The 57671-nt window shown below is 43.2% G+C and carries 38 protein-coding genes and 12 pseudogenes (1 of these 50 running past the window's edge); 34 read left to right on the forward strand and 16 right to left on the reverse strand.

Going from position 1 to position 57671, the window contains the following annotated elements:
* Nucleotides 1-204: 204 nt before the first annotated feature.
* Complete coding sequence (locus tag DXA05_RS05255) at nt 205-1149, reverse strand: DUF5106 domain-containing protein (RefSeq protein ID WP_004314851.1); 945 nt, start codon at nt 1147-1149, stop codon at nt 205-207.
* A 123-nt stretch (nt 1150-1272) separates the two neighbouring features.
* Here DXA05_RS05255 and DXA05_RS27135 point away from each other — a divergent pair, with 123 nt between their 5' ends.
* From DXA05_RS27135 to DXA05_RS05300, 10 genes and pseudogenes are all read left to right on the forward strand, one after another.
* Nucleotides 1273-2136: a tetratricopeptide repeat protein gene (locus DXA05_RS27135; protein ID WP_284515437.1), complete on the forward strand. Its 864-nt coding sequence runs from the start codon at nt 1273-1275 to the stop codon at nt 2134-2136.
* Complete coding sequence (locus DXA05_RS27140; protein WP_284515438.1) at nt 2133-2576, forward strand: hypothetical protein; 444 nt, start codon at nt 2133-2135, stop codon at nt 2574-2576. Before DXA05_RS27135 ends, DXA05_RS27140 begins: the two co-directional genes overlap by 4 nt.
* Before the next feature lie 11 nt (nt 2577-2587).
* The gene (locus tag DXA05_RS27145; RefSeq protein WP_284515439.1) at nt 2588-3286 is read left to right on the forward strand and encodes a hypothetical protein; all 699 of its coding nucleotides are present in this window, start codon (nt 2588-2590) and stop codon (nt 3284-3286) included.
* Between the two features lie 102 nt (nt 3287-3388).
* Entirely contained in the window at nt 3389-4213 is an 825-nt protein-coding gene (locus DXA05_RS05265; protein ID WP_004314849.1) for an Rpn family recombination-promoting nuclease/putative transposase, read from the forward strand.
* A 567-nt stretch (nt 4214-4780) separates the two neighbouring features.
* The gene (locus tag DXA05_RS05270) at nt 4781-6010 is read left to right on the forward strand and encodes a DUF3575 domain-containing protein (protein ID WP_008016239.1); all 1230 of its coding nucleotides are present in this window, start codon (nt 4781-4783) and stop codon (nt 6008-6010) included.
* Nucleotides 6011-6016: 6 nt separating this feature from the next.
* A complete protein-coding gene (locus tag DXA05_RS05275) occupies nt 6017-7063 on the forward strand; it encodes a DUF6562 domain-containing protein (protein ID WP_004314847.1) in 1047 nt (348 codons plus the stop codon).
* A gap of 56 nt (nt 7064-7119) precedes the next feature.
* Nucleotides 7120-8847, forward strand: coding sequence for a DUF6562 domain-containing protein (locus DXA05_RS05280; RefSeq protein ID WP_225473997.1), 1728 nt, complete (start codon nt 7120-7122; stop codon nt 8845-8847).
* A gap of 237 nt (nt 8848-9084) precedes the next feature.
* Entirely contained in the window at nt 9085-10002 is a 918-nt protein-coding gene (locus DXA05_RS05285; RefSeq protein WP_004314845.1) for a hypothetical protein, read from the forward strand.
* A gap of 215 nt (nt 10003-10217) precedes the next feature.
* Nucleotides 10218-10688 (forward strand): HU family DNA-binding protein, encoded by a 471-nt coding sequence (locus DXA05_RS05290; protein WP_008025706.1) that lies wholly within the window; start codon nt 10218-10220, stop codon nt 10686-10688.
* 244 nt (nt 10689-10932) lie between these two features.
* Nucleotides 10933-11261, forward strand: a pseudogene (locus DXA05_RS05300) (nucleotidyltransferase domain-containing protein).
* A gap of 121 nt (nt 11262-11382) precedes the next feature.
* Here the strand turns inward: DXA05_RS05300 and DXA05_RS05310 are convergent.
* Together DXA05_RS05310 and DXA05_RS05315 are read right to left on the reverse strand one after the other, a co-directional pair.
* Complete coding sequence (locus DXA05_RS05310) at nt 11383-13164, reverse strand: ATP-binding protein (protein WP_008025705.1); 1782 nt, start codon at nt 13162-13164, stop codon at nt 11383-11385.
* Between the two features lie 27 nt (nt 13165-13191).
* A pseudogene (locus DXA05_RS05315) lies at nt 13192-13880 on the reverse strand (response regulator transcription factor).
* 241 nt (nt 13881-14121) lie between these two features.
* Here DXA05_RS05315 and DXA05_RS05320 point away from each other — a divergent pair.
* The 4 genes and pseudogenes from DXA05_RS05320 to DXA05_RS05335 all read left to right on the forward strand — a co-directional run bounded on the left by DXA05_RS05320 (nt 14122) and on the right by DXA05_RS05335 (nt 19069).
* A pseudogene (locus DXA05_RS05320) lies at nt 14122-15314 on the forward strand (hypothetical protein).
* Between the two features lie 134 nt (nt 15315-15448).
* Nucleotides 15449-16255 (forward strand): DUF3805 domain-containing protein, encoded by an 807-nt coding sequence (locus DXA05_RS05325; protein ID WP_008025701.1) that lies wholly within the window; start codon nt 15449-15451, stop codon nt 16253-16255.
* A 27-nt stretch (nt 16256-16282) separates the two neighbouring features.
* Nucleotides 16283-18150, forward strand: a pseudogene (locus DXA05_RS05330) (ABC-F family ATP-binding cassette domain-containing protein).
* A 79-nt stretch (nt 18151-18229) separates the two neighbouring features.
* The gene (locus DXA05_RS05335; RefSeq protein WP_008025697.1) at nt 18230-19069 is read left to right on the forward strand and encodes a histidinol-phosphatase; all 840 of its coding nucleotides are present in this window, start codon (nt 18230-18232) and stop codon (nt 19067-19069) included.
* Nucleotides 19070-19168: 99 nt separating this feature from the next.
* Here DXA05_RS05335 and DXA05_RS05340 read toward each other — a convergent pair whose 3' ends face one another.
* Nucleotides 19169-20404 carry a fucose isomerase gene (locus tag DXA05_RS05340; protein ID WP_128858877.1) on the reverse strand — a complete coding sequence of 412 codons (1236 nt, stop codon included), beginning with the start codon at nt 20402-20404 and terminating at the stop codon, nt 19169-19171.
* 181 nt (nt 20405-20585) lie between these two features.
* Between DXA05_RS05340 and DXA05_RS05345 the strand changes: the two are divergent.
* The 4 genes and pseudogenes from DXA05_RS05345 (at nt 20586) to rimI (ending at nt 25207) form a co-directional block, all read left to right on the forward strand.
* Nucleotides 20586-21784 (forward strand): annotated as a pseudogene (locus tag DXA05_RS05345) (pyridoxal phosphate-dependent aminotransferase).
* Nucleotides 21785-21907: 123 nt separating this feature from the next.
* Complete coding sequence (locus DXA05_RS05350) at nt 21908-23152, forward strand: ABC transporter permease (protein WP_004314833.1); 1245 nt, start codon at nt 21908-21910, stop codon at nt 23150-23152.
* A gap of 130 nt (nt 23153-23282) precedes the next feature.
* Complete coding sequence (locus DXA05_RS05355) at nt 23283-24749, forward strand: RimK family protein (RefSeq protein WP_087321956.1); 1467 nt, start codon at nt 23283-23285, stop codon at nt 24747-24749.
* Nucleotides 24749-25207, forward strand: a complete 459-nt coding sequence (gene rimI / locus DXA05_RS05360; protein WP_128858878.1) for a ribosomal protein S18-alanine N-acetyltransferase — start codon at nt 24749-24751, stop codon at nt 25205-25207. The genes DXA05_RS05355 and rimI overlap by 1 nt, the downstream gene beginning before the upstream one ends.
* 2 nt (nt 25208-25209) lie before the next feature.
* On the opposite strand, the gene DXA05_RS05365 is transcribed toward rimI, so the two are convergent.
* The 3 genes from DXA05_RS05365 to DXA05_RS05375 form a co-directional block, all read right to left on the reverse strand.
* A complete protein-coding gene (locus DXA05_RS05365) occupies nt 25210-26382 on the reverse strand; it encodes a glycosyltransferase (RefSeq protein WP_128858879.1) in 1173 nt (390 codons plus the stop codon).
* 56 nt (nt 26383-26438) lie between these two features.
* Complete coding sequence (locus tag DXA05_RS05370) at nt 26439-27464, reverse strand: AI-2E family transporter (protein WP_128858880.1); 1026 nt, start codon at nt 27462-27464, stop codon at nt 26439-26441.
* A 330-nt stretch (nt 27465-27794) separates the two neighbouring features.
* Nucleotides 27795-28295, reverse strand: a complete 501-nt coding sequence (locus tag DXA05_RS05375) for a prolyl-tRNA synthetase associated domain-containing protein (RefSeq protein ID WP_128858881.1) — start codon at nt 28293-28295, stop codon at nt 27795-27797.
* Nucleotides 28296-28463: 168 nt separating this feature from the next.
* Between DXA05_RS05375 and DXA05_RS05380 the strand changes: the two genes are divergently transcribed.
* From DXA05_RS05380 to DXA05_RS05400, 5 genes and pseudogenes are all read left to right on the forward strand, one after another.
* A complete protein-coding gene (locus tag DXA05_RS05380) occupies nt 28464-29006 on the forward strand; it encodes a hypothetical protein (RefSeq protein ID WP_128858882.1) in 543 nt (180 codons plus the stop codon).
* Nucleotides 29007-29188: 182 nt separating this feature from the next.
* Nucleotides 29189-31666 (forward strand): carboxypeptidase-like regulatory domain-containing protein, encoded by a 2478-nt coding sequence (locus tag DXA05_RS05385; RefSeq protein WP_128858883.1) that lies wholly within the window; start codon nt 29189-29191, stop codon nt 31664-31666.
* Nucleotides 31667-31723: 57 nt separating this feature from the next.
* A pseudogene (locus DXA05_RS05390) lies at nt 31724-32804 on the forward strand (histidine kinase).
* On the forward strand, nt 32801-33910 hold the full coding sequence (locus DXA05_RS05395) for a histidine kinase (protein WP_087318324.1): 1110 nt from the start codon (nt 32801-32803) through the stop codon (nt 33908-33910). Before DXA05_RS05390 ends, DXA05_RS05395 begins: the two are co-directional and overlap by 4 nt.
* Nucleotides 33907-34623: a LytTR family DNA-binding domain-containing protein gene (locus tag DXA05_RS05400; RefSeq protein WP_087318325.1), complete on the forward strand. Its 717-nt coding sequence runs from the start codon at nt 33907-33909 to the stop codon at nt 34621-34623. The genes DXA05_RS05395 and DXA05_RS05400 overlap by 4 nt, the downstream gene beginning before the upstream one ends.
* A gap of 187 nt (nt 34624-34810) precedes the next feature.
* On the opposite strand, the gene trxA is transcribed toward DXA05_RS05400, so the two are convergent.
* Nucleotides 34811-35308: a thioredoxin gene (trxA, locus tag DXA05_RS05405; protein WP_008025658.1), complete on the reverse strand. Its 498-nt coding sequence runs from the start codon at nt 35306-35308 to the stop codon at nt 34811-34813.
* Nucleotides 35309-35823: 515 nt separating this feature from the next.
* On the opposite strand from trxA, the pseudogene DXA05_RS05410 reads away from it, so the two are divergent.
* The 3 genes and pseudogenes from DXA05_RS05410 (at nt 35824) to DXA05_RS05425 (ending at nt 39169) form a co-directional block, all read left to right on the forward strand.
* Nucleotides 35824-37219, forward strand: a pseudogene (locus tag DXA05_RS05410) (RtcB family protein).
* Nucleotides 37220-37350: 131 nt separating this feature from the next.
* Nucleotides 37351-38085, forward strand: a complete 735-nt coding sequence (locus DXA05_RS05420; RefSeq protein WP_128858884.1) for an RNA ligase family protein — start codon at nt 37351-37353, stop codon at nt 38083-38085.
* Nucleotides 38060-39169 carry an AAA family ATPase gene (locus DXA05_RS05425; protein WP_128858924.1) on the forward strand — a complete coding sequence of 370 codons (1110 nt, stop codon included), beginning with the start codon at nt 38060-38062 and terminating at the stop codon, nt 39167-39169. The genes DXA05_RS05420 and DXA05_RS05425 overlap by 26 nt, the downstream gene beginning before the upstream one ends.
* 323 nt (nt 39170-39492) lie before the next feature.
* On the opposite strand, the gene DXA05_RS05430 is transcribed toward DXA05_RS05425, so the two are convergent.
* Nucleotides 39493-40992, reverse strand: coding sequence for an L-lactate permease (locus DXA05_RS05430; protein ID WP_015532946.1), 1500 nt, complete (start codon nt 40990-40992; stop codon nt 39493-39495).
* A 92-nt stretch (nt 40993-41084) separates the two neighbouring features.
* Nucleotides 41085-41498: pseudogene (locus DXA05_RS05435) on the reverse strand (hypothetical protein); the annotation flags it as partial.
* 233 nt (nt 41499-41731) lie between these two features.
* Between DXA05_RS05435 and DXA05_RS05440 the strand changes: the two are divergent.
* From DXA05_RS05440 to DXA05_RS05475, 8 genes and pseudogenes are all read left to right on the forward strand, one after another.
* Nucleotides 41732-43274, forward strand: a pseudogene (locus DXA05_RS05440) (acyl-CoA carboxylase subunit beta).
* A 57-nt stretch (nt 43275-43331) separates the two neighbouring features.
* On the forward strand, nt 43332-44843 hold the full coding sequence (accC, locus tag DXA05_RS05445) for an acetyl-CoA carboxylase biotin carboxylase subunit (RefSeq protein ID WP_128858885.1): 1512 nt from the start codon (nt 43332-43334) through the stop codon (nt 44841-44843).
* Between the two features lie 29 nt (nt 44844-44872).
* Nucleotides 44873-45397 (forward strand): biotin/lipoyl-containing protein, encoded by a 525-nt coding sequence (locus DXA05_RS05450; RefSeq protein WP_004314803.1) that lies wholly within the window; start codon nt 44873-44875, stop codon nt 45395-45397.
* A gap of 87 nt (nt 45398-45484) precedes the next feature.
* Nucleotides 45485-47841: pseudogene (locus DXA05_RS05455) on the forward strand (PAS domain-containing protein).
* A gap of 231 nt (nt 47842-48072) precedes the next feature.
* Complete coding sequence (locus DXA05_RS05460) at nt 48073-48615, forward strand: transposase (RefSeq protein WP_227237031.1); 543 nt, start codon at nt 48073-48075, stop codon at nt 48613-48615.
* A gap of 215 nt (nt 48616-48830) precedes the next feature.
* Entirely contained in the window at nt 48831-49145 is a 315-nt protein-coding gene (locus DXA05_RS05465) for a nucleotidyltransferase domain-containing protein (protein ID WP_004316066.1), read from the forward strand.
* Nucleotides 49142-49564 (forward strand): HEPN domain-containing protein, encoded by a 423-nt coding sequence (locus DXA05_RS05470; protein WP_004316065.1) that lies wholly within the window; start codon nt 49142-49144, stop codon nt 49562-49564. Before DXA05_RS05465 ends, DXA05_RS05470 begins: the two co-directional genes overlap by 4 nt.
* A gap of 76 nt (nt 49565-49640) precedes the next feature.
* Nucleotides 49641-51199: pseudogene (locus DXA05_RS05475) on the forward strand (ATP-binding protein).
* A gap of 43 nt (nt 51200-51242) precedes the next feature.
* Here the strand turns inward: DXA05_RS05475 and bioD are convergent.
* The 6 genes and pseudogenes from bioD to DXA05_RS05505 form a co-directional block, all read right to left on the reverse strand.
* The gene (gene bioD / locus DXA05_RS05480) at nt 51243-51890 is read right to left on the reverse strand and encodes a dethiobiotin synthase (RefSeq protein ID WP_004316902.1); all 648 of its coding nucleotides are present in this window, start codon (nt 51888-51890) and stop codon (nt 51243-51245) included.
* A complete protein-coding gene (bioC, locus tag DXA05_RS05485) occupies nt 51887-52654 on the reverse strand; it encodes a malonyl-ACP O-methyltransferase BioC (RefSeq protein ID WP_087318331.1) in 768 nt (255 codons plus the stop codon). The genes bioD and bioC overlap by 4 nt, the downstream gene beginning before the upstream one ends.
* A gap of 10 nt (nt 52655-52664) precedes the next feature.
* Nucleotides 52665-53324 (reverse strand): pimeloyl-ACP methyl esterase BioG family protein, encoded by a 660-nt coding sequence (locus DXA05_RS05490; protein WP_004316904.1) that lies wholly within the window; start codon nt 53322-53324, stop codon nt 52665-52667.
* The gene (locus DXA05_RS05495) at nt 53321-54475 is read right to left on the reverse strand and encodes an 8-amino-7-oxononanoate synthase (RefSeq protein ID WP_117684171.1); all 1155 of its coding nucleotides are present in this window, start codon (nt 54473-54475) and stop codon (nt 53321-53323) included. The genes DXA05_RS05490 and DXA05_RS05495 overlap by 4 nt, the downstream gene beginning before the upstream one ends.
* A 221-nt stretch (nt 54476-54696) precedes the next feature.
* Nucleotides 54697-57110 (reverse strand): annotated as a pseudogene (gene bioA / locus DXA05_RS05500) (adenosylmethionine--8-amino-7-oxononanoate transaminase).
* 91 nt (nt 57111-57201) lie between these two features.
* Nucleotides 57202-57671: the end of a DUF4421 domain-containing protein gene (locus DXA05_RS05505; RefSeq protein WP_118219443.1), read on the reverse strand. 640 nt of this gene lie beyond the right edge of the window; the window shows 470 of its 1110 coding nt (coding positions 641-1110); its start codon lies beyond the right edge, outside the window; its stop codon occupies nt 57202-57204.

A 57671-nucleotide genomic window follows, 5' to 3' on the forward strand; every position in this document is an offset into this window, starting at 1 on the left:
AACGAACAAGAAAGGATCAAGGCTGCGTTTTTTCAGCTACTCCGGTGCTTCCTTCGGCTAAAGGGCAGAAACTCGCTACGCTCAAACAGTCTGCCCTTTTTGACGCCGAAGAAAACACCTGCGCTTGACGCTGAAAAAACGAGGCCGGGAGACCATGCGGCGTGGGCGGTGTGGCATGGGCACGTGTGTGGGCGGCGTGGGGGCTTATTGTTCGCCTTTCATTAGCAGGTATTCTTCGATGGTTTGCGCGGGAGCATCTTTCAGAAGTACTGTCTTATCCTTGTTTAGAAGGTAGAGGGTAGGGATGGCTTTCAGGTCATACAGTTGTTGTTCCTTGATAGCGAAGGTCTTATCATATCCGTTAACCCATTCTTTTGGGAATTCATTTAGGTGTTTTCGCCATTCGTCCAACTCTTCGTCGGGATAAATGGAGAGGACTGTTAGTCTCTTTTGTTCCAGAAGTTGATTGATGATAGGGGCATTTTTTAATGCTTCGATTGTCTCCGTGCAGGCATGGCATCCCGGGTTATTGATAAATAATAAGGTATAGTCCGATTTTTGTTGATAAAGAGAACCCTGTGCGCCGGAAGCTAATGTATAGTTAAAATTCAGTGCTTTGGTTCCGATACGGTTTTTCTGAGCCAGTTCGCGACGGGCTTTGGGACGTACCTTTTCTATTTCTTCCAGTACGGGAGAAGCCAACATGGCATCCAGTACAGGGATATAAAACTCTTCGTTACGCATCGGGGAGTTAGGGTCGTACAGATATTTGTCTGCCAAATCAGTGATGTAAGTGAATACTTTCTTATTCACATTTGTCCGTTCAATTGTTTTCTGTATAGCTTGCTGTGCAGTTTCCAAAGGGACATGATTCAGTATATCACAATAGTCCGCCCAAGCTTGTTCGGTCACTTCGGGATGATGGATATAATTGGTATCGGCAAAGTTTACGTTATCCCAATAGTGCTTTACTAGGAAATCTGCCCGTAGCTCGGGTGCTGTCAGCATTGGCGGGATGGCAGGTAGCGTAAAGGAGGTGATGGTATCTTTGGGAGCTTCTTTGGAGTTTTGGCTGGATGCATTCCCGCTTTTGCAAGCGCAAAGCAGTAGAATACAGAAGACTGGGATAAGATTTATATTTGTTCTCATAACTTGCTGAATTGTTTTCAATTTACTATTGGTGAGCAAAGATAAAAAAACGATGTGTGAAAATGCACTGTTTTAATGAAAATGCTATATTTGTGTCGGCAAACAAACATACAATGCATATCTATGATTAAATCCACCTACATATTCTTCGTTTTTTTTATGCTGACGGCTGTGTGGAGTTGCAACCGACCTTCTGACATGCAGCGGGAACATCCTGCCGTTTCTCCCACATTCTATGCCGACAGTCTTCGTACATTGGGGCGTGGTATCCGCTTGATTAAGGAGGAGAAGGAAAGTCTGGCTTTCCCGCCGCTTGATTCCGTGTTCCGGCTTCCGGTGGACGATGTGCTCACTACCGAAGAATTGCGCCGTTTATCTTCCGAATCTCTCCGCCGGTTAATGATATACTTCAATCTGATGATGAACTTTGAGTCCGGCTATCAGTATTTTGATTCGTTGGAGCGGGCGAAACACCCCGTTGTCTCCCGATATTGCCGCAGGGAACTGTGGGTGGCAAAGGCGCAGATGCTTATGGCGCTCGACCGCCATGCGGAGGCGGTGGACTATCTCAACCGGGCGATGGCACTGAAAGATGAGAACAACGACCCGTTGAGCGAGATATTTTGTACAGCTACGGCAGGCATCACTTATATGGGTGTCGACACTATCAGCACTCGTGCCGAGTCCGCTTTCCGTAGAGCCTGCCGAGTGGCAGAACGCTCGGGCCTAAGCAACTATTGGCTTTATCCACAAGCTATCGGGCGGCTTGCCGATATATACCTTCAGCAGGGGAAGTATGAAGAAAGTATCTCCCTCTGTCGTGAAGCTATCCGTCTATGTGAGAAGTCGGGCAGCTATCACGGCAAGCTAGTGGTGGCGGAGATTCTGACGGAAGCCTACCGCCTGCTCGGGCTCTATGATGAAGCGTTTCGCTATTGTGCCGTAGGAACGGGCGAGCCGCACGTGCCGAAGTTGACAATAACTTGATAGGTCGTTTCTTCATTGCGAAGGCGGAGATACACAACAATCTGAATCGCCCCGACTCCGCACTCCTGGTTCTTGCGCAGGCCGACAGTTGCTTTGACCGGACGAAGAACGACTACTATCATTTGATGGTGCAGATAGACCGGATGTATTACCTTGCCGCCTTTCCCGACTCTGTGAATGTGGCTTTGAGAGGCTTTGCCGCACTTGAAGGTAAAGTTCCCCGTCATCGCCTGCCATATTATGACTATTATTACGGTGCCACTCTTGCCCGCGTCGGTAAATGGTTGGAGGCAATCCCCCTGCTTCGGAAATCTATTGGCGAGTTGAAAGATATATCCGAGCTTCACCCTGCTTCGGAAGCGGCGGAATTGTTAATGGAAGCTATCGCCACACGGGGCGGGCAGCGGATATACTCACCGTCTTTCCCGAATACCGGGTGATGAGAGATTCGGTGACCCGCAAAGACAAGATACGCCAGTTGGCATCGGCAAATATCCGTTTCGAAACACAGAAGAAAGAACAGGAGAATCTTCTGCTGACTGCCGAAGTCCGTCTTCAGGATACCCTGTTGCATGTGTATTTCATAGCCGGAGTGTGTACATTGCTACTCGTCTTTTTTATAGCCGGCTGGATGGTGATGCGCCACCGCAATCTGCGGCTCCGGTGGCAGCTCGAGGCGCAGGAACATGAGCGGGCTGACGAACGGTTACGTGACCAGGAAAGCAGGCTTCACGAACTGATAGCCGCCCGTCAGGACTTGTACGAACGCAACCGCTCCCTTATCCGCCAGCTTTCTGATATCCAGGCGCGCCACCGCAACACGTGCGAACTTGACAGCGTGATGGAAAGCCTTCAATCCCACTTGCTCACCCGTAAGGAAGAAGAGGATTTCCGTAACGCCTTTTTGTCCGTCTATCCGTCGGCGCTGCTGCATCTTCGTGAAGCCTGTCCGGCGGTGACACGTAGCGAGGAACTGTTTTGTATGTTGGTTCTGCTCAAACAATCCAACGAAGAACTGGCGCGGACGCTCGGCATCAGCGTGGCAAGTGTGTCCAAAACCCGATACCGCATCCGTGTGAAGCTTGGTCTGCCCGAAGGTTCGGACACTGATGCGGAAATCCGTCACATTATGGCAGGGGAAGATTTATAGAATCGGTTCTTCCAGTCATTCAGCAATATTAACCCGGAACTTTCATCATTAAACAAAAAATGTCTATCTTTGTTGTCAATATACACAACCATTACATTAATAATGGGAAGATTTATTAATCCCTTTACCGACTATGGCTTTAAGTTTTTATTCGGCAGAGAGGTAGAAAAGGAGTTATTAATCGACTTCTTGAACGATTTGCTCTCTGGAGAGCACGTGATTACCGACATCCAGTTCCTTAACAACGAACAGCAGCCGGAAGTAAAAACAGAACGGGGGATTATCTACGATATCTACTGTATGACTGACACAGGTGAACGGATAATCGTAGAAATGCAGAATCGTGAGCAACCTTACTTTAAAGATCGTGCTCTCTTCTACCTCTCTCGTGCGATTACGCAACAAGCTAAAAGCGGTCCTTGGGACTTCCGGTTGGATGCTGTATACGGAGTGTTTTTTATGAACTTTGTGATTGACAAGGACATGCCTGCGAAGATAAGGACTGATGTAATCCTTTCCGACCGGGATACAGGACAGCTTTTCAATAACAAGTTTCGGCAGATTTTTATCGAACTGCCTAACTTTGACAAAGAAGAGGATGAGTGTAGTAACGATTTTGAACGATGGATTTATGTATTAAAGCATATGGATACACTTGATAGAATGCCTTTCAAGGCACGTAAAGCCGTTTTTGAACGACTTGAGAAGATGGCCTCCAAAGCGAATATGACTCCGGAGGAAAGAGCTCAATATGAGAAGGAATGGAAAGTTTATAACGATTATTTCAATACGTTGGACTTTGCCGAACAGAAAGGTATGTTGAGAGGAAAAGAATCGTCCGCCCGTATGATGAAATCCAAAGGTTTGGCTATCGATTTAATTTCAGAATGTACGGGACTCACTGCTGAAGAAATTGAGGCATTGTGAAAAGATAGATAACAAACAGTAAGGGCGGCTCGTTAAAAAACGGGTCGCCCTTACTGTTTGTATGCGCCAAGCCTTTTCCTGACAGCCTCTTCTCTATTTTGTCCATGAATCTGTCCATTCCCATTTTGTCCTTCGTCGGGCTGAAATAATTATTTTTGCCCCGGCGAATAAAAGTTTAGCCTATATTGTTTGCTGTTTTTCGGCTTTTCTTTATCTTTGTCACTGCCCTTGTGAGAGAGGGCGTGATTTTTAGATAACGGAAAGCGTTTGAAGAATATCATCTTCGTCAATCAAACTTCGCACCTTTGACTTGTCACCGTGAAGATGAATGCAACAAATGCTCACGTTCCATTGTTTATATGGATGCCTGTTTGCGCCCCCGCTTCCCCCTCCGTCCGGAGAGGGGAGGGGGACGATACACAAGCTTTATATACGCCAATGGCGTGAGTGTTCTGTTGCTTATCTACGGTATGGGCAGTGCGAAGGCCCCGATTGACGGATAAGCATACGGACACTTACGCCTTTCTTGTATATAAATTTTTGTAATCTTATGTTACAGGTATGAGAATGAAAAACAAACAAAACGTAGCGTGGAGTACATTCCGTTACTTCGTACTGGCATTTTTGCTATGTCTATCGGTTGTTCCCTTGCGCGGTCAGCCGGATGCTGCCGTCCTTTCCTCACCTTCGGCAGACAGCCTGATTATTTTCAGCTATCCTTCACGTATCCGGATGTTCAAGACGGAATATGCGGACAACCGACTGTCGTTGCGGAAGTTGAAGAAACGGCTGCGCACCTTTCGTAAACGTCAGGACACCCTCTACGTGCAGAGCTATTCCGGCAGTTGGGACGATGAAAAGTCGAATCTGCGCGCCGCCTACTGGCGTGCCAACAATCTGAAAGGCTATCTTATCGACCACTACGGACTGCGCGAGCGGCATTTCCGGACACTCAACCACCCGTTGGCTCATCCCTTGTGGGGAGAAGTCGTCGTGGTAGGTTGCCGAGGTTTCCAAGATTGCCAAAGCGAGATTCCGCAAAACCGGCAAGAGCCTGCAAGTGCGGCGAGGCGACAGGAACAACAGGAAGCCCTTCCGGTTGCCTTGCAGGGAGACAAAGAGCCTGTTGACTCTTCCGCCGTGGCTGCCACGGCTGTTGTGCCGGATGCAGCTACTGCACCTGTTGCACCCGATGCAGCTACTGCTCTTTCTACTTCGGTTGCTTCTTCTGCTTCAGTTACTCCTTCTTCTTCCACCGCTTCCACCTCTACAGCTACCTCGCCTTCACTTCCCGCCAACGGTCGTTACCTTGGCGTGAAAACCAACCTTGCCGCTTGGGCGGGCACGATTATGAACGTGGCGGCGGAAGTGCAGGTCGGCAAGCATCTTTCCGTAGAGTTGCCGATATTGTGGTGTCCGTGGCACATCAGCGGCAAACATGCCGTGAAGACCTTCACCCTGCAACCCGAAGCCCGTTACTGGCTCTCGAAGCCCGGCTCGGGACATTTCTTCGGTCTTCATGCCCACGTAGGCTGGTTCAATGTGAAGTGGAATCGCGACCGTTATCAAGACGCCGACCGTCCGTTGCTGGGCGCGGGCGTCAGCTATGGTTATCTGTTGCCGCTCGGCGGACATTGGGCGGGAGAATTTACCCTCGGTGCAGGCTATGCCAACATGAAGTACGACACCTATTATAATATAGACAACGGCGCACGGATAGACACACGGACGAAGAACTACTGGGGCATCACCCGCATGGGGCTTTCTATCGTCTATCGCTTCAACCTTAAAAAGTAACGGCTTATGAAACAGAAATATGCTATAGGATTTATCACCTTCATGTTGGCAACCGTCCTTGCCGCTTGTGTACACGACTATCCCGCGATGACACCGGACGGTGAGGAAGGCATCGACCCCACGCTTGTAGAGGTCAGTACCGAAGTGACCCTCGACCTCGAACTCCTACCACTGGAAATCATCACCAACAAGGCACACCGCGGAATCACAAAAGCCCGTGCCGGAGAACAAACGGATTACCGCCGCCGCTTCATCATCGAAGCATGGCGCGACGGCAAACCGGCAGCCCGGCAAGTGACCGTCATGGACAATGCCGACGAAGCCGGCAACGGGAAAATCACGCTCCCTGTCCATTTGAAGCTGTACGCCGTAGAATACACCCTCGCCGTATGGACGGACTACGTTGTGGCAGGCACGACCACCGACCTCTATTATAATACGGAGAACTTGCAGCAAGTAACTTGCACCACGCCCTACACCGGAAGCACTGGCTACCGCGATTGCCTCTACGGCAGCACCACCCTTGACCTGCGCCCCTACCGGGACGAATGGAACGTCCGCGTACAAGCCAAAGTCGACATGGTGCGCCCGTTGGCAAAATACCGTATTATCGCCACCGACGTGCAGGAGTTTCTGGCAAAAACACAGCGGCAACGCGATGCCGAAGGCGGCAACAACACCTACACCGTCACCTTTTCCTACGGGTTCTATTTCCCGTTAGGATTCAACACCGCCACGGGCAAGCCGATGAACTCCGTGCAGGGCGTGACGTTCTCCACCCCTCTCACCATCCCCGACGACGGCACGGAGAAATGTCCGCTAGGTTCGGACTTTATCTTCGTGAACGGCACGGAATCCTTTGTGCCCCTGAATATTGAATTGGCGGACGCCAACGGAAAGGTAGTGTCGCGTACCCGGGGACTGGAAGTGCCCTACCGGCGGGGACACCTCACCACCCTGCGAGGCAACTTCCTCACCAACGAAATGCAGGGAGGCATCAACATCGACACCGGATATGACGACGAGATAGACATCGACCTCGATTCTTTCTGAAATGACAGGTCAATATAATAAAACAAATTTAATCACAGTAAACGATGAACAGAAGTATGAAAAAGAACCTTTTCTTCGGGTTAATGGCTCTGGCAGGGCTATTCACCTCGTGCAGTCAGGACGACACCGACGCTTCCCCGACTGCGGACAGCAACCAAGTAAGCATGAGCATCGGAATGCCTGCCGATTTTGTAAAAACACGGGCTTCCGCCCCCGCTACGTTTCCCGCCGGCCATACGCTGCGCTGCATCCTCGAAGTGTGGACGAAAGATGGCTCTACACGAAGAGTACGCCAGGAGCAGTTGGTAACGGCTGGTGCCGCTAACATTACATTTAGTTTTGAATTGGCAGACCAAGGTGACTACAAAGCCGTGCTTTGGGCGGATTACATCGTTTCGGGTGCAACGGCGTCAGGCGACCACTATCCCGATAAGTATTACAAGACTGATAATGCCGATGGCTTGAAGAAAGTGACTATCATCACCGCTGCTTATACATACGCCGACCAACTACGTGAGGCATTTGCGGCAGTAGTACCGTTCACCAAAGGCGCTACGGCTAAGAACGACCTTACCGCCACGCTTGTCCGTCCGCTTACGAAAGTGACGATTGCGGAAAAGAACACCGAGATGATAGGCAAATGTAAAGACATGACGGCAACATACACCGTTCCGTCAGAATTCAATGCTTTTAGCGAGGAGGTAAGCCCGACAGCTACCTACGATGCCACCTACATCACAACCTCAATGGACGGCACGGATATTACTATCAATGGAAACAACTGCAAAATCCTCTTCTCCGATTATGTCTTTACCACTGCCGACGCCACGTTGGGCGGAATAAAACTTACGTTTACCGGGACAGGTAGCATAACGATGAACGATAGAGACATTCCTGCCAACATCCCCCTGAAACGCAACAACTGGGTACGGGCTGCCGGAAACCTGATTACAGTCGGAAACGATCCGGCGGTAACTTTGTCTGTAGATATGACCACTGACTGGGTAAGTCAGGATGTAACGGATATTTCGGATATCGTTAAGGTGGGTGACTTCTATTATGCAGACGGCACATGGTCTACCGCCCTCGATGCGAACAAGACCTGCATCGGCATCGTTTTCCAGACCGACCCCTCGCGCATCGGCGACAAAGAAAAACAGGTGTTGGCAGCAAAAGGCGTTGCCACGCCGCATGGTCTGGTCATGTCATTGAAGACCGTAACCAAAAGCCTTATGAGTTGGGGGGAAGATCACGATTTCTCCGAGCTGACGAAATGCACGGATAAAGTTGCCTGCAACGCAGACATCAACGGACTACTTAATTACACCACGGTAATCGACTATGCGGCCGCAAACAACAAAGAACTCGAAAATTTTTATCCCGCTTTCAAGGCCGTGAAGGATTATGTTGTACAGGCTCCCGAAAAGACGACGGGGTGGTACTTGCCCTCCATAGGTCAATGGTATGACTTTACCGCCAATCTGGGCGGTCTCCCAAGCTGGGATGACGCCATAAACGAAGGCAACGACCTAACCCCCAACCTGTATAGATGGAGTAATCAGACAGAACTCGTAAGTAAGATAAATGCCTATTTCGAACCGTTGGGCACTGGGAACTATGACGCAATCCCGAATGGGAGCTATCAGAAATTCTTCTCTTCCTCGACGTACTCCGATTCGGGTATATGGACGTGGTTTGTGGGTAAGCAGGCGAACGTTGTGCAATGCTGGCATAATGTCAGGTACAACTCCGATTCCGCCGTGCGCCCCATCCTCGCTTTTTAAGAATGACACACGGGGACGGGGTATCCAGGTCACTCCATCCCGTCCCCCTACATCATATACGTCCCAAGCCGCTGGGGGATGCAGTCGGCGGCAATATCATGAACCTTGTCCTTTTTCCCTTGTCGCCGACTTGAGAAGCGAACATCACTTCTCTTTATAGGATACCTTCCTCGATAGGAGCAATTGCCGGAAGCGACGCAACTGATCAAGGTAACAACCATAAAAAACATCACACTTATGAAAAAGATACTCGTCATCATCAACAAAAACTGGGAAACGGAACCCGTGCTCAACGCCCTGACCAACCCCAAACTGCGTCCCGCCGCCTTACCATTCCCTGAAGTGATAAACACTCCGTGCGACGGAGACAACCGCATGAGCCAACCCCGTGCTGTCTTCTCCCTTCCCCGAGAAGGAGAAGAACCGTTGCAAGTCGTAGTCCGCTGCATCGAAGACCTTATGGCAACGGGAGTCAACACTTCGAGTTCCCTCGAAAAATACAAAGTGCTCCCGCAAGCCATTGCTGCCGATGCCGCCGACCTCATCATCAGCGTCAGCACCGCCAACTATCCCGACCCGGCAGTGACCCATAACGGAACCGTTGTCCTCGGCGGCAACTTCTTTATCCACGACGGAAATCCCGACAGCCATACCGATCCGGAACACAACCTTATCGACGACCGCGTAGGCACCTTCATCGCTTCCAACGTAGCCCCTGCCGTGTTCAGTCTGGCCGAAACCGTCAACGCCCGCCTGCACTGTTACCCCGGCGGCGCATGCAAACTTGTCCCGCCGCCCAACTTCCCCGCACCGCAACTCGTGTGTGAAGGAGCGTCCACCTTCACGGCAGTAGGCTCCGTCAACGTCACCGACTACGGTTCATACGACACGATAGACGCCCAAGCCCTTAAAGAATTTGCCGCTGCAGCCCCCGAAGGGTATACGGCAAACTCCATCGAAACCACCCACGGCGTGGTAAAAATCAGCACCTCAGGCGAACCTATCCTCTTTCTTTCCCCCATCACCGACCGTCTCAACCATTTCAACGAGGACGTGACCGACACGCAGAACTACGTGTCAGCCTTCAACGGCGGCCTTGCACTGGGCGAACTGCTTTGCGCGCTGGCGGAATACGGAGGGGAACGGCAAATATGATAATTGAGATAATTCGCAACATTTATTAATCACGCTTCCTTCTTGCAGCACCCCATCAGGAAATGCTTGCAGACACGGACAGACAAAGGTCGTCACTGAGGTAGGCTAAGTCCGACACCGAGGTAGGCAAAGGTCGTCACCGAGATAAGCAAAGTCCGTCACCGAGTATTAGTCTTATCGGGATGCGGCAGGGAAGAGGTAAAAAACATCAACTTATGGGATTCTTCAAGAAAGTAAAACAGAAAATCAATGGAATGTGGTATCCGCAATCCATCACCGTTGGCAAACCTGTCACGACGGACGAAGTGGCAAAACGTCTTGCCATTGAATCCACCGTAAGCCCTGCCGACACCTTTGCCGTGCTCAAGTCCCTTGGCAGCGTATTAGGTAGCTACATGGCAGACGGCCGCACCGTCAAACTCGACGGCGTGGGCACATTCTACTACACAGCCGTTGCTTCGGGCAATGGAGTGGACTCCCCCGACAAAGTGACTGCCAAGCAAATCACCGGCGTCCGTGTCCGCTTCATCCCTGAAACGAGCCGTTCATCCAACAACCAGGTTACCACCCGTTCCCTCGTCGATTCCAATATCTTCTGGGAAGAATGGGGCGGAAAATCCACTACTCCCAGCGAAGGTGGCGGTGGTGGTGAAGGGGGAGGAGAGGCTCCCGATCCGGCAGCATAAAGCCGGATGCTTTTCCGGTGCTATAAAAAGGACGGGTTCCTGCACTGCAAAAGGACTTTTCTGTATTGCCAAAGGCTCCTTCCGGCATTGCCGCACGACCCTTTAAGATGAAAGATTCGTTTTCACTCGCCGCTGCTGTAGCCTGCTGCCGGATGAGAGAAACGAATCTTTCTTTGTGTGCCGGGGGAAATAATCGGTTCTTGACAGAACAATCTGCACCGGAATTGTTATCTTTGCCCGTAGCATTGATTATAATAAATGGAAAATTTATGAAACGAAACAAATAAGAGAGATTATACGTCGCGTGGCTCCTACGGCAAAAACTATTTTATATGGTTCGCAAGCAAGGAACGAAGCGCGTAGCGACAGTGATATTGATCTGCTTATCCTGCTCGACGGCGAGAAAATGACATTGAAGGACGAAGAATCTATCACACTGCCACTTTACGAACTGGAACTGAAAACCGGAGTCTCTATCAGCCCGATAGTCACGCTCAAAAAACTTTGGGAGAGCTGCCCATTTACCCCCTCCCTTTTTATATTAACGTCACCAATGAAGGTGTCGTGTTATGAGAGAAATCTTGGATGAAGAAAGCCGTAAAGCTTGATTGCATACAGACTGCAACGCGCTTACGAAACGATGAAGGAAGCCGAAGTAATGATTCGGGAAATGTTTTAAAATGTAGCTACCCCTCTATTTCTCCTTTGCCAGTGTAAATACAAACTCCAGTCCGCCTCCCTGATTGTTCTTGGCGGAGATGTTGCCGCCGTGGATAATAACGGCGTTCTTTACAATAGCCAGTCCCAATCCTGTTCCGCCTAGTTTGCGTGAGCGACCTTTATCTACCCGGTAGAAGCGTTCGAAGAGACGGTTCAGATGTTCGGGTGATACACCTATACCAGTGTCGGCGAAGCTGAAATAGTAGAAATTCTCATCTTCACGGAAACAGTTGATATTTATCTGAATATTGCTTCCGGCGTATGCGATGGCATTGTCCATCAGGTTGCGGAAGATAGAATAGAGCAATGAATAATTACCTTTGACTTGTATGCTCTTTTTCAGAGAGTTGATTACTGTGATATGCTTTTCGTCGAGTTCTAGAGATACTTCATTGATAATATTTCCGACCAGTACACTAATATCCACTCGTTCCATATCAATCATGCTGGCGGCTTCGTCCATGCGGGTGAGTACGGAGATGTCGCGTAGCAGCCGGCTCAAACGATTGCTTTGTGCATAACAACGTTCGAGGAATACGTTTATCTTTTCACGTGGAATATTCTCGTTGCTGACAATGGTTTCCAGATATCCTTGAATACTGCTGACAGGAGTTTTCAACTCATGGGCGATATTTTGAGTCAGTTGGCGTTTGAGTCTTACTTGTTCTTCTTCCTGGGTGACATCGTTGATGGAAATCTCAAAGCTGGCATCCTGGAAGATGATACATTCTACGATAAATGTCCGTCCGTTCTTGTTGATGGTAACTGACATTCGTTTTTCACCTTTTCCTCTTGATCGTTCTTGCTGGTTCTTATTGATAAAATGAATAATCTCTTTTAGTTCGCTGATAGCAAAGACTTCTTCCGTTGTTTCCAGGTTGGAATCCGAAATCAGGTTACTGTATTGGGTGAAAAGATTGTTGACAAGAATCTCTTTTTTGTCTTTTGTAAATACTCCTAATCCTTCGTGCGAGATTTGGAGATGAGTGATTAGCTTTTCACGTTCGATGTAGAGAGCTTCTTTGGTTTCGTGCAATCGTTTATAGATTTGGATGATGTGTTGCGAGATTTCTCCTAGCTCATTATGTGGAAAAGCGGATTGCATAGCCATTTCGATAGGCTCGTTGCGGTCGGCACGCATGGCAAATTCACGGAGCTGGCTGATGGAAGTGCCCAGTTTGTTGGTGAATTTATAGAAGATAATCATTAATAATAAGGTTACGATGATGGTAAACCATAGATAGTGCGGATCTGCTTGCAGGTTGTTGATGAGGCTGACGTTATAAGGCAAAGCCGAACGGACAATATAATCTTTATAACGAGTGGCCGAATAAAAATAGGGAACTCCGGTTGTTTCCGAAGTACGGCGTACGTCATATCCGTTGCCATGCTTTATTGCTTTCTGTACTTCCGGACGATTCAGATGGTTTTCTATTTGGTTATTATGACTTGGATAACTGTCGTAAACAACATTTCCTTCTGCGTCAATAAGGGTCACACGCAAGTCTTCCAGAATATGTTTGTCGATATAACCGCTGATTATTTCGCTATCAAGGGGTTGCTCTTCCAATTGTTCGTAGAGTCTGCTGTTGTAATCTTGCAGTTTTGTATTCAGCAGTTCTATTTTATATTCCCGCTCACGTTGATACTGGTACGCAATAAAACAAATGGCAAATACCAGAAATAGTGAAATAACCGAAAGGAACAGCTTCCGGCTGAAAGAAAGAAAATGTTTTTGAGTTACAGGCAGGTTCATAATAATTGCTTAATTCGGTATTATTACTTATTCAGCTTCAAAACAGTATCCGTATCCGAGACGGGTGACAATACGTTTGCCGTATATACCTATCTTTTTACGTAAACGGGTGATGTTTACGTCGATGGTACGGTCGAGCACATACACTTCGTCACTCCAGATACGGGCCAGAATGTCTTCACGTGAGAATACGCGTCCCTTATTCTGTACCAGTAGAAGCAATATTTCAAATTCTTTTTTAGTCAATGGCACTTCTTCATCGTCGATACTTACTTTCTTCTTTGTGATGTCAATAACGAGCGACTGATAAGTAAGACGTTCGGGGGCTCTTTCCGTTTCCGTTGTTACCGTACGTCTTAATACTGCTTTCACACGGGCAATGACTTCACGCAGGGAGAAAGGTTTCGAAATATAATCGTCTGCTCCCAGATTGAATCCGGTCACAGTATCGTTTTCAGTATCTTTTGCCGTGATAAAGATGATAGGCACTTTTGCTGTTTTTTTTTCTTTCTTCAAGATGTTGGCCATTTTGAAACCGGAGATTTCTCCCATCATCACATCGAGGAGAATTAAGTGATAACTGCTGATATCCATCTTCATTGCCTCTTCGGCAGAGTTTGCTGTATCAACCTCATAACCTTCGTTTCAAGATTGAATTTCAGAATCTCACAGAGGTCTTCTTCATCGTCGACAACTAAAATACGGTAATCGTTCATAAGATATATGTATTAATGTGATATGACAAAGTTACGTTTTTATTTTATCCTTTGCAAAGATGAGGAGACTTTGTTACGGGCAGATGAAACAGACGTTACAATCGTGTTACATTCTGTGAATTCCGGGAATTGATACGGAATATGGAAGTTTTTGTTGATTGTAAGAGGAAAAAACGCTCGCTATTTGTTATCTTTGTTAGCGAGATACAATAGAAATGTTTGACTATAGAAACTACAAATAATGATAAAAATTGACTTAAAACGACATCGGAAGGAAATAATAGGATCTGTTGTGGTACTGTTAATTCTCCTTGGCGGTATGTCTGTGTTTAAATATACTTCATTCAATTCCGGTTTTGAGATTGTAGACGATCTGGGAGGAATATATTTCCTTCGGCGATTCTGTCTGTTGCCACCACTGATGCACAAGTGATTGTTCCGTCGGATTCGACGTCTTTGGGAAATCCGAAGTCGTGTATTGCCGTTCGGTTGAAATCGAAGACAGCTTATAGTCGTGTGCGGATTGAAGTAGCCGAAACGCCTTTTTTCTCCCGCTCGGTGTCGGAATTTGTATTAAACAAGCCCAGAACGGAATATACGATTTATCCTGATATCATCTGGAATTATGAGGCACTGAAAAATGAGGTGCAGGCAGAGCCGGTAAGCGTAGCCATCACAGTGGAGATGAACGGAAAAGATTTGGGACAACGGGTGCGTACTTTTTCAGTGCGTAGCATCAATGAGTGTCTGTTGGGGTATGTGGCCAACGGAACTAAATTTCACGATACCAGTATTTTCTTTGCGGCTTATGTCAATGAAGAGAATCCGATGATCGATCAGTTGCTTCGCGAGGCATTGAATACTCGGATTGTTAATCGCTTTCTCGGTTATCAAAGTAAGGCTAAAGGGGCGGTAGACAAGCAGGTGTATGCTCTTTGGAATATATTGCAGAAACGTAAATTCCGTTATAGTTCTGTTTCCAATACCAGCCTTTCGAGCAATGTTGTTTTCTCGCAGCGTGTCCGTACGTTTGATGATGCACTGGAATCTTCACAGATTAATTGTGTGGATGGGAGTGTGTTGTTTGCGTCGTTGCTTCGCGCCATTAATATTGATCCTATCCTGGTACGTACACCGGGGCACATGTTTGTAGGATACTATACGGATAATTCGCACACGAATAAAAACTTCCTGGAGACAACGATGATTGGTGATGTCGATCTGGATGATTTTTTCCCGGATGAACAACTGGATTCTACAATGGTAGGCAAATCACAGAATGAGATGTCGTTACTGACTTTCGAGAAATCGAAGCAGTATGCTAATAAGAAGTATAAGGAAAACGAAGAAGGAATCCATTCCGGAAAGTTGAATTATATGTTTTTGGAGATTTCTAAAGAAGTGCGGAGGAAAATACAGCCGATAGGAAAATGAAGAATTAAAAATGAAGAATGAAGAATATCCTTGCGGTATACTTGCATAGCGCAGCAAAATTCTTCATTCTTCGTTCTTCATTCTTCATTATTAATTCGTATTTTTGCCCAAGTAATCATTTTTAATATAAAAGGATGCAAGGCAAGAAATTTATCTCTCCCGGAGCATGGTTTTCTATGAACTATCCATCAGACTGGAATGAGTTTGAAGATGGCGAAGGCTCTTTTCTTTTCTATAATCCCGATGTATGGACGGGAAATTTTCGTATATCCGCATTTAAAGGAAAAGCCGGTTATGGTAAAGATGTCATCCGGCAGGAACTGAAAGAGAATGATTCGGCTTCGTTGGTGAAAGTCGGAACGTGGGAATGTGCGTATAGCAAAGAAATGTTTCAGGAAGAGGGGACGTATTATACTTCCCATTTGTGGATTACAGGAGTTGACGATATTGCTTTCGAATGTTCTTTTACTGTACCTAAAGGCGGAGTTGTGAAGGAGGCGGAAGATGTAATTGCTACTTTGGAGGTACGCAAAGAAGGGCAGAAGTATCCTGCTGAACTGATCCCGGCCCGTCTTTCTGAAATCTATTTGATTAATGAAGCGTACGAATGGGTGGTATCTACCGTGAAGCAGGAATTGAAAAAAGATTTTCAGGGAATAGAAGAAGACCTGGAGAAACTTCAGCAGGTGATTAATAGCGGTAAGATTGGCTCGAAAAAGAAAGAGGAATGGTTGGCAATCGGCATCACAGTCTGTATAATTCTGACGAATGAAGTGGAAGGTATGGAATGGAAAACGTTGATTGACGGTAACCGGGAAGCTCCTGTATTACAATATAAAGACCGTATCATCGACCCGCTGAAACTGGCATGGAGTAAAGTAAAGGCAGGAGAACCTTGCGACATTATTGAAGAGTATAAATCCGTGATTATTAATCACTAATCACTAACCAACTAATTACTAAATTACGTGGCTGTACCTTATTTACAGATAGATAACCTGACCAAGTCCTTCGGTGACTTGGTTCTTTTTGAAAATATATCTTTTGGCATTGCTGAAGGCCAGCGTGTAGGATTGATAGCGAAGAACGGCAGCGGAAAAACTACTTTATTGAATATAATCGCCGGAAAAGAAGGTTATGATAGCGGTAACATTGTTTTCCGTCGTGACCTCGGGTGGATTATCTGGAACAAGATCCACAGTATCCCGAAGAGTTGACCGTGCTTGAGGCCTGTTTCCATCACGGTAACAGTACCGTGGAACTGATAAAAGAGTATGAACGTTGCATGGAGACTGAAGGTCATCCGGGATTGGAAAATCTTCTGGCGCGTATGGATCAGGAAAAAGCCTGGGAATATGAACAGAAAGCCAAGCAAATTCTTTCGCAACTCAAAATCCGCAACTTCGACCAAAAAGTGAAGCAACTGTCCGGTGGACAGTTGAAGCGCGTTGCTTTAGCCAATGCGTTGATTACCGAGCCGGATCTGCTTATCCTTGATGAGCCTACCAATCACCTGGACTTGGATATGACCGAATGGCTGGAAGATTATCTGCGTCGTACCAATCTTAGTTTGCTGATGGTGACGCACGACCGTTATTTCCTTGATCGTGTTTGTTCGGAGATTATTGAAATAGACAATCAACAAATCTACCAATATAAAGGTAACTACAGTTATTATCTCGAGAAACGTCAGGAACGTATCGAAGCTAAAAGTGTAGAAATAGAACGTGCCAACAACCTTTACCGTACGGAACTCGATTGGATGCGCCGGATGCCGCAGGCACGCGGGCATAAAGCCCGTTACCGGGAAGATGCTTTTTATGAATTGGAAAAGGTGGCAAAGCAACGTTTCAACAATGATAATGTGAAGCTGGAGGTGAAAGCATCCTATATCGGTAGTAAGATATTCGAGGCCGATCACTTGTTTAAGAGCTTCGGTGATTTGAAGATACTGGATGATTTTTCTTATATCTTTGCCCGCTATGAAAAGATGGGCATTGTGGGAAATAACGGGACAGGTAAATCTACTTTTATCAAGATATTAATGGGGCAGGTTGCGCCCGACAGTGGAACGGTGGATGTTGGTGAAACTGTTCGTTTCGGCTATTACTCGCAGGATGGCCTTCAGTTCGATGAACAAATGAAGGTTATTGATGTAGTGCAGGATATTGCCGAAGTGATTGAACTGGGGAATGGAAAGAAACTGACTGCTTCGCAATTCTTACAGCATTTTCTGTTTACTCCCGAAACGCAACATAGCTATGTCTATAAGTTGAGTGGGGGCGAGCGTCGTCGTCTTTATCTGTGTACCATCCTGATGCGTAACCCTAACTTCCTGGTGCTTGACGAACCTACCAACGACCTCGATATTATCACTCTGAACGTGCTTGAAGAATATCTTCAAAATTTCAAAGGTTGTGTGATTGTTGTTTCTCACGACCGCTACTTTATGGATAAGGTAGTAGACCATTTGATGGTATTCAATGGACAGGGAGATATTCGCGACTTTCCCGGAAACTACAGTGACTATCGTGACTGGAAAGACGCGAAAGCTCAAAAGGAGAAAGAAACTGAAAAGCCGCAGGAAGAAAAGACTGCCCGTGTTCGTCTGAACGACAAACGGAAGATGAGTTTCAAGGAAAAACGAGAGTTCGAGCAATTGGAAAAGGAGATAGCAGAATTAGAAACAGAAAAAGTACAGATTGAAGAACTCTTATGTAGCGGTACCCTTTCTGTTGACGAATTGACAGAGAAATCGAAACGTTTGCCTGAAGTCAATGACCTGATTGATGAGAAAACAATGCGATGGCTGGAACTTAGTGAAATAGAAGGCTGATTTGTGCCATTGTATCACTAGAATAGCCTGATAATGATAATAACTTTGATAATATATCCCAGACAACATATAACCTTGTATGACAAACCTAACCAATTATCATAGCCACTGCCTGTTTTGTGACGGACGCGCCAATATGGAAGATTTTATTCGTTTTGCTATTAGCGAAGGATTTACTTCCTATGGCATTTCTTCCCATGCTCCACTGCCGTTTTCTACTGCATGGACGATGGAGTGGGATAGAATGGATGATTACCTTTTCGAATTTTCCCGTCTGAAGAAGAAATATGCAGATAAAATAGAGCTTGCCATTGGTCTTGAAATAGATTACCTGAACGAAGAAAGCAACCCTTCTTTACCCTGTTTTCAAAAACTACCACTTGACTACCGGATAGGTTCCGTACATATGTTGTACTCTCCGGAAGGAAAAATCGTAGATATTGATACTCCGGCAGATCTTTTCCGTCAATTGGTAGACAAGCACTTTGATGGTGATTTGGATTCTGTGGTCCGTCTTTACTATAAGAACCTGCTTCGTATGGTAGAATTGGGAGGATTTGATATTGTTGGTCATGCTGACAAGATGCATTATAATGCTTCCTGTTATCGTCCGGGATTATTGGATGAACCGTGGTATGATGCGTTGGTTCGCAAATATTTCACCGCCATTGCCGAATATGGCTATATCGTTGAAATAAACACTAAATCTTATCATGATTTAGGAACATTCTATCCCAATAAACGATATTTCTCTTTCCTGAAAGAGTTGGGTATCAGAGTACAGGTAAACAGTGATGCGCATTATCCGGAACGGATTAATAATGGACGCTCCGAAGCATTGGCTGCTTTGAAGAAGGCAGGCTTTACTTCAGTTGCAGAGTGGCATAATGGAAAATGGGAAGAAAGAGAAATAGAATAAAGAAATAGAATTTAGTCAATCTCCAAAGTGCCTCCTTAATAAACTGATAATTTATTTTGTTTATTAAGGAGGCGCTTTCTTTAAGGATGTTTTGAGATGTTATTCAGTTCTTTTGCAAGCATTTGCCTGGAAAAACTCGTTCAATGTATCTTCATAGTTACCATGAAGCATAATATGATGATTTCCCAAAGGATTCTTCAGAAAATACTCGGCTGGAGTATTCATGCGGATGCGTACTTGCGTGCGGCACATATTAATATAATTGGTATTTTCAGTCAATGTTCCAGTAGATAAGTAATATTCGTCCAGACATTCACCGCCGCATTTTATAATCGTTACGTCTCCTGTCGGAAGTAACCCTTGTATGGCAATTCCTTTTTCTGTTTCAAAATGATTGCGGATAATGTATCTCTCCGTTTGTTTGAGTCCTATGGTGCAGTGTGCTAATATCAGCTCGTTCGTACGGGAATTAATCATGGAAGGATTTGCCATAAATCCGTCCTTTCCCGTAAGCGCTTTCACTGCTAATAGCGTAAATACAGATTGAAGATCGCCTTCGCAACCTGCTATTATCCCGTCATCATTCAATAAAGATAATGCCACGCATCCGGTAGTGTCGATTTGTTCAATCAATTTAAAGCAGCTCAATGTCAGTGCTTCCAGATTTTCTTCCTGACACACCTTTTTTATCGCCCGGTACAGCCGCATGGATTTGATTAAATCTTCGGGAGTTCCTTCGCGGCAGGCAAGAGCTTGCGATGCTACAGCCGCACATGATGCTCCGACTTGCTCATCCGTTATTTGTTGAAATTGTTCGTAAATCCGTTCCAATGGAATATCTACATATTCAATTCCCCAACGACGTTTTGCCAACAGGTAGTCTACGTTACTGGCAACTAACCAGGAAGAAGGAGTTCCGATGACTCCGATACGTTTGTCGAATAAGGAACGTTGTGCACGGAAATTATTATAAAGTGTATGAATACGCAGGATGATAGCAGGTAATTCGCCATGTAGTATTTCGCTCTTCATTCCACGTCCCCGTAACCATGTGGAGATTTCCAATGCGGCAGCAAGAGAGTTCTGCATGCCGTCTGCCAGTAAAATGGCAGGGCGGGGGAGGTTTTCGAATTGCTGTATGACCAGTCTTTCCACCCCACCGGTAGCGATAAAAATGATTTTGAAATCATCACTACTAAGCTTGTCCATATCTTGATAATCGACGAGCTTTACGGTATAATATTTTTCAATTTCGCTTAAAATAGCTTCGTGTGAGCTACGTAGCGAGACTTGTTTGTGAAGGATTGAAGCAAATGAGATAAGGTGTATGGTCATTATGATATTGTTTTAAGTTTTCCGTATGACAAATGTATAGCTTTCTTTTCAAATTACCATAACGATTTTAACCTTGCTAAGGTTTTTAAAGTTTTTATGTCTCTGTATTCAAATTATTGCGTACATTTGCAGCTCCAAGTAGAAAAAGTAAATAGTAATTAAGTAATTTGTAGTTAAAATTATGCCAACCATATCCATTCGCGGAAACGAGATGCCTGCATCTCCTATCAGAAAGCTGGCTCCTTTGGCAGACGCTGCCAAGCAACGTGGAGTCCATGTGTTTCACCTGAACATCGGACAGCCTGATCTGCCCACTCCTCAGGCCGCGATTGACGCGATACGCAATATTGACCGGAAGGTATTGGAGTATAGTCCAAGTGCCGGTTATCGTAGCTATCGCGAGAAATTAGTAGGATATTATGCGAAATTCAATATCAACCTTACAGCAGACGATATAATCATTACATCAGGAGGTTCGGAAGCCGTACTTTTTTCCTTCCTTTCCTGCCTGAATCCGGGAGATGAAATAATTGTTCCGGAACCGGCTTATGCTAACTATATGGCATTTGCAATCTCTGCCGGAGCAAAGATCCGCACCATTGCTACGACCATTGAAGAGGGCTTTTCTCTTCCGAAAGTAGAGAAGTTTGAAGAACTGATTAATGAGCGTACCAAAGCGATTCTTATTTGTAATCCCAACAATCCTACCGGTTATTTGTATACCCGTCGTGAAATGAATCAGATTCGTGACCTTGTAAAGAAGTACGATTTGTTCCTTTTCTCCGATGAAGTATATCGTGAATTTATATATACCGGTTCTCCTTATATCTCTGCCTGCCATTTGGAAGGTATTGAGAATAATGTGGTATTAATTGACTCCGTATCCAAACGTTATTCAGAATGTGGTATTCGTATTGGTGCGTTGATAACCAAAAACAAGGAGATACGCGATGCTGTCATGAAGTTCTGCCAGGCTCGTTTGAGTCCTCCATTGATCGGACAGATTGCTGCAGAGGCCTCTTTGGATGCTCCGGAAGAGTATTCTCGTGAAACGTATGATGAATATGTAGAACGTCGTAAATGCCTGATTGACGGTTTGAACCGTATTCCCGGTGTTTATTCACCCATCCCGATGGGAGCTTTCTATACAGTAGCGAAACTCCCGGTAGATGATTCCGACAAGTTCTGTGCATGGTGTCTCTCTGATTTTGAATATGAGGTCAGACGGTATTCATGGCTCCGGCTTCCGGTTTCTATACCACTCCGGGTTCCGGCATCAATGAAGTTCGTATTGCTTACGTATTGAAGAAAGAAGATTTAACCCGTGCGCTTTTTGTCTTGCAGAAGGCTTTGGAAGCATATCCGGGAAGAACAGAATGAAATTTAAGTATTAAGTATTAGGTATTAAGTATTAACCGTAGCTTCTTGTGTGTTTGCTCGTGTGTATAATTGCCTAATACTTTATGTCTAATACTTAATACTTTATACTTAATACTTAACCCAATGTCTCTATCACTTTTCATAGCTCGGCGTATCTATCGTGAAAGCGATGGCGGAAAGCAGGTGTCACGTCCTGCGGTCCTCATTGCCATGGCGGGTATTGCTATTGGCTTGGCTGTGATGATTATTGCGGTGGCGGTAGTTATCGGGTTCAAAAGTGAGGTGAGAAATAAAGTCATAGGATTCGGGTCGCATATTCAGATAACTAATCTGGATGCGGTCAGTTCTTACGAAACCCATCCGATTGTGGTAGGAGACAGTATGATGACTGCTCTTGCTGATTATCCGGAGATAAGCCATGTGCAGCGTTTCTCTACCAAACCGGGTATGATTAAGACCGATGACGCTTTTCAGGGAATGGTGTTAAAAGGGGTAGGTCCGGAGTTCGACCCCCATTTTATAAAAGAGTATTTGGTAGAAGGGGAGATTCCTGTTTTCAGTGATTCAGTATCTACCAATCAAGTGCTTATCTCGAAAGCGTTGGCAACTAAAATGAAGTTGAAACTGGGAGATAAGATATATACCTATTATATACAGGATGATATTCGCGCTCGTCGCCTGACGATTGCCGGAATTTATCAGACGAACTTCTCCGAATACGACAACCTCTTTTTACTGACGGATCTTAATCTGGTGAATCGCTTGAACGGTTGGCAACCGGAACAGGTGACCGGTGTGGAATTACAGGTGAAAGATTATGATAAACTGGAAGATATAACCTATGAGATCGCAACTGATATTGACAACAGGCAAGATGAACTGGGAGGTGTGTATTATGTGCGTAACATCGAACAACTGAATCCTCAAATCTTTGCCTGGCTTGATTTATTGGATTTGAACGTATGGGTGATTCTGATTTTGATGATAGGAGTTGCCGGCTTCACCATGATTTCCGGTTTACTGATTATTATCATCGAACGCACCAATATGATTGGGATTTTAAAAGCATTAGGAGCCAATAATTTCACGATTCGCAGAACCTTTCTTTGGTTTGCAGTCTTTTTGATTGGCAAAGGCATGCTTTGGGGCAATGCTATTGGTTTGGCATTCTGTATTCTTCAATCTCAATTCGGACTCTTCAAACTTGATCCGGAGACTTATTATGTAGATACTGTCCCGGTATCTTTTAATGTTTTACTTTTTATCTTGATTAATTTGGGCACTTTGTTTGCTTCTGTATTGATGTTGATTGGCCCTTCATTTTTGATTACCAAGATCAATCCGGCAAGCTCCATGAGATACGAATAATCCTCTTTTTTTCTACCCGTTTTCTACTGCAAAAATAATTTAGTCTGTTGCGTGATGTGGAGTGAATAATATGTCTATATTTGCGCCCAATTTACTTAATATCCTCTTGTAGGTTTAATTTTTAACCATTATGAATAATGTGTTAATCCTGTTGGATAATCTGGATGACTGGAAACCGTATTACGAGACAAGTAGTGTCCTGACTGTTTCCGACTATCTGAAAAACAAGCCGGTAGAAAAAGACCGGAAGTTAGTTATTAATCTTAGCGATGATTACAGTTATAACTCTGAAGGGTATTACTGTTCATTGTTAGCCCAAACGAGAGGACAGAAAGTCATTCCGGATGTTGATATAATCAACAAGTTGGAGACCGGGACGGGTGTTCGGATGGATCGTAGTCTGCAAGCCCTCTGTTACCAGTGGATACAGAAGAACAATGTCAAAGACGACATTTGGTATCTGAACATCTACTTTGGCAAATGTAGAGAGAAAGGCCTGGAGCGGATTGCACGATTTATTTTTGAGAATTACCCTTGCCCATTATTGAGGGTGGCTTTAAATACTCATCCCAGAAATCAGATCGAAAGTATTCAATTTCTTCCTCTGAATCGGCTCAATGATGAAGAACAGGATTTCTTTGCCAACACATTGGATAACTTTAATAAGAAAATATGGCGTGCGCCTAAGTCGGCGAAGGCTTCCCGTTATAGTTTGGCTGTATTGGTTGATCCGCAGGAAAAGTTTCCGCCCAGCAACAAAGGTGCTCTGCATAAATTGACTGAAGTTGCCAAGAAAATGAATATTCATGTGGAAATGATTACGGAAGATGACGCCATCCGTTTGCTCGAATTTGATGCCTTGTTCATTCGTACTACCACATCATTGAATCATTATACATTCCATTTGTCGCAATTGGCTGCACAAAACGGAATGGCCGTTATTGACGATCCGCTTTCCATCATCCGGTGTACGAATAAAGTATACCTGAAAGAACTTTTTGAAAAGGAAAAGATTTCTGCTCCTAAGTCAACGCTGATTTTTCAGTCAAACGATCATTCGTTTGAGCAGATCAGCGAACAGGTGGGGGCTCCTTTTATTCTGAAGATACCGGATGGGTCTTATTCCATTGGCATGAAAAAGGTTTCGAATGAGGAAGAACTGCAAGCAAGTCTGAAGATGCTTTTTGAGAAGTCGGCTATCTTACTGGCGCAGGCATTCACTCCTACGGAGTTTGACTGGCGTGTCGGCCTGTTGAATGGGGTACCGCTGTATGCCTGCAAATATTATATGGCAAAAGGACATTGGCAAATTTACTGCCACTATGATTCGGGCAGAAGTCGTTGCGGACTGGTAGATACGATTCCTATTTATCAGGTGCCTCGGGTAGTGTTGGATACGGCCGTTAAAGCTGCGAATCTGATCGGAAAGGGATTGTATGGAGTCGACCTGAAAATGGTAGATGATAAAGCCTATGTTATTGAGATCAATGATAATCCGAGTATCGATCATGGGCTGGAAGATGCCATTATCGGTGATGAAATGTATTACCGATTACTGAATCATTTTGAACAGGCTTTGGAGGCGAAACATTATTGATGATGGAGACGGGTTTATTTGTTCGTAAAGCACAGCAGAGTGATATTCTTGCTATTTTGGAAATAGAATGGGAATGTTTTCGGGAAGATAGCTTTTCGAAAGAACAGTTTGCTTATCTGATAAGCCGCTCGAAAGGAACTTTCTATGTAATGATGGAAGGGGATAGGGTAATCGCTTATGTCTCCTTGTTGTTTCATGGCGGAACTCGTTATCTAAGGATATATTCGATAGCTGTCCATCCGGATTTCAGAGGGAAAGGATTGGGACAGGCATTGATGGACCAAACGATTCGGACAGCTGACGAATGTAAGGCTGCTAAAATTACTTTGGAAGTGAAGGTGACGAACGCTGCCGCTATTGCGCTATATATGAAAAATGGCTTTATTCCGGCAGGAATAAAGCCATGCTATTATCATGATGGTTCGGATGCTATTTATATGCAACGATTGATTCAATAAATTTATCTTCTCATGAAATCTCCTTTTCCTCGAAAGAATCGGCAAATCTTGAAATTCAGCGACTGTATAGGTTGGAGAAGGTCGAATACCGGTAATGAGAAATAGTATTTCCGGTTTCCTCCCATTTCTTTGGCTGTTTGATTGATGATGACAGCTTGTATAGTAAAACGTAGCAACCAAATGAGCAGTGCGATACCTGCAACCAACCAGTGTAAGTTGAGAACCCCCAATGCGATGCCTATTATACAGGCGGCATAGAATAACAGACGGGAGAAAGTCTCAAATCCTAAAAGATATCGTTGCGTCCCCTGGTAATATCTTGCAGTAGCCATATAACTTACTTTTTCTTCTTTCCATTCTTTGTAGCGATACACAGGATTTATCCGTGTAGTGGCGTTGATGTCTGTTTCGACGCGGGTATTTGAAGGAGTTGCCAACTGGTTGATGAATAGATCATCCTCTCCACGTTGTAGATTCAGGTATTTGGAGAATCCTTTCTGTTGGAAAAACAACTCTTTCCGGTAAGCTAAGTTGCGTCCGATACCCATATATGGTTTTTCGGCTAAAGCGAATCCCAGATAACGCAAGGATTGGAAGAGGGTATCAAATGCGGTACGTTTGTGCAACCATCCTTTTGTACGGTCATAGCCGCTATATCCCAATACGATTTGAGTCTGCGGAGTGAAGTTACGTGCCATTAACTTTAACCATTGGTTACTTGCCGGCATACAGTTTGTTTCTGTAAATACCAGCCAATCATGTTTGCTGGCTTTAATACCTAATGTCAGGGCCAGTTTTTTATGACTGATATAGCGTGCGCTTTCAGGGGTAAAACTATGGTAAAGATGAGGATATTTTTCTTCCATCATTCCCAGTATATCCTCGGTTTCATCTGTGGAAGCATCGTTGATGACAATCACCTCGAATTGCGGATAATCCTGTTCCAGAATGGCTGGCAGGATTTTACGCAGGTTTTCAGCCTCATTGCGTGCGCAGAGAATTACGGAAAGTGGAGGTAGTTCTCGTGAAAAATGTACCTCTTCTTTGCGTACAGCCTTATTATGGGCATGTATCCGATTGTACAGACCAAAATAATAGATGAGCTGAATGATAAAAAGAATGCCTGCCGCTGATAAAAGAATCAGTTCGACAGTATTGAATGTAAATGTTTCCATCAAATTTTAGTGTCGTTTTTACAACGGCAAAAGTACACAATTTTTCGGTAGTTCTGTCATCTCGACGGGAGGTTATTTCGTAAGTCCAGATATTCTTTTTTAAACATATCTACAAAAAGGAAGAATAATGCAAGCAACAACGGACCGAAGATCACTCCCATAAACCCAAATAACGGCAGACCGATGACTACCCCGAAAATGGTGATAAGCGGATGAGTATCTGCCATTTTCTTTTGGAGAATAAACCGGATCAGGTTATCTGACTGTGATACGACGATGGCTCCGTATGCGGCAATCCCGATGGCGTTGAACCAGTCTCCGCTTATAGCCAGATAAGCGGCTACGGGAAACCATACCAATGCAGTGCCCACCATCGGAATAATGGTTGCAAAGCAGGTCAGGAACCCTAATAATAAGATGTTGGGTGCTCCGAAAAGAAGATAACCTATCGTGGCTACTCCTCCTTGAATGATAGCCAGCAGAGGAATACCGATGGCATTGGAACGGACGATCATATTGATTTCGTGGATCACTTCTTGCGTATTGGTTTCATTAAATGGTAAAATATCATTGACGTATGCCTCCATCTTTTTCCCTCCGATCAGCATGAAGTAAAGCACAAAGATCATGACGAACAAGTTGATGGCAAGGCTGCTGATGCTTTCCATTATGATCTGCCCGATGCGGGGAAGTATGGAGACTATGAAGGTCAGCGTATCTTTTCCTAATACATCGTATCCTGTTTTCTCTTTGATAAGTTCTGCTGCTTGTTGGATAGGCGCAATATATGTCTGTGGGTCCAGATTGATATCTTGTAGTTTATTTGCCACCATCCAGACAGTTAGTCCTAGAGGGATGAGAAAAACGAAAACCGTTTCTGTGGTAATCAGTAAGGCACTTATACTGCGTTTTAGTTTTCTTTTCTCTACCAAGTGATTCATCTGCCTACGTACAAGAATATAGATAGTGAGTGCTCCCAATAATCCTCCCAGGAATGGAGTGATTTGTCGGAAGATAATGATCCCCATAAATAGGATGATGACAATGAGGGAATATTTCCAGTATTGTTCTTTGGTGCTCATATCGTGTAAAATTCGTTTATATAATAAACAATTAAGGTATAGGAAAGGTTTGTTTTATGGTGAGATAACGATATGAAAACAGTTTGGTTTCATTGAGCGGATATTCGTTAATATCCAATCGATTTATGTTAAATGTTAACGGACTGGTTGTTTCTATTAAACCATGTTATAAGATGCGCTGCTTTGACCTGAAAATTTGGAGATAACCGAAAAGTCCGTATCTTTGTACTGTGTTTTTCATAGTATTAGATTTAAGGTTAACAAAGATTGGCTGTCTGGGATAGATAGCCTTTTTTTATGTTATATATTCTGCTCTGTTTGACTATCTTTCTATAATTCTACAATAGTGAAATCTTTATGATTGATCTCCGGTAATAACAATTTTAGAATATCTTCAAGTTTAATTTTCAGGCTGCATGTGTTTACACATGGATGACATCCTATGTAAGTTGCTTCAAGAATCTCTTTATCAATTAATAAATGAACTTTGTTTTCATTATCATAAATTAGTCCTAAAATACTGATAGCTCCGGGATAAGTACATAAAATATTTCCCACCGCCTCTTTAGAAGCAAAAGAAAGATGTGTGCTTCCTATTTGTTGTGCAAGTTTTTGGGTAGAAAGTTTTTTGTTTGCAGGTAATAGAAGCAGGTAGTATTCTTGTTTTTTATTGGTGAGAAACAGGCTCTTACATGAAGTACAATCTAGTATCTTGGATATTTCTGCCCCTTCCTCCATAGTCATTATGGGATTATGCTGTAAACATTGGTATTTTATTCCCAGTTTGTCAAGAGTCTGGTATATTATGTGATATTTAGAATTTTTGTGCATCCCGTTTATTACTAAATCTATATGAGTGGAGTTTTCATTGTTATATAGGCAAAGTTAATTTATTATGTTCAAATAGCCAACGACTTGTGTCAGCATTATTTTTTATGAATGATATTATACCTGTTTTTGGTTGCTTATTTTTATATTTGCATATAAAATGGTAATATTATGAAAACTCTGTTCATTAATACACTTCGTATCCTGATGATTCTCGTGATTATGATTTCATGTGGAGTTGCCTATGTAGTATACGAAGATACATTGGCTGACTGGTGGATACCTGTTGGAGTGGCACTTATAATAGTGATAGCAACAATTCCTTTCTATAAAGGATGGATTTGGCTGACAACAATGGATAATAAAGTAATTAATTGTTGTTGCCATTTGGTTTGTGTCGGTGCTATCAGTTGTGTATTGTTTCTTGGGGGGAATTACTGGTTCGCCGATTCTGCTTCCACGCATGAAGAGAAAGTCATGGTACAGAAAAAATATATAGAAACACATAAGAAAACCCGTAGGGTCGGCAGACATCGTTATGTGTCGGATGGCGTTCGTAAAGAATATTATTTGCAGGTAGCTTTTGAAAATGGGAATGTAGAAACATTGCATGTATCTCCTTCTACTTATAATAAAACAAAGACAGGTCGGCCGAAGATTCTGACTTTGCAAAAGGGCTTATTTGGGTTGCCTGTAATTACCAAAGGACTTTAATGAAAGTCACACCACCTTTAGAATGGGTTATATATCCTTTAAAAGCGATATTCTTCTTTTCTTTTATTTTTCATCTTGCTAATTTTGCATTTAGTCTACAAATGGGACGCGTTCGTCTCATTTGAAAAATTAGTGCTGATCTCTGCCTTATCTTCGTGACGAAATTAAAACGGAATAAAATCATGAAGATGAATAAAACTAGATTATTAGAGAAAATATCTATTCAGTCGGGCGTCTCTTTAGATGAGTGTGGGACAGTGCTCAAAACTTTTGAAAAAGTTCTAAGTGAAGAACTTTCCCGGAAAATATATCGTTATGGTGGATGGATCCTATTATTGACCGCTTTATTTGTGTCTGTAACAGTATTTAGCCAGACAACAGGGCGGAAAGGACGTCCGGTGCAGACCATCCGTGGGATTGTTATAGATGGAGACTCGAAGTTTCCGATACCGTATGCAACAGTAAAGCTATCTGAAAAAGAGGGGGCGGGTACGATAACAGACAGTCTTGGTCGTTTCAGTATACCGCAGGTTCCTGTCGGCCGACATACCGTAGAAGCTGCGTTTATGGGATATGAACCGGGCATTTTCAGAGAAATACTGGTGACCTCCGCCAAGGAAATATATTTGGAAATACCTTTGAAAGAAAGCGTGAACGAATTAAACGAAGTGATAATTCGTGCGCGGACGAACAAGGAAGAAGCAATGAATAAGATGGCTACTACCGGAGCACGTATGTTGAGTGTAGAAGAAGCGAGCCGTTATGCAGGTGGATTTGATGATCCCGCACGTTTGGTTTCTGCTTTTGCCGGAGTAGCTCCCAGCGTTTCTTCCAATGGAATTTCTATTCATGGCAATGCCCCACATCTGTTGCAATGGAGACTGGAGGATGTCGAAATTCCTAATCCGAATCATTTTGCGGACATCGCTACGTTGGGTGGAGGAATCCTTTCCTCTCTAAGTTCACAAGTGCTTGGAAACTCTGATTTTTTCACCGGAGCATTTCCTGCCGAATATGGAAATGCAGTATCCGGAGTCTTTGACATGAAATTGCGTAACGGCAACAACCAAAAGAACGAAAATACCATTCAGGTGGGAATTATGGGAATCGACGTCGCTTCCGAAGGCCCTTTGAGCAAGAAACATAAAGCATCGTATATTTTCAATTACCGTTATTCTACAACCGGCCTTCTGAATCTTGAAGGAGGAACGATGGATTATCAGGACCTGAACCTCAAACTCAACTTTCCGACACGGAAAGCCGGAACATTCTCTGTTTGGGGAACGAGCCTGATTGATAAGTTCACCAGTGATTTTGAAAAGAACACAGAGAAATGGGATTATTGGGGCGACCGCAGTGAATCAAGAGACAAGCAATATATGGCAGCCGGAGGTGTCAGCCATCGTTATTTCTTTAATAATGACGCATCATTGAAGACCACGATAGCCGCTACCTATTCGCAACTCGACGGAGGAGCAACCTTGTTCAACCATTCGATGGAGTCTACTCCTTATATGGATCTTGATTCAAAATATACCAACCTGATATTTACCACCACCTTTAATCGTAAATTCAGTAACCGTTTTACGAACAAGACAGGATTCACTTATACCAATATGTTCTACAAAATGGATCTTTCCATTGCTCCTTATGAAGCCGAACCACTGGAAATTGTATCTCAAGGAAAAGGTAATACAAGTCTGATTTCAGCCTACAATAGTTCATCGGTGGGATTAACAGAGCGTTGGACCCTTAATGCAGGAATCTATGGACAGCTTCTGACTCTGAACAATAAATGGTCTGTAGAACCACGGGTTGGCCTGAAGTGGCAAGCTACTCCAAAAGCAACCTTCGCGTTGGCTTATGGAATGTACAGTCGCATGGAAAAGATGGATGTATATTTTGTTAAAACGAAAAGTACAGGCAATCAATCCGTCAATAAAGATCTTGATTTTACAAAAGCACAGCACATTATGTTATCATTCGGTTACAAGATTTCTGATCGCATGAATCTGAAGATAGAACCATATATCCAGTTTTTGCATGATGTCCCAGTCATGGCGGATAGTTCTTACTCCGTACTTAACCGTTCTGATTTTTATGTGGAAGATGCGTTGGTTAATAAAGGAAGAGGACGCAATGTGGGAATAGACATTACCTTCGAACGTTTTTTGGAGAAAGGACTTTATTATATGATTTCGGGTTCCTGGTTTGATTCCCGTTACCGGGGTGGGGACGGTGTGTGGTATAACACGAAGTTTAACCGTAATTATGTGATAAACGGACTTATCGGTAAAGAATGGATGTTGGGAAGAAATAAACAGAATATACTTAGTGTCAATCTGAAACTAACCTTGCAAGGTGGTGATCGATATTCTCCGATTGACTTGGAGGCAACGATGAATCATCCGGATAAAGAAGTGCAATATGACGAAACGAAAGCTTTCTCAAAACAATATTCTCCTATGTTGATTGGTAATTATACTGTCAGTTATCGTATCAACAAGAGAAAAGTATCACATGAATTTGCAGTGAAAGGACTTAACTTTACGGGTGCTAAAGAACATTACGGTCATGAATATAATGTGAAAACTGGAAAAATAGATGTCAGCGACAATTCTACGATATTGACGAATGTGAGTTATAAACTTGAATTTTAGAGATACGGTATAGAGTCTAACCGGAAAAATGTTTTATCTTCGTCCCCAATAAAGCGTATGACAACTGAAACACTTGCAACAGGTAGTGAATCTACCTTTTTATATCGATTTCTCGTTAGTCCGGACTTACGATGGATGCGGTATTTGGTACTTATCCTGGTGCTGGGGACGATCTCTTTCAATCAGGTCTTTATTATCTTTTTGGATTATAAGGATATATTGGGCGGATGGATTTACACATTTACCTTTCTTTACCTGCTCACTTATGTAGCGGTTATCTACTTGAATCTTTTCCAACTCTTTCCGAAATATTTGTTGAAGAGACATTATCTGACCTATTTGTCATTGCTTTCTACTGCGATGATCGTAGCTCTGTTGATACAGATGTCAATAGAATACATGGCATATTCCTATTGGCCGGAACTCCATGCGCGAGGTTCTTATTTTTCGATGCACATGGTAGTGGACTATATTTCTTCTTTTATGTTATCTACGCTGTGTATGATAGGAGGTACGATGACAGTTCTTCTGAAAGAGTGGATGATTAACAACCGGCGTGTTTCACAAATGGAGAAAGCCATGTCGTTTCTGAAGTGGAACGGTTAAAAGAACAGATCAGCCTGAACTTCTTTTTAAAACATTGCACCAATCGGGAGAATTAACGTTGAGTGAGCCGGAAACAGCCTCAAAGATGTTGATGAAGTTAAGCCAACTTCTCCGCTATCAGTTGTATGACTGCAATAGGGCCAAAGTCTTGCTTAGTAGCGAAATTACATTTCTTACTAATTACCTGACATTGGAACAGACCTCCCGACCACAATTTTACTATGAATTTACTTCCGAAGGCGAAGTGAACAGAATGTTGGTACCACCTTTGCTTTTCATCCCTTTTGTACAATATATAGTCAAAGCAATAGACGAGCAACAGATGCAGCCTCCTGTTTCATTGAAAACTCATTTGAAAGCGGAAAAGGGTACGATTATTTTCGCTTGCGCTTGTCCTGAAGTAAATCTCTTGTCGTCCGATAAAGGGCTGGAAAGAATCAGACAAAGATTGGATATTTTGTATGGAAGCCGTTACAGATTATCATTGGCTGTCGGCAGTATATGGCTGGAACTGAAAGGAGGTGAGTCATGAGTATGGATACCAATCATGGTAATGACTTCAATAAAAATACCACTGACAGAAACATGAATGATAAAAGTGTCACTGCATTTCTATTGAGTCCCCGTTATCGGATATACAGGCATTTGCTGCTGCAATTGGTTGTTGTTTTGATAACAATCAATGTCCTTTGGTATGAGCCTTTACAAACAGTCTCTTTTGGGAGGCGACTGGGCGGATGTCTGGCATATTTTGCTTCTATGAATATGGTGATATATATAAACCTGTATGTATTGGTTCCTTATTTCCTGTTGAAGAATCGTTGGGGTAGTTATGTGTTGATGGCAGTCATTACAAATATAGCAGTCATTACTTTTCTTTCAGTTACCCAAGGTTTGCTTTTTGAAGTGATTCTGCCCGGAAAAGATCCCAATGGCTTTGCCACTTTTATCAATGCTTTTTCGGGCATACTGACCATTGGCTTTGTCATGGCAGGCTCTGCAGCTATCTCATTGTTCATGCATTGGCTACGCTACAACCTGCGTATTGATGAACTGGAATCCACGACTTTACAGTCGGAACTGAAGTTTCTTAAAAATCAGATTAATCCGCATTTTCTTTTTAATATGCTGAATAATGCCAATGTCCTGATAAAGAGAAATCCGGAAGAAGCATCCAAAGTACTTTTCAAATTAGAGGATTTATTGCGCTATCAGATAAATGACAGTTCGCGAGAAAGAGTCTCGTTAGCATCGGATATCCGTTTCTTAAATGATTATCTGAATCTGGAAAAGATCCGTCGTGATAATTTTCAGTTTACGATGGAGGAACATGGAAAGACAGATTCCATTTGGATTCAGCCGTTATTGTTTATTCCTTTTGTGGAGAATGCGGTAAAGCATAGTTTTGACAGCGAGCATCCTTCGTATGTGCACGTTTCGTTTAAGGTTGATAATGATAGATTAGAGTTTCGATGCGAGAATTCCACACCGGAAGTTGCCGTTAGTAAAGGGAAAGTCGGAGGGATAGGACTTGTGAATATTCAACGCAGATTGGGGCTGTTGTATCCCGGTCGGTATGAACTGAAGCAGATAGAGAATGAAAATAAATATACTGTAATTTTAAGTATAATATTATGAATTGTATTATTGTAGACGATGAACCATTGGCACGTGAAGCCATGAAGCTATTGATAGAAGAATCGAATAACCTTCAATTAATCGGGAGTTTTAATAGTGTGTCCACTGCTTCCGATTTCATGGAGCAACATGTGACTGATTTGGTTTTTCTTGACATTCAGATGCCAGGGATTACAGGAATTGAGTTTGCACGTACGATTTCAAAGAAAACACTGGTCATTTTTACCACAGCCTACACAGAGTATGCACTGGACAGTTACGAAGTGGATGCGATAGATTATTTGATTAAGCCTGTTGAAGCGGAGCGTTTTCAAAAAGCTGTGGATAAGGCTTTGTCTTACCATTCTTTGTTACTGAAAAAAGAGAAAGAAGCCATCGAAACAGTGGTTACTGCCGACTATTTTTTTGTGAAAGCAGAACGCCGGTATTTCAAAGTCAACTTCTCCGATATTCTCTTTATTGAAGGATTGAAAGATTACGTTATAATCCAACTTAGCGATCAGCGTATTATCACCCGTATGAGTTTGAAAGCCATATTCGATTTGTTACCCAAATCAACCTTCCTGCGAGTGAATAAGTCATATATTGTCAATACCGGTCACATCGAATCATTTGACAATAATGATATATTCATAAAATCGTATGAAATAGCTATCGGTAACAGTTATCGCGACGACTTCTTTGAGGGGTTTGTGATGAAACAAAGAGTGTGAGATCGTGATGTAGTATTATTCAATGTTTCTGCATTTTTTCAATTTGAAATATAAATAAGAAGATAAAGTGAAGTGCGAATATATGCAAATATGTTTGTTCTTATCATTTGGCATATATAAACAGCCCTCTATCCATCTTCTAAAGACGAATAGAGGGGCAGTTGTCATGACGAAGAAAAAGTCGAGTCTATTGCTTTGCTTCGTTATTTTGTTTCAGAAGAAATTCATCAATTGCTTTTTTAAGCTGGTCTTTAGGCATAGCTCCCTGCATGATTCTCGGTTCCTCTTTCATCGGAATCATCAATAGGGTAGGGATGCTGCGGATACCGAATGCCGCTGCCAGATCCTGTTCTTTGTCCACATCAATCTGGTAGATATCTACTTTGCCGCTATATTCTTTGCTAAGTTCTTCCAGAATCGGGTGCATCACTTTGCAGGGACCGCACCAGGTAGCATAGAAATCTACGATGGCAGGACGGCTGCCTTCAAATTTCCAATCGTTTGGATTGGCTTCATAGTTATATACCTTCTTTAAAAAATCTGCTTTATTTAATGCTACTACTTCCATTTTATTGTCCTCCTTTGTTGGTTCATTGCTTTTTTTATTTTCTCCGCTGTTTCCCGCGCAAGCCGTGGCTGCCAGTGTCAAGACGAAGACACTTAATAAGCTTTTTATCCGTTTCATATATTATCTTTCTTTTTGTTTTTATCTGATGCAAAGATAGACGATATAAAGGGACCATAAAATAGCAATTTGACAGAAATTCTTGGCAAAACTTCCCTCGGATAGTTATTGAACACTAAAATTTGTCTATTAATCTTTGGAAGATATAAAAATAAGCACTACTTTTGCCGCGATAAAATGAGTATTCACCCTTTAAAATTGATGGAAAGGGTATTAATTATGTTGGAGTTATAATATTTTCAAATTAGGACTAAGTTGTCTCGTCGGGAGAATGAGGCTTTGCAACTTATTATTTTTTATATTGAACTGATGGTTCTTACATTGACCGCAATTCTACTAACAGGCGGCAATGGTTGATTAGTCCTGCAATCACATTTATTATTTTTTTAATTAATCACTTCAATGCGGTGGGAGGGTATTTTATATCCGTATCCTAAGCATTGGTATCACGTGTATTGCATCGTCGTTTGCCGGTGAGGCTGACAGGGAATGTTGTATGCGAATGAAAAAAGAGTATGGGAATACGATTAAAAGATTTAAGTAAACTGGGATACCGGGATAATGTTGCCCGTAGTCTGGTAGTGGACATTGTGAGCAAACATTGCAAATATAACACGAAAGAACAGATTGAAATGACATTGAGCGATATACTCGAGCATCCCGAATCTTACAAAAACAATGAAATATGGAATAAGCTGGCCGAACGCCTTTCGCCGACTATAATAGCGAAAGAGTTTATAGCTTATGATTTACTGGATGAGCCGTTGATGTATAAAACCTATGGAGGTAAATTTATCGAGACGCTTGCCAAACAACAGATGAACCTGGCTATGCGCTTGCTATAACAGTGGCCGGAGCTTGATGCCTGACGCTCATGCCGGATACGGGTTGCCTATCGGTGGAGTGCTTGCTACGGATAATGCGGTGATTCCGTATGCCGTAGGAGTTGATATCGGCTGCCGGATGAGTCTGACAGTATTCGATGCCGGAGCAGATTTTCTGAAACGGTATGCCTATCAGATGAAAGAAGCCTTGAAAGATTTCACCCATTTCGGTATGGATGGCGGATTGGGTTTTAAGCAGGAACATGAAGTGTTGGATAGGGAGGAATTCCGTCTGACGCCTTTATTGAGGGATTTGCATGGAAAGGCCGTCCGTCAACTGGGGAGTTCCGGTGGTGGCAATCATTTTGTAGAGTTCGGCGAGATCACTTTGCAAGAAAAAAACGTACTGAATCTTCCGGAAGGAAGTTACTTGGCATTGCTGTCACATTCCGGTTCACGAGGATTGGGGGCTGCAATTGCAAAACATTACAGTCTGCTGGCACGTGAAGTGTGCAGGCTTCCCCGTGAAGCACAACATTTTGCCTGGCTGGATTTGAACACGGAAGAGGGGCAGGAGTATTGGATGAGTATGAATCTGGCGGGTGATTATGCCCGTGCCTGTCATGAACGGATTCATTTGAATTTGGCGAAAGCCTTGGGGTTGAAGCCTCTCGCTAATGTCAATAACCATCATAACTTCGCTTGGAAAGAGGAAATAATACCGGGGCGTATGTCAATCGTTCATCGTAAAGGGGCTACTCCGGCGCAAAAGGGACAAGCGGGATTGATTCCCGGAAGTATGGCTACCCCGGGTTATCTGGTTTGTGGCAAAGGGGTGGAAGAAGCGTTGAATTCGGCTTCTCATGGAGCCGGCAGGGCAATGTCCCGCCAAAAGGCAAAAGATAGTTTTACGCAATCGGCTTTGAAGAAGTTACTGTCGCAAGCAGGAGTAACTTTGATTGGTGGGAGCGTGGAAGAAATGCCGTTGGCATACAAGGACATTGACAGAGTGATGTATACGCAGGAGACACTGGTGGAAGTGCAAGGCAAATTTATGCCTCGCATTGTACGAATGAATAAGGAATGATGCGATGAAAGAAAAAGTCTATTTACAAATTACTTCCGGCAGAGGACCTGCGGAATGTTGCCGGGTAGTGGCTTTAGTGCTGTTTAGCTGTGCAAAAAAGAATAAGTATTTAATTAAAAAAAAAGAAGAAGATGATATCAGAGAAATATGGTCGTACCTATCACTATCCGTTCTCTCCCGGAACGACTAGTGATGACCGAATTAATCATACGTATTGGGAAGATATCCAACGGATTAAGACATTGGTGCATACCGAGAAGTTGGATGGAGAGAATAATTGTTTGAGTCAGTGGGGTGTCTTTGCCCGTTCGCATACGGCTTCCACCACTTCACCCTGGACGAGGCAACTGCGGGAACGTTGGGAATTGATAAAGAATGATTTGGGTGATATAGAAATCTTTGGAGAAAATCTATACGCCATACATTCTATTGAATATCAGCGATTAGAAACGCATTTTTATATCTTTGCAGTTCGTTGCATGGATCAATGGTTGTCATGGGAAGAAGTGAAGTTTTATGCAGCTTTATTTGACTTGCCTACTGTTCCGGAGTTGAAGATAGAACCTGTTTCCGGTTTAACGCCGGAGCTTTTAAAACAGGAAATCATCGATATGTCACAAGACCCGTCTGTTTTCGGTTCATGTGATCCGTGGACGAAAGTGGCTTGTACTCGTGAAGGAGTAGTCAGCCGCAATATCGAGGAATATCCGGTAAGCGAATTTGCGCATCATGTGTTTAAGTATGTGCGAAAAGGACACGTCAAAACAGATGAGCATTGGACGCGTAATTGGAAACGTGCCCCGCTTGTCTGGGAATTGAGTAATGAAAAGGAGAATAATGATGAATTGGAAATTGATAGAAGATAAATCATGGTGCTCGCTCGAACGACAGTTCGAGTGGGTACGCGAAATGAATGTCGTCCCGCAGGATACTCGTTATCATGCGGAGGGAAGTGTGGGCGAGCATACCCGTATGGTGTTGGAAGCATTGCAGCAGTCTTCTGCTTATCAGACTCTCTCCACCTTGGGGAAAGAAATTATTTGGACATCTGCATTGTTACATGATGTTGAAAAACGTTCGACTTCCGTGGATGAAGGAGAGGGACGGGTATCTGCTAAAGGGCACGCCAGAAAAGGAGAGTACACTGCCCGTACTGTTTTATACCGGGATTGTCCTGCTCCGTTCCATATCCGGGAACAGATTGCGTCTTTAGTCCGGTATCACGGATTGCCTGTTTGGCTGATGGAGAAACCGGATTCTGTAAAGAAACTCTGTGAAGCTTCTTTACGGGTAGATACTTCATTGTTGAAGATGTTGGCCGACGCTGATATCAGAGGACGTATTTGTGAAGATAAGAATGGGCTGTTGGAAGCTGTGGAACTGTTTGAGATTTTCTGCCGTGAACAAGATTGTTGGAGTAAACCGAGAGAGTTTGCCACAGATTGTGCACGCTTTCATTACTTCCATGCAGAAGACAGTTATATTGATTATATCCCTCACGAACAGTTTAAATGTGAAGTGACGATGTTGTCAGGACTTCCGGGAATGGGGAAAGACTATTATATTCAGTCTGCTGGCATGGATATGCCGGTGGTGAGCTTGGATGCCATTCGTCGCAAGTACAAATTGAGTCCCACGGATAAGTCGGCGAATGGACGGGTAGTGCAAATGGCGAAGGAAGAAGCCAGAACGTATCTTCGCAAAGGACAGGATTTTGTTTGGAATGCTACTAACATAACTCGTCAGATGCGTGCCCAACTGATTGATCTGTTTGTTGATTATGGTGCAAAAGTGAAGATAGTCTATCTGGAACAGCCATATCACACTTGGCGTCAACAAAATAAAAGCAGGGAATATGCACTTCCTGAATCTGTATTGGATAAGATGTTGGATAAACTGGAGGTTCCTCAACTGACGGAAGCGCATGAAGTGGTATATCATGTGGTATAAGTAACTTATAGAACTTATACAAATAATGACCGAATAGTTTCAAAATATGTTTCAGCCTTGAAACAGTTCGTTTCTCGGTGTGAAACACTTTGTTTCAATGCTTGAAACGCTTTGTTTCCCGGTGTGAAACACTTTGTCCCAAGTAATGAAACAAAGTGGAACTACTGTTAACCGGAAATTTTCCAGTGAGTAATTACGAGGCAGGTTGAAAGTAACCGTTTACCCTCCCACCTGTAACCATGATGAATAAGCGGTTTGAGCTAATAGGGAGAGGGTGTGAGGGTAAAGACATCGTAAACTTATTAGAGATATCTTTGGGGTAATCAACTGAAAATATAAACAATAATTCCGGTAATTGCCACATACACCAACGCATAAGGAATAGCCGCTTTCAGTATTTCACCTTCTTTTCCCTGTTGGTTTCCCGCAGAAGTAGCAATGGCAATACTTTGCGGAGAGATAATCTTACCACCTGTAGCACCTACTGTATTTGCAGCGGACAGCCAATCCGGGCTGACATGAATTTGCCCTGCAACACTTGCTTGCAACTTTCCGAAAAGGATATTGGAAGAGGTGTCGCTTCCGGTGATAAACGTTCCCAGACAACCGATGACCGGAGCAAACAGTGGATACAAACTTCCCGTAGCCGTAGCCAGTGCCGTGGCAATCACAGCAATCATTCCGGCACTATCCATAATTGTGGATAATCCCACAAGGCAGATCACGGTGATGAATGTTTTCTTTAATTGCTTCACTGTATTCCAAAGAACGATGAACAGGTCTTTTACTTTAGCTCCTTGAATTAATCCACCGATAAAAGTTCCGATGAAAAGCAATACCCCGGCATGAGTTAGCCAGGAAATGGTATAATTGACGGTGGAAGCATTGATGGGCAAACTGATTCGGGTTATCCAGTTATTCTCTAATGTATGACGCAATTCCGGGAAGAGGGGACTGGTCAGGATGATTAAAAATAGAATCAGCAAATAGATGCTCCATGCATTCAGTATATCTTTTGTTCTCAGATGGCTTTTCCGTGCTTTCTCTTCTTTAGAGGCAGTCAGTTTTCCATAAAGAACAATCACGATAATCGAAAGAATACTGCCGATAATGGCCGGAGATTCAGCACCCATGTACTTGGCAGCCAGATATTGGCTGACTAAAGAAACTCCACCTACTAATAAGGCAAGAAATATATTTTTGGGAAGCGATTTAAGTTTGGAGTCAGTAAGGAAAAGTAAAACCAGCGGAATCAGGAACATCAAAACGGATAACTGCAATACGACATTCGTGCTAAGATGCAATACATCCAAATTCGTTTCTTTGGCCAGCACTAATACCGGAGTTCCGATCGCTCCGAAAGCGGTGGCTACACTATTGGCTATCAAACTTACGGTTGCCGAAAAGATAGGCTTAAATCCCAGACTGATAAGAATGGCTGCCGGAATGGCAACTGCTGTCCCGAAGCCGGCCATCGCTTCCAGTAGTCCTCCGAATCCCCAAGTCAGTAATAACACCTGAATACTTTTATCGGTAGAAATAGAAGCGAATTGCTGTTTGATAATCTCCATCTTTTTTGTTTTCAACAATACGTTATAACTGAAAATAGCCATCAGGATAATGATTAAGATAGGAGAGACGGCTTTTAACGCCCCATATAAAAAGGAGTAAAACAGATTGTCTACTGAAAAAGCGAAGCCGAAAATAGCAATCAGCATCGTCACGATCAGAGAAATGATACTACTTTTGTCACCCGGCATTTTAAAGAATGCCATTAATATAATCAACAGTAACACCGGAATAATAGCAAGGATCAAGGTCATAATTATCAGATTTAAAAAGTGGAACGTCGTTTATTATTGATATAACAAACAAACGTCTCACTTTGGTCGGTTGAATAAAAAAAATTTTCTGTTTATTTCATCTTCACGCTAAGAATTTGTTGTAATTGTTTTAAGTTGGCCAGCGCAGCTTCGTTACCTAGCTTTGCTGCCTGCTCGAATGCAGCCATGGCACGGTTAATATCCCCGTTAAGGAAATTGTAGACTCCGGTATTGTTGATGAACTCGGCAGTATTGTGGTCGGCTTTCTCCATAAACTTCACTGCTGCATTCAAGTCTTTTTGTGATAAAGCGACAGCTCCTGCATTCAGGTTGGCTACGGCATCAGTCGGATACATCCGCACGGCGATATCGAATACATTAACGAAGTCTTTGCTGCCTTTCGGATAGTTGTTGGCTACCTGATACATTTCGTTCAGACTAAGGTATTTCGGATTTTCCCGGATAATGATGCGGCCTTGTTCAACATCGAAGTTGACAACGGTATAGGTTTTATTAAAAATGATAAGCGATAAACAGAAAAGCGGGGAAGTTTGTTGTCGCAACCTGCAAAAAAAGCTCCCTAAATAAATGGATAAAGATGTTTTAAGGCATAAATGCTAACATTTTCCACACATGAGGCGTTCATTATATAAAAGTACTTTGTGTAATCAATATGACAATGATTTCATATATTACTGTTTATTTTTACACACACATACAACTTTAATAACTATAGCCTATGAAAGAGCTTATTAACAACCTGGAAGAACTGAACAGGAAAGCAGAAAAAGGCGGCGGAGACGCTCGCATTGAAAAACAACATTCTGTGGGAAAACTGACCGCCCGTGAACGCATCGATTTATTATTGGAGAAAGGTTCGTTTATCGAACTGGATAAGTTGGTAACCCATCGGTGTACCGATTTCGGTATGGAAAAGCAGAAATTTGCCGGAGACGGGGTAGTGACGGGATACGGTATGATTGGCAAGCGCCTGGTCTATGTCTTTGCACAGGATTTCACCGTATTTGGTGGAGCTCTTTCGGAAACGCACGCTAAGAAAATTTGTAAAGTGATGGACATGGCTATGCAAATGGGAGCACCCATCATCGGATTGAATGACTCGGGCGGTGCACGAATTCAGGAAGGGGTACGTTCTTTGGCCGGATATGCCGAGATATTCCTGCGCAACTCTATGGCATCCGGAGTGATTCCACAGATTAGCGCGATCATGGGCCATGTGCCGGAGGTGCGGTTTATTCTCCTGCATTGACAGATTTTATCCTGATGGTGAAAAATTCCGGTTATATGTTTATTACAGGACCGGATGTGGTGAGAAGTGTGACACAGGAAGAAGTCACTAAAGAGGAACTCGGCGGAGTAGGCGTACACATGACAAAGTCCGGTGTAGCCCATCTTTCTGCGGAGAATGATATTGAGTGTATTAATTATATTCGTGAATTGATTTCCTATCTGCCGGGAAATAATATGGAAGAGCCTCCGTTTGTAGCTACAAACGATTCGCCGACCCGTCTGACTCCGGAACTGGCTAATTTGATTCCAACCAATCCGAATCAGCCGTATAATATAAAAGAAATGATTGAAGCAGTGGCTGATGATAATAGTTTCTTCGAACTTCAGGCAGAATATGCAGCGAATATTGTGACCGGCTATATCCGGCTGAATGGAAAAACAGTGGGAGTGGTGGCTAATCAGCCATTGGTACTTGCTGGTACACTGGATATTAACGCATCTGTCAAAGCTGCCCGTTTTGTCCGCTTCTGCGATGCTTTCAATATCCCTTTACTGACATTGGTAGATGTGCCGGGATTCCTTCCGGGAATCGATCAGGAATATGGCGGAATTATCCGTAACGGGGCAAAATTGCTTTATGCTTATTGTGAGGCTACAGTGCCGAAAGTTACGGTTATCACCCGCAAAGCATACGGTGGCGCTTATGATGTGATGAGCTCCAAGCATATCCGCGGAGATGTCAATCTTGCTTTTCCTACTGCCGAAATAGCAGTGATGGGACCGGATGGAGCTGTGAATATCCTTTTCCGTAAGGATATAGATAAGGCCGGAAATCCCGAAGAAAAACGGAAAGAACTTCAGGATGATTATCGCGGGAAGTTTGCCAACCTTACCGGGCGGCGGAATTGGGATATGTGGATGAAGTGATTGATCCGGCGGTAACCCGTTTGCGGTTGATTCGAAGTTTCGAGATGCTTGCCAACAAACGGCAGTCTAATCCTCCTAAGAAACATTCGAATCTTCCGCTTTAATAAGTTGAGAGTGGAGAGTTGAGAATGGAGAGTGTTCATTAAAAGAATAAAAAGATTATGATAAAGAAAATATTAGTAGCCAACCGCGGTGAAATAGCGATGCGAATCTTCCGTACCTGTCGGGTGATGAATATCTCGACGGTGGCTGTTTATACCCATGTAGACCGAGGAGCTTTGCACGTGCGTTATGCGGAAGAAGCCTATTGCATCTCCGAATCGCCTGAAGATACTTCCTACCTGAAGCCGGAATTGATATTATCCATTGCCAAAGAGACCGGAGCCGCTATTCATCCGGGATATGGTTTCTTGTCGGAGAATGCGGATTTTGCCCGTCGTTGTGAAGAAGAAGGAGTGATTTTTATCGGACCGAGTGCGGACATTATTTCCAAAATGGGAATCAAGACAGAAGCCCGTAAGATTATGCGTGAAGCAGGATTACCCATTGTTCCCGGAACCGAGACACCTGTGCAGGGGATTGATGAAGTGAAGAAAGTGGCCAATGAAGTGGGTTATCCCATTATGCTGAAAGCACTTGCCGGAGGTGGAGGAAAAGGAATGCGCTTGGTACGTACGGAAGAAGAAGTGGAAACGGCTCTTCGTTTGTCGCAATCCGAAGCAGGGACTTCTTTTGGCAATGATGCGGTATATATTGAGAAATACATCGAAAATCCCCATCATATCGAAGTTCAGATCATGGGAGATAAATATGGCAATGTGGTCCATCTTTACGAACGTGAATGTTCCATTCAGCGTCGTAACCAAAAAGTGATAGAGGAAAGTCCTTCTCCTTTTGTGAAAGAAGAGACGAGAAAGAAGATGTTGAAGGTTGCTGTGGAAGCCTGTAAGAAAATAGGATATTACAGTGCCGGGACATTGGAGTTTATGATGGATAAAGACCAAAACTTCTACTTCCTCGAGATGAATACCCGTTTGCAGGTGGAACATCCTGTGACGGAGGAATGTACGGGAGTTGACCTGGTTCGGGATATGATAACAGTTGCCGCCGGAAATCCGTTACCTTATAAACAGGATGATATTCAGTTTAGCGGAGCAGCTATCGAATGTCGTATTTATGCGGAAGATCCGGAGAATAACTTCATGCCTTCTCCCGGGGTGATTACTGTTCGTGAAGCTCCCGAAGGGCGTAACCTGCGTCTTGACAGTGCCGCTTATGCCGGATTTGAAGTCTCTCTGCATTATGACCCGATGATTGCCAAGCTATGTTGTTGGGGACGTACCCGTGCTTCTGCCATTTCCAATATGGCACGTGCTTTGCGCGAGTATAAGATTTTGGGAATTAAAACAACAATTCCTTTCCATCAACGTGTATTGAAGAATGCAGCTTTCCTGAAAGGCGAATATGATACAACGTTTATTGATACGCGCTTTGATAAGGAAGATCTGAAACGCCGTCAGAATACCGATCCGACAGTGGCTGTCATTGCTGCCGCAGTGAGACACTACGAACGGGAGAAAGAAGCGGCTTCCCGTGCCACAACGCTTCCGGTGGTAGGCGAATCGCTCTGGAAGTATTATGGTAAGTTGCAGATGACTGCTAATAATTATTGATGTAAGACTAAAAAATAACAGAACAGATTATGGGTACAACATTAGCTACATATTACGCCAAGCTCCAGGACATGCCGGATAGTGAATATAAGGTGGAAATACTGGAGGACGGACCAATCAAGAAGATTGCAGTCAATGGTAAGATATATGAGGTCGATTATAACATGGGTGGCGACTCTATCCATTCAATTATCATCGATCACCACTCGCATGGAGTGCAGATTTCTCCCTCTTCCAATAATTCATATACAATCATGAATAAAGGGGAGCTTTATCAGATTGAATTGCAGGGAGAAATGGAGAAGATACATAATGCCCGCACTGCTGCTGAGTCTGTAGGACGTCAGGTAGTACAGGCACCGATGCCGGGAGTAATACTGAAGACGTATGTAAAGAAAGGAGATAGTGTGAAACGTGGCGATCCGCTTTGCGTATTGGTGGCAATGAAGATGGAGAATGAGATACGTTCGGTGACGGATGGAGTAGTTAAAGAGGTATTTGTGGAAGATGGTATGAAGGTGGGATTGAACGACCGGATCATGGTAATTGAATGATTTTCAAAAAAAAACTAGCTTTTGCGTACTTATCTTCAAAAAAATATTTACTTTTGGCAGATAAGTACGCATTTATTCTGATATATCATGAACACCGAACAAAACCAAAAAGCACTATTAGAACAGCTGGAAGCGCTAAAGAAAGAAAATGAGCAGCTCAAAAAGGAGCTTTCTATTCTTAGGAATGAGAATATAAGTAATCGTCCCGTGAGTTTCAAAGAAAAATATGCTGTCAGGATTCTGGACTCTTTGCCGGATATGCTGACTGTCTCAATCAGAACGAAGTAGGCATTGAAGTTGTTTCCAATGAAGAAACCAATCATGTCGGGATATCAAACAAAGATTTTAAGGGAATGTATATGCGAGAAATGGTTCCACCGGAAGCATATCAGAATATTCACTCCAATATGCGTCAGGCTGTCAGCACGGGAGCTGTTTCAACCGCCCATCATGAATTGGATTTTAATGGCGAACATCATCATTACGAAAATCGTATCTTTCCGTTGGATGAGGAGTATGTATTGATTATGTGCCGTGATATAACAGAGCGGGTGACCACGCAAAGGCAACTGGAGGTTTTCAAGAGTGTACTCGATAAAGTGAGTGACAGCATTCTTGCCGTATCGGAAGACGGGACATTGGTTTATGCAAATAAACAATTTATAGAAGAATACGGAGTTACCCAACAGATGGGTATCCAAAAGATATATGATCTGCCTGTCTCTATGACAACAAAGGAGGCGTGGGAAAGACGTCTTCAGGAAATACGTGACAATGATGGCACTTTTGCTTATCGTGCTGCCTATATGCGGAAAGGTGAAGATAAAGAGCGGATGCATCAAGTATCTACATTTCTGATTCGTGAGAATAATGAAGAACTGACTTGGTTCTTTACACAGGATATTACTGATGTTATAAAGAAACAGGATGAACTTCGCGAACTAAATCTATTGCTGGATGGTATTTTGAATAATATCCCAGTCTATTTGTTTGTGAAAGACCCGGAAAATGATTTTAGGTATTTGTATTGGAACAAAGCATTTGCCGACCATTCAGGTATCCCGGCGTCTAAAGCGATCGGACATACGGACTATGAAGTATTTCCGAGTCATGGAGACGCAGAGAAATTCCGTAAGGATGATTTGGAATTACTTCAGACCCATAAGCGTATTGATATGCAGGAAACGTATCTTTCCGCCACTGGGAAAGCGCGTATTGTACAGACATTAAAGGCGCTTGTGCCGATGGAAGGACGCAAACCGTTGCTGATTGGTATCTCTTGGGATATTACTAATCTTCAGAATATTGAGCAGGAACTGATAAAGGCAAGGATTAAGGCGGAGCAATCCGACCGATTGAAAAGTGCTTTCCTTGCTAATATGAGCCATGAGATCCGGACACCACTGAATGCAATTGTAGGATTCTCTCAATTATTGCCTGCTGCCGAAACTGCTGAAGAGAAAAAGCTCTATTCGGGTATTATCAATCAGAATTCGGATATTTTGTTGCAACTGATTAATGATATTCTGGATTTATCGAAGATAGAAGCCGGGACACTGGAATATATCAAGCGTCCAATGAATCTGGGAGAAGTTTGCCGGACAATTTATGCTGTTCATAAAGAACGTGTGAAAGAAGGGGTAACTCTTGTTTTTGATAATGAGGATGAGAATTTATTCATTGAGGGAGATCAGAACCGTATCATGCAGGTGATAACGAATTTCCTGACTAATGCGAGTAAATTTACGTATGCAGGAGAGATTCGTTTGGGTTTTGAGCGGACGGATAAAAATATTCGTGTATATGTGAAGGATACAGGAATAGGAATAGAGCCGGAAAAAGTAGACCATGTCTTCGAGCGTTTTGTCAAACTGAACTCTTTTGCTCAAGGCACAGGATTAGGGCTATCTATCTGTCAGATGATTATCGAAAAGATCGGTGGAGAAATAGGGGTGACTTCTGAATTGGGTAAAGGCTCTACGTTCTATTTCACGATTCCTTATGAAGAAGCCGGAGAACTCGGCGAAATCTTTAAAATGTCAAAGACGGAATCTAAAGGAAATACTGTAAATCGTGTGCAACAGATCAAAAAGATTTTGGTAGCGGAAGATGTAGAAAGTAATTTCATCCTGCTGAAGAATCTGATCGGCAGGGAATATACATTGCTTTGGGCTAAGGATGGGGTGGAAGCCATTGAAATGTATAAGCAGTATCAACCGGACTTAATTCTGATGGATATAAAAATGCCACGCATGGATGGATTGGAAGCAACGCATATCATTCGTTCTTATTCCAAAGAGGTTCCTATTATTGCTTTGACGGCTTATGCTTTTGAAACGGATAAAGAATTGGCTTTGGAGATGGGATGCAATGATTTTGTGACTAAACCGGTTTCGGAAAGAACTTTGAGAAAGGCTTTGGATAAATATTCGACTATTGTTTAATGAATAGATGCGACAGAAGAGAAAAGCCCGCAAAATCAGTGAATAATTGTAGAATGTTCTACCATTACGCGCTTACGCAGCAGATATATAAGAAGGTTCCAGCGGATTTATAATCCGCTGGTCTTTTGTATCAGGATTTTTAGTCCGCTTGTCGTGTCCGATCGTTTAAAAACCTTTGTCTCTTTCGATTTTAATCGTACATTTATCCTCTCTAATCAAATTAGTATATCAATGGATACTGCGAATCGAGTTTTAGATGAATTATATTTTGTTACTTCTACCGTTGTCGATTGGATAGATATCTTTACCCGTCCTAAATACAAGCATATAATTCTGGAGTCACTAGCCTATTGTCAGGAGAAAAAAGGCTTAAGAATTTATGCCTGGGTATTAATGAGTAACCATTTGCACATGATTGTCAGTTCCGGAACAGAAGCAACAGCTTCGGATATCCTTCGAGATTTTAAAAAGTTCACTAGTAAACGTATTATGGCAGAACTCGAAACAGATCCTCAAGAAAGTCGTCGCGAATGGATGTTGGATCGTTTTCGCTTTGCCGGAGCTAATGACAAAAAAATATCTAAGTATCGTTTTTGGCAAGAAGGTAATCATCCCGAATTAATTTATTTGCATGACTTCTTTCTGCAAAAATTGAATTATATTCATAATAATCCGGTGAAGCAGGAGATTGTTGCACGACAGGAAGATTATTTATATAGTTCGGCGGTGAGTTATGCGGGTGATAAAGGACTGCTAGAGGTGATTTTGGTTTAGGAAGGTAGAGGTTAAGGAGCGGATTACAAATCCTGATACTCAAGCAATCGGATTGCAAATCCGATTGAACAGAGCAGATTGAACAGAGAACGGAAACCTACTTTAAATGATTTTATGGCGAACTTTCATGTAAGATGTGATGTTGTTTAGATAGAAAAATGTATCTTTGTAATGTAGTAAGTTTGATTCATTCATGCATTTAGAAAGAGTAAGAAATGAAGAGACCAGAGATTATAGAAGCTATTCGTGAAACATTAAAACGTGTTGCTCCCAATGCGCAGGCTATTTTATATGGCTCTGAGGCGCGTGGGGATGCCAGGCATGATAGTGATGTTGATTTACTCATTTTAGTGGAAGGTGACAAAATGACATTGGCTAAAGAAGAAGCTATCACATTACCTTTATATGAATTGGAATTGAAAACAGGTGTTAGTATTAGCCCGATAGTTGTTTTGAAGAAATTTTGGGAGAACCGGCCTTTTAAAACACCTTTTTATGTAAATGTGATAAACGAAGGTATTGTCTTATGAAAGAAATTCTAGATAAGGAAAGTAAGAAAGCACTGGTCGCTTATCGGATACAACGTGCTTATGAAACATTGAGAGAGGCTGAGGTTATGATACGTGAGTCATTCTATAATGCTGCTATTAACAGGCTGTATTATGCATGCTATTATGCAACTGTAGCTCTTCTTTTAAAATATGATATTCAAACGCAGACTCATAATGGGGTGAAGACGATGCTTGGTCTGCACTTTATTTCGACAGGAAAACTTCCTGTAAAAGTAGGAAAAACTTTTTCTACATTATTTGAAAAAAGGCATAGTGGAGATTATGATGACTTTGTATATTGTGACGAAGAAATGGTAAACAACTTATATCCACAAGCAGAGACTTTCATAAATAGTATTCAAGAATTAATAAGAGATAAAGAGTGGGAATCTATATAAGGAAGGTGAACCGTCCCAGTGGATTTTGAATCCGCTTGCTTCACTTATGTGTTGTTGATTTTTAAAAGAAGAGATTATGAGCAATAAAATTTATCCTATCGGTATTCAGAATTTTGAAAGCCTTCGTCAGGATGGTTATTTTTATATTGATAAAACGGCATTGATGTATCAAATGGTAAAGACCGGGCGTTATTACTTTTTGAGTCGTCCGCGCCGTTTCGGAAAGAGTCTGCTCATTTCTACTTTAGAGGCTTACTTTCAAGGAAAAAAAGAACTGTTTACCGGCTTGGCAGTAGAAAAGTTGGAAAAGGATTGGATTAAATATCCTATATTGCATCTCGACCTGAATATCGAGAAGTATGACACTCCGGAAAGTCTGGATAAGATATTGAATGATAATCTGGAATATTGGGAAAGCCAATACGGCACCCGTCCATCCGAGACATCTTTTTCCCTGCGTTTTGCAGGTATCATTCAGCGTGCTTGTGAGAAGACCGGACAACGTGTAGTTATTCTGGTAGATGAGTATGACAAACCTATGCTGCAAGCTATCGGTAATGAGGAACTGCAAAAGCAATTCCGAAATACTCTGAAGCCATTTTATGGCGCTTTGAAAACGAGGACGGGTATATAAAGTTCGCTCTGCTCACCGGCGTGACAAAGTTTGGCAAAGTCAGTGTATTCAGTGATTTGAATAATCTGGATGATATTTCAATGTGGAATGAGTATGTCGAAATTTGTGGTGTCAGCGAGCGTGAAATCCATGAAAATCTGGAAGCGGAACTACATGAATTTGCAGCAGCACGTGGAATAACGTATGACAAACTCTGTGAAGATTTGAGAGAGTGTTATGACGGTTATCATTTTACGCACAATTCAATCGGCATGTACAACCCGTTCAGTCTGCTGAACGCTTTCAAGCGTAAGGAGTTTGGTAGTTATTGGTTTGAAACGGGTACGCCTACCTATTTGGTGAAATTGCTAAAAAAACATCATTATGACCTGGAGCGGATGGCACATGAAGAGACCGATGTCCAAGTGTTGAACAGTATAGATTCTGAATCCACCAATCCCATCCCGGTAATTTATCAGAGTGGATACCTAACCATTAAGGGGTATGATGAAGAATTTGGAATGTATCGCTTGGGTTTCCCCAATCGCGAAGTGGAAGAAGGTTTTATCCGCTTCCTGCTTCCTTTTTATGCGAACGTAAATAAGGTCGAGTCGCCTTTTGAGATTCAGAAGTTTGTTCGTGAAGTGCGTTCCGGTGATTATAACTCTTTCTTCCGCCGTCTGCAAAGTTTCTTTGCAGACACTACTTACGAAGTGATTCGGGACCAGGAGCTACATTACGAAAATGTTCTTTTTATCGTTTTTAAACTGCTAGGTTTCTACACCAAGGTAGAGTATCATACGAGTGAAGGGCGCATCGACCTTGTCTTGCAGACCGATAAATTTATTTATATCATGGAATTTAAGTTGAACGGTACGGCAGAAGATGCTTTACAGCAGATTAACGACAAGAATTATGCTCTTCCTTTCGAAATGGACGGACGTAAACTCTTTAAAATAGGAGTAAATTTCAGTGCGGAAACCCGTAATATTGAAAAGTGGATTGTAGAAACAAAAAACTAGCCCGGCAAATAGTGAGGCTAGTCTTTTGAAGTCATAAGTCTTTTTATTCTTTTATTTCCGGAACTAATATAAATTTCGTATCCGGGAAATACTTCTTCAGCCAGTTTTGAATGAAGTTCATCGTATCATTCTGAATCGTTTTATCTTTTACGGTAGGATACATATTATAAAGTACTGTATCCAGTACAATACCGTGTTTTTGTATGGCTTCAAGGCTAAGCAAAGTATGATTGATGCTTCCCAATTTACCGGAAGTAACAAAGATAAGCGGATAATTCTCTTGGGCAATGTAGTCTATTGTCAGAAGCTCTGTTGTTAGCGGAACCATTAAGCCACCTGCGCCTTCGAGCAGAACAAAATCATAGCGTTCGCTCAACTCTTCCGTAGCACGTTTGATTTTGCCGAAGTCAATGGGACGGTTATCCAGTTGGGAAGCTAGATGCGGAGAGGCGGGATAAGAGAAAATTTCCGGCATAGTCAGTCCTTTTTTGTCTTCTTCTGTAAAGGAGATTCCCATGATACGACGATGCAAATCAATATCCTCGGAGTGACCAATGTTTCCTGTTTGGATAAACTTTTGAGTGATGGTACGCTGTCCGTTCTTGTTCCATTCACGAGCTAGAAATCCGGTGGCGTAGCTCTTGCCGGCATCGGTGTCGATACCGCTTACGAAATATACATTCTGTTTCATACTTTTTTCTTTTTTGCGATGATATAAATAGGGTGATAGGTCAGGGACACTGAAGTGCCCTGGGTAAATTCTTGTGTGTAACGTTCACTGAATAACTGCAAGTCACGACGTGTCCGCAGTTGTTGGGAAGAGGTGCCGGATATTCCGGTTACTCCTGTCTGCTTCAAATGATAAAGTACTTTTAGTGGGTTATCAAACGAAAGAGAAATAAGTTCTTCTTCCGAATGGAGTATGTCAAAGTGGGATGACAAGGCTTTAACAAGCTCTTCCCGTGAACGATAAGGGAGCCCGTTTCCTGTTAACTCTCGTATCTCTTTCATATTCTCTTTACCGAAAGTGCTGAAAGCGAAATAGCCTTGATTATTAAGCAGGGTGTTGCACCTTTTGAAAAAGTTTTCAGGAGATTCGAACCATTGCAGAGCCGAGCAGGAAGTAATTAATGTACTTTCAGCGGGGAAAGGAACTGTTTCTGCATCTCCCGGAAGAAAGGAAACCTGTTCTTTTCTTAATATATCCTCGCAACAGTACTTCATTTCCGGGCAAAGGTCGTTTAGCAATAATTCTTTCGGCCGAAGGGCCTGAAGTAGCATACGGGAATAAATACCTGTACCGCATCCGAACTCAATCACTTTTGAACAGGGAAAAGAGATGTGTTCTGTAAGCAGGTGAATCATTTTATCTGCTATTTGCCGTTGTACGTTTGCTTCCTGGGGATAAGTAGCAATGGCTTTAGAGAAACGTTCGGCGATTAGTTGTTTATCCATAAATCGATCATTAGTTGATTTGCATGATTACATTATCAAAAAGGTCTTGTTGATAATGAGCGGCTTCTGTATATTCAAGGGAATCCACTTTGTTTCTCCATGCCAACCATTGGCTATCCGGCAGGAAGATACGGTCGCTCTTTCCTATGATGGCTCTTTGCCATGCAAAATCCGACGGTGGCAATGATAAGTATTGCTTTTGTATGGCAGCAAGCTCTTCTTTGAGCTCTTCAACGGGACGTTGGGGAGCTACTGTCTGAAAAGCCTTGTAATCGGCTGCTGAACCGCACATTCTTCTTTGAAACTTTTGCAGGGATTGTTCATTCAGTCCTTGCAGGGTTCCTTCAAAAATGGTAGGAGTAATCCCTTTCGTTTCATGTATAGGAGAAAGAGTCCCATTGATAGCGATACTTTGGGAAAGGGGCAGGGATGGATATTGTTTCATTATCTGTGAGGCTGCCCATACTCCCATTGACCAGGCAATGAGGGTGATTTCGGAATATTCTTGCAAAATGTCGGCATCGAACTCTAATGAACGATAATCATAGCAAATCATCCAGTCCTTATCGGTCGGGTGAATTTGCAGGAATGGAGTTTCATCCATTCCCCAGCCTGCGAAGAAAAGCAATAGATGCTTTTGATTATTCTTTATGATAAAATACTGTTTCATCCGTTTATCAGTTTGATGAGTTGGTCGATTTCATGTTCGGTGATGTCCGCTGTCAGTGAGAAGCGGATGCGTGAAGTCCCTTCGGGAACCGTAGGCGGACGTACCGGCAATGCGTAAAATCCTTTGCGTTGGAGTTCTTCTGCTTTCAATATGGTATCTTCACTTGCTCCGACAATCATAGGGACAATATGGCTTACCGAGGGGCAATTGTATCCTTTGGTTGTAAGGGCTTCCTTTAGCTTTTCACTGATTTGTAGCAGGTGAGTTCTCTTATGTTGTAAAGCTGGAAGACGTTCTAACACCCATGAAGTCCATTGAATATTAATGGGCGGAAGTGCAGTGGTGAATATAAACGTGCGCATTTTATTGATTAGATATTCCCGAATGAGTTGTCGACAGACAATATAAGCTCCTGCCGAGGCAATGGCTTTCCCGAATGTACCTACCAGAAAGTCTATATCGTTGATACATTCTTGTTCTTCAGCACATCCTAATCCTTTTTTCCCTCGTACACCAAAAGCATGAGCCTCATCTATATAAAGAAGAATATTGGAATAGCTCTTTTTGAGTTGAATGAGAGCGGGAAGATCAGCTTCATCGCCATCCATGCTGAAGATACTTTCGGTAACAATAATAATCTGCTCATAAGCGTTATGATTTTCAGCAATCAGTCGCTGCAACTGGGAAATATCATTGTGACGATACCGTATACATTTAGCTGATGATAATTTAATCCCGTCTATCAGGCTTGCATGCACCAGCTTGTCAGCAAGAATCAGGGTGTGAGTATTGCAAATGGCAGGAAGTATTCCTGTATTGGCATGATAACCACTATTGAATATGAGTGCACTTTCGGTTCCGAACATGGTGGCTAGCTGTTGCTCCAACTTCTGATAGTCACTAAAATTACCGGTCAATAACCGGGAAGAAGAGGAGGTGGGCAGGAAAGTTTCGGGAGTGAGCGTCCTTAAGAATTCTTCCCTCAATGAAATGTCATTAGCCAGTCCGAGATAATCATTAGAAGATAGGTTCAACATTCGTTGTCCGTTCAGCAGAACATCTCGCCCTTTGTGGATTAGCGGTGGGAGAGAACGGTAATTCTTTTTCTCTTTCAAGGTCTGGAGTTCCTGGTTTATATACTCTAATGTCATGAATTGTTATTTTAAGTAATCAGTATTCGATAGATGAATGATTGAAAGTGTAATCTGTTGTTTATAAGATGTTTATCGTCAGAAGGACTATCCCGGAAGTTTCTCACCGACCAAGGCATCCTTCCTCGGTGAGGAAAGGTCCGTTCCTCACCGAGGAACACCCTTTTGCTCACCGAGGAACAGATCTTTGGGTGAAAATCCGGTAATATTCTTTTTATCTGTCATCTTTTTTGAATAACTTTAAGTAACCCGGAAGTCAGTTTGCTTAATTGTTCCGAAGTAATGATGAAAGGCGGCATCAGATATACCAGTTTGCCAAAGGGACGTACCCAGATTCTTTCTTCCACAAATCGTCGTTGCATATAGGCCATATTTACCGGACGCTTCATCTCAATGACTCCGATAGCTCCGAGTATTCGTACATCAGCTACTTCCGGAAATTCCCGTGCAGGTGCCAGTTCTTCTTTCAGTTGAGTTTCAATTCGCTTCACATTCTCTTGCCAACCGGATTCGAGTAATAGGCGAACGGAAGCGCAAGCCACTGCACACGCAAGTGGATTACCCATAAATGTAGGCCCGTGCATAAAAGCTCCCGGTACATGGTTGGAGATGGTATCTGCTATCCGGTTACTGGCTAATACAGCAGAAAGTGTCATATATCCTCCGGTCAGTGCTTTGCCGATGCACATGATATCCGGTTCTACTCTGGCGTGTTCCCACGCAAAAAGTTTGCCGGTACGTCCGAATCCCGTTGCTATTTCGTCGAAGATTAGAAGAATATTGTGCTTCCGGCAAAGCTTTTCTGCTTCACGCAGATACTGCGGATGATAAAACCACATGCCACCTGCTCCCTGTACCACCGGTTCCAGGATAAGCGCTGCCAACTCTTTTGAATGTTTTTCAATCATCTCTTGCAGAGGTAGTATATCTTCCGGATTCCATTCTCCGTCGAACCGGGAAGTGGGGGACGGGACAAAATAACGTACAGGCAATGCTGAACCGAAAAGACTGTGCATACCCGTCACCGGATCACATACAGACATGGCATTCCACGTATCACCGTGATAGCCGGAACGGATAGTCACGAAATTATTCTTTTCCGGTTTTCCTGCTGCATACCAATATTGTACAGCCATTTTCAGTGCCACTTCTACGGCTACCGAACCGGAGTCTGCATAGAATATTTTCTGCATGGAAGAAGGAACCAAAGGCAATAATAGTTTCCCCAATTCAATGGCCGGATCATGCGTCAGTCCTCCGAACATGACATGAGACATTTTATCTAATTGTTCTTTTGCCGCCTGATTCAATACCGGATGATTATATCCATGCACTGCACACCACCAAGAAGACATTCCGTCAATGAGCGTTTGTCCGTCTTCGAGGGTAATGGTGGCTCCCTCTGCCCGTTTCACTTTGTAGACAGGAAGCGGATCGGTAGTCGAAGTGTACGGATGCCAGATATGTTCGCGGTCAAACTGGGAACCGGCGAAATGATAACCTTCTTCCTGAATCATCTTTTTGTCTTCCGATACTTTGGAACCGAGAGTTGTCAGCAGGTCGCCTACGATAGCCGAGTTAATACCGATATATAATGCTTTGTGCATCGCCTCGGAAGAAAGTTGTGAACGTCCTCCGGCAAATCTTAGAAAAGCTGTCGGATTAATAAAACGAAAGATAGCGATGGTTTTAAGTATTTCTTCTTCGCTTAAAGGCTGCTCGTTTTCCAGTGGAGTTCCCGGAATCGGACTAAGCAGGTTGATAGGTATGGACTGAACATTCAGTTCTTTTAAAGTGAAAGCAAATTCAATCCGTTGCTCCATCGTTTCTCCCATACCGATGATACCTCCGCAGCAGATATCCATGCCTACACGACGGGCTGCATCGAGAGTAGCCAGTTTTTGTTCTTGTGTATGTGTAGTGCAGAGTTTGGAAAAATAAGACGGAGCCGTTTCCAGGTTACAGTGATAACGGGTGATTCCGGCTTCGTGTAGGGAACGTAGCTCTTCTTCGTTAAGTAACCCCAGAGAAGCACAGAGCTGAATGGACGAGTGACGTCGCATTTGGCGAACGGTATCGCAAAGTTGGGTGATCTGTTTGGGAGATGGTTTTCGTCCGCTGGTAACGAGAGAGAAACGGTTGACGTCTTGAGCTTCATTGTATTTCGCCTGTCGGAGACATTCTTCAGCGGGAAGGAGATCGTAAATATCGGCTTTAGTCTTGTAATGAGAGGATTGTGCACACCATTTACAGTTTTCCGGGCATCGGCCGGACTTGGCGTTGATGATGGACACATGTCGAATTCGTGCGAAGCACGTGCGACGGTAATCTCATGCGCGGCGGCATATAGCGCCTCGCTGTCAGCCATGTTGGCTAGCCAAGCGGCTTGGTCGGGCGAAATATCAATGCCTGCCAACACTTGGTCTTTTATTTCCTGAAGTGTCATAAATGTATGATAAGGGATAGTAATTTTAGCATTCTGCTTACGAAGGGCAACGTCCACAACATTGATGTGCAGATGACCGATTTGGAATTCACGTCCCATACTCGCAAAAGCGGCATAGTTCTTTCTGCCCCAATAACGGAAGCGGGAAAGAAGGGTACGTGTGGTCTGTATGTGGCGTTGTTGCTTCATTGATTTTTTACTTTTGTTCGTTAGAACGTGGCAAATGTACAAAGATTCTTTGGATAAGCAAGCAAGTTTACAATTTCTGATATCCGTACTTTTATTTCTTTTTCCTGTATTCTTTGCGCAAGTTGAAATTGAATCCGGCATATATCTGAAGAGTGCCGAAACCATTGTCTACAGAGAAATTATTCCGGTGGTAATTATAGTTTTTCCCAACGAAAGAAGTACCTACAAAGTATTTTCCGTTATTATAAACAACCCCTGCACGGAGTAGAAAATCCAGATTAAATTTGCCGTACCATGCTTTTCCCTCGTGAGTTTCCGCATCTACATCAGAGGCTTTATAGGCAATGGCAGGGGTGAGAGACAAACATGCCAGGCAGTTGCGGGCAAAGACCCAGTTGTAGGCATATCCGAAACTGATATTGGCATTGGTATATTTTATATCCTTGACTTTCATACCGGGATTCATTGTCTGCTGTAGAAAAACAGGAAGTTCTGTGTAGTCGAAGTCGAGATGATGCTTTGAAATAGAAAAACCGGCAATAAATGTTCCCGCGTTGCGTC

Origin of the sequence: Bacteroides sp. AM54-2NS (assembly GCF_003602935.1) — a bacterium.
GTDB classification, from domain to species: Bacteria; Bacteroidota; Bacteroidia; order Bacteroidales; family Bacteroidaceae; genus Bacteroides; species Bacteroides xylanisolvens.

Bases quoted from the DNA above. Each gene is read 5' to 3' on its own strand.
- DXA05_RS05460 (WP_227237031.1), top strand. From the start codon at position 48,073: ATGGATACTGCGAATCGAGTTTTAGATGAATTATATTTTGTTACTTCT.
- DXA05_RS05290 (WP_008025706.1), top strand. From the start codon at position 10,218: ATGGGATTCTTCAAGAAAGTAAAACAGAAAATCAATGGAATGTGGTAT.
- DXA05_RS05350 (WP_004314833.1), top strand. From the start codon at position 21,908: ATGTCTCTATCACTTTTCATAGCTCGGCGTATCTATCGTGAAAGCGAT.
- DXA05_RS05380 (WP_128858882.1), top strand. From the start codon at position 28,464: ATGAAAACTCTGTTCATTAATACACTTCGTATCCTGATGATTCTCGTG.
- rimI (WP_128858878.1), top strand. From the start codon at position 24,749: ATGATGGAGACGGGTTTATTTGTTCGTAAAGCACAGCAGAGTGATATT.
- bioC (WP_087318331.1), bottom strand. From the start codon at position 52,654: ATGGATAAACAACTAATCGCCGAACGTTTCTCTAAAGCCATTGCTACT.
- DXA05_RS05265 (WP_004314849.1), top strand. From the start codon at position 3,389: ATGGGAAGATTTATTAATCCCTTTACCGACTATGGCTTTAAGTTTTTA.
- DXA05_RS05270 (WP_008016239.1), top strand. From the start codon at position 4,781: ATGAAAAACAAACAAAACGTAGCGTGGAGTACATTCCGTTACTTCGTA.
- DXA05_RS05430 (WP_015532946.1), bottom strand. From the start codon at position 40,992: ATGACCTTGATCCTTGCTATTATTCCGGTGTTACTGTTGATTATATTA.
- DXA05_RS05285 (WP_004314845.1), top strand. From the start codon at position 9,085: ATGAAAAAGATACTCGTCATCATCAACAAAAACTGGGAAACGGAACCC.
- DXA05_RS05470 (WP_004316065.1), top strand. From the start codon at position 49,142: ATGAAAGAAATTCTAGATAAGGAAAGTAAGAAAGCACTGGTCGCTTAT.
- DXA05_RS05370 (WP_128858880.1), bottom strand. From the start codon at position 27,464: ATGAGCACCAAAGAACAATACTGGAAATATTCCCTCATTGTCATCATC.
- DXA05_RS05375 (WP_128858881.1), bottom strand. From the start codon at position 28,295: ATGCACAAAAATTCTAAATATCACATAATATACCAGACTCTTGACAAA.
- DXA05_RS05355 (WP_087321956.1), top strand. From the start codon at position 23,283: ATGAATAATGTGTTAATCCTGTTGGATAATCTGGATGACTGGAAACCG.
- DXA05_RS05495 (WP_117684171.1), bottom strand. From the start codon at position 54,475: ATGACATTAGAGTATATAAACCAGGAACTCCAGACCTTGAAAGAGAAA.
- accC (WP_128858885.1), top strand. From the start codon at position 43,332: ATGATAAAGAAAATATTAGTAGCCAACCGCGGTGAAATAGCGATGCGA.
- DXA05_RS05465 (WP_004316066.1), top strand. From the start codon at position 48,831: ATGAAGAGACCAGAGATTATAGAAGCTATTCGTGAAACATTAAAACGT.
- DXA05_RS27135 (WP_284515437.1), top strand. From the start codon at position 1,273: ATGATTAAATCCACCTACATATTCTTCGTTTTTTTTATGCTGACGGCT.
- DXA05_RS05280 (WP_225473997.1), top strand. From the start codon at position 7,120: ATGAAAAAGAACCTTTTCTTCGGGTTAATGGCTCTGGCAGGGCTATTC.
- DXA05_RS05275 (WP_004314847.1), top strand. From the start codon at position 6,017: ATGAAACAGAAATATGCTATAGGATTTATCACCTTCATGTTGGCAACC.
- DXA05_RS05425 (WP_128858924.1), top strand. From the start codon at position 38,060: ATGAATTGGAAATTGATAGAAGATAAATCATGGTGCTCGCTCGAACGA.
- bioD (WP_004316902.1), bottom strand. From the start codon at position 51,890: ATGAAACAGAATGTATATTTCGTAAGCGGTATCGACACCGATGCCGGC.
- DXA05_RS05335 (WP_008025697.1), top strand. From the start codon at position 18,230: ATGACAAACCTAACCAATTATCATAGCCACTGCCTGTTTTGTGACGGA.
- DXA05_RS05365 (WP_128858879.1), bottom strand. From the start codon at position 26,382: ATGGAAACATTTACATTCAATACTGTCGAACTGATTCTTTTATCAGCG.
- DXA05_RS05400 (WP_087318325.1), top strand. From the start codon at position 33,907: ATGAATTGTATTATTGTAGACGATGAACCATTGGCACGTGAAGCCATG.
- DXA05_RS05490 (WP_004316904.1), bottom strand. From the start codon at position 53,324: ATGAAACAGTATTTTATCATAAAGAATAATCAAAAGCATCTATTGCTT.
- DXA05_RS05420 (WP_128858884.1), top strand. From the start codon at position 37,351: ATGATATCAGAGAAATATGGTCGTACCTATCACTATCCGTTCTCTCCC.
- trxA (WP_008025658.1), bottom strand. From the start codon at position 35,308: ATGAAACGGATAAAAAGCTTATTAAGTGTCTTCGTCTTGACACTGGCA.
- DXA05_RS05310 (WP_008025705.1), bottom strand. From the start codon at position 13,164: ATGAACCTGCCTGTAACTCAAAAACATTTTCTTTCTTTCAGCCGGAAG.
- DXA05_RS05385 (WP_128858883.1), top strand. From the start codon at position 29,189: ATGAAGATGAATAAAACTAGATTATTAGAGAAAATATCTATTCAGTCG.
- DXA05_RS05450 (WP_004314803.1), top strand. From the start codon at position 44,873: ATGGGTACAACATTAGCTACATATTACGCCAAGCTCCAGGACATGCCG.
- DXA05_RS05255 (WP_004314851.1), bottom strand. From the start codon at position 1,149: ATGAGAACAAATATAAATCTTATCCCAGTCTTCTGTATTCTACTGCTT.
- DXA05_RS05395 (WP_087318324.1), top strand. From the start codon at position 32,801: ATGAGTATGGATACCAATCATGGTAATGACTTCAATAAAAATACCACT.
- DXA05_RS05325 (WP_008025701.1), top strand. From the start codon at position 15,449: ATGCAAGGCAAGAAATTTATCTCTCCCGGAGCATGGTTTTCTATGAAC.
- DXA05_RS05340 (WP_128858877.1), bottom strand. From the start codon at position 20,404: ATGACCATACACCTTATCTCATTTGCTTCAATCCTTCACAAACAAGTC.